This window comes from Actinomadura rugatobispora, from assembly GCF_042656285.1.
Taxonomy (GTDB): domain Bacteria; phylum Actinomycetota; class Actinomycetes; order Streptosporangiales; family Streptosporangiaceae; genus Spirillospora; species Spirillospora rugatobispora.
The window spans coordinates 57,672-112,684 of sequence record NZ_JBHSON010000027.1 but is presented as its reverse complement, the minus strand read 5'-3'; the positions used below and the strand labels follow the sequence as shown (position 1 = coordinate 112,684).

Below are 55,013 nucleotides of genomic sequence, written 5' to 3'. Positions count from 1 at the left end.
GGAGTGGTATTCGCGGCACGGGGATGAGGCCCCGGTGCTGGTGAACATGTACGGGATCACCGAGACGACCGTGCACGTGTCCTACCAGCGTCTCGACCGCGCGTTCGCCGCGACAGCGGCGGGAAGCGTGGTCGGGACGGGCATCCCCGACCTGCGTGTTTATGTCCTGGACGGTCGTCTGCAGCCTGTTCCGGCCGGTGTGGTGGGCGAGTTGTATGTGGCCGGCCCGGGTCTGGCGCGCGGTTATCTGAACCGTCCGTCGCTGTCGGCTGAACGCTTTGTCGCCGATCCGCATGGTGGCCCTGGTGCGCGGATGTATCGGACGGGGGATCTGGCGCGGTGGCGTGCGGATGGGCGTCTGGAATACCTGGGGCGTTCGGATCAGCAGGTGCAGTTGCGCGGGTTCCGGATCGAGTTGGGCGAGATCGAGGCGGTGCTGGCGCGCAACGATGCCGTGTCCGATGTCGCGGTGGTGGTGCGCGATGAGCGTCTGATCGCCTATGTCGTTGGAGCCGCCGGGGATCTGCGCCGGTTCGCCTCTGAGCGGTTGCCGGATTACATGGTCCCGGCCGCCGTCGTCGAACTCGACGCCCTGCCTCTGACCGCCAACGGGAAACTCGACCGCAAAGCCCTGCCCGCACCCGACTTCTCCGTCAAAGTGTCCTCTCGCACGCCTCGGACCGCGCACGAGGAAATTCTCGCGAAGCTGTTCGCGGAGGTTCTGGGGCTGGAACGGGTCGGGGTGGACGACGGGTTCTTCGACCTCGGCGGCGACTCCATCATCGCGATCCAGCTGGTCTCCCGCGCCCGCCAGTCGGGCCTGGTGATCTCTCCGCGCGAGGTGTTCCAGCACCAGACCGTCGAACAACTCGCCGCCATCGCCCGCACCGTCGCCGACGACGCCGACACCGTCGAGAAGGAACCGCCCGGGGCCGGGGTCGGGCCCGTTCCGGCCACTCCGATCATGCGGTGGTTCCGGGAGCTGGACGGGCCGGTCGACGACTACAGCCAGCGGATGCTCCTCCAGGTCCCGCCCGGCCTTCGCGTCCAGGACCTCGCGCGCGCGTTGCGGCGGCTCGTCGACCATCACGACATGCTGCGCCTGCGCGTGGATCGCACCACCCCGGACTGGGAGTTCGAGGTCGGCGAGCCCGGCACGGTCGACGCGGACCCGCTCGTCCGGCGCGTGGACGTCGCCGGGCTCGACGGCGAGGAACTCCGCGCCGTCCTCGCCCGCGAGGCTCTGGCGGCACGGAGCGGCCTCGATCCCGGACGCGGCGTCATGGCTCAGCTCGTCTGGTTCGACGCGGGCCCGGACCGGTCCGGGCGGCTGCTCCTCACCCTCCATCACCTGGTCGTGGACGGCGTCTCCTGGCGGATCCTGCTGCCCGACCTGGTCACGGCCTGGGCGGGCGGCGAGCTCCAGCCGGTCCCGACCTCGTTCCGCCGCTGGGCGCAGCGCCTCCAGGCCGAGGCGTCCGATCCGGAGCGGCTGGCGGAGCTGCCGCTGTGGAGGGAGATCCTCGCCACCCCCGACCCGCCGCTCGCGCACCGGCCGCTCGGCGCCGAGCACGGGGACACGTTCGGGACGGCCCGGCACCTGACCGTCGCGCTGCCCGCCGAGATCACCGGTCCGCTGCTCACCGACGTGCCCGCCGCCTTCCACGGCCGCGTCAACGACGTGCTGCTGACCGGCCTGGCGATCGCGGTCGCGGGCTGGCGCGGCGGCGGCGATGGGACGGCCGTGCTCGTCGACCTGGAGGGGCACGGCCGCGAGGAGGTCGTGCCGGGCGTGGACCTGTTCCGGACGGCGGGCTGGTTCACCTCCCTGTTCCCGGTGCGGCTGGACGCGGGTCCGATCGACCGCGCGGAGGTCCGGGACGGCGGGCAGGCCGTCGGCACGGCGCTGAAGAGGGTCAAGGAGCAGCTCCGCGAGATCCCCGACAACGGCATCGGCTTCGGCCTGCTCCGCCCGCGCCTCGCCGAGTCCGACGGAGGCACGCGCACTCCGCAGATCGCGTTCAACTACCTGGGCCGGTCCGCCGTGCCGGAGGGCACCGACTGGGGACCGGCGGACGCGGCCGAGAGCGCGGCGCTCGGCGGCGGCCAGGACGACGCGCTGGCGCTGGTCCACGCGATCGAGGTCAACGCCCACACCCGCGACCTGCCCGGGACCGGCCCCGAGCTGACCGCCACCTGGACCTGGGCGGGCGGCCTGTTCGACGAGGCGCGCGTCCAGGACCTGGCCGACCGGTGGTGCGAGGCGCTGCGCGGCCTGGTCGCGCACGTCGTGGACGGCCGGGAGGACGGCGGCCCGGTCGGCGGGTTCACCCCCTCCGACCTGGAGCTGGTGTCGATCGACCAGGACGAGATCGACGAGCTGGCCGCCGAACTCGACGACTTCGAGGAGCTGGATTGACCGCTCAGCAGCACAGGAAGTCGCAGCTCGAAGACATCCTCCCGCTCTCGCCCCTCCAGCAGGGCCTGTTCTTCCACGCGCTGCACGACGCGGAGGCGGGCGGGGACGTCTACACCGCCCAGATCGTCTTCGACCTGCGCGGGCCGCTGGATGTCGCGGCCCTGCGCTCGGCCGCCGCGGCGCTGCTGCGGCGGCACGCCAATCTGCGGGCCGGGTTCCGCCAGCGCAAGGAGGGGACGGCCGTGCAGGTCGTCCACCGGACCGTGCGGCTGCCGTGGGAGGAGGCCGACCTGACCGGCCTGCCCGGCGCGGCCGAGCGGGAGGCGGAGGCGCGGGCGCTGGCCGAGCGGGAGCGGGCGCGGCCGTTCGACATGGCCCGCCCGCCGCTGCTGCGCTTCCTGCTGCTCAAGCTCGCGGACGACCTGCACCGGATGGTGTTCACCAACCACCACATCCTGCTGGACGGCTGGTCCACGCCGGTCCTGCAGACCGAGCTGTTCGCGCTCTACCTGGCCGGGGGAGACGACGGCGGGCTGCCGCGCGTCGTTCCGTACAAGAACCACCTGGCGTGGCTGGCGGAGCAGGACCGGGGGGCGGCCGAGGACGCCTGGCGCCGCGCCCTGGACGGTGTCGACGGCCCGACGCTCCTCGCCCCCCGCGTGCGGAACGCACAGCCGCCGCCGTCCGGGGAGGCCGCTCCCGGGCGCGTCCGCGTCCGGCTCACCGAGGAGCTCACCGCCGCGCTGTCCGCGCGCGCCCGAGCGGAGGGCGTCACCCTCAACACCGTCCTGCAGTTGGCGTGGGGCGTGCTGCTCGGCCGCATGACCGGCCGCGGCGACGTGGTGTTCGGCGCGGCCGTGTCCGGGCGCCCGCCCGAACTGCCCGGCGTGGAGCGGATGATCGGGCTGTTCATCAACACGCTGCCGGTGCGGGTGCGGATCCGGCCCGCCGACACGGTCGCCGCCGCGCTGGCCCGGTTGCAGCGCGAGCAGGCCGACCTGCTGCCGCACCACCACCTCGGCCTCGCCGACGTCCAGCGGCTCGCCGGAGCGGGGGGCGGCGCGCTGTTCGACACGATGACGGTGCTGGAGAACTACCCGTTCGACCCGGACGCCGACGGCACCGACCTGGGCGGTCTCACGCTGCACGCCGTGGACGGCCACGACGCCAGCCACTACCCCTTCACCTTCGCGGCCGTGCCCGGCCCCCGCCTCTCGCTGCGCCTGGACCACCGCCCCGACGTGTGCCCGCCCGCCGACGCCGGACGGCTGATGCGCCGGTTCGAGCGGATCCTCGACTCGATCGCGCACCGCCCCGGCGTGCCGCTCGCGAGCATCGACGTCCTGGACGGCGGCGAACGCGCGCAGGTCCTGCGCGACTGGCAGGGCCGGACCACCGCCCGCCGCCCCGCCACCGTCACGGAACGCTTCGCCGCCACCGTCGAGGCGCACCCCGATGCCGTCGCCGTCCGCACCACCGCGGGGGAGTCGATCACCTACGCCGACCTGGACGCCCGCGCCAACCGGCTGGCGCACCGCCTCATCGGTCTCGGCGTCGGCCCCGAGACCCCGGTGGCCGTGCTGCTCGAACGGTCGGCCGACCTGGTCGCGGGCAGCCTGGCGGTCCTGAAGGCGGGCGGCGCGTACGCGCCCGTCCACCAGGGCTACCCGCCGGAGCGGACGGCCTGGGCGGTCGCGGAGATCGGGGCGCCGGTCGTCCTCACCGACACCGCCATGGCCGCGCGGGTGGAGGCCGCCGGGACGCGGGCCCGCGTCCTGGTCGTGGACGACGACGCCGAGCTCGCCGCCCAGGCCGCCCGGCCGGCCACCGACCCCGCCGTGCCGTGCCATCCCGAAGGGCTCGCCTGCGTCCTGTTCACCTCCGGCTCCACCGGCGTGCCCAAGGGCGTGATGCTGCGGCACCGCGACGTGGTCGACCTGGCGACCGACGCCCGGCTGTCCGGCGGCGCGCACGAACGGGTCCTGGTGCACTCGGCGCACGCGTTCGACGCGTCCCTCTACGAGCTGTGGACGCCGCTGCTGCGCGGCGGCACCGCCGTCGTCGCCCCGCCCGGCCGCCTGCACGGCGACGACCTCGCCCGGATCGTCGCCGCCGAGGGCGTGACCGGGCTCTTCCTCACCACCACCCTCTTCAACCTGGTCGCCGAGGAGCGCCCCGAGGCGTTCGCCGGGCTGCGGGAGGTCCTCACCGGCGGCGAGGCCGGGTCGCCCGCGGCGATTCGCAAGGTGCTCGCCGCCTGCCCCGGGATCGAGGTCGGCAACGTGTACGGGCCGACCGAGGCGACCACGTACACCACGATCGCCGGGCAGCGCGCCCCGCTCGCCGACCCCGCCGAGACCTCCGCCGTCCTCGGCCGCCCGATCGACGACATGCGCGTGTACGTGCTGGACGAGGGCCTGCGGCCGGTCCCGCCGGGCGTCCCGGGCGAGGCGTACATCGCCGGGGCCGGGCTCGGGCGCGGCTACCACGGCCGGCCCGTCCTGACCGCGGAGCGCTACGTCGCCGACCCGTTCGGCGCCCCGGGCGACCGCATGTACCGGACCGGCGACCTGGTGCGGTGGCGGCCCGGCGGCGTCCTGGAGTACCTCGACCGCGCCGACTTCCAGGTCAAGGTCCGCGGGTTCCGGATCGAGCCGGGCGAGGTCGAGGCGGCCGTCGCCGCCCATCCCGGCGTCGCGAACGTCGCGGTCGTCGCCCGCGCGGACGCGTCCGGGACGAAACGCCTGGTCGCCTACGCCGTCTCGGCGGCGCCGCCGGAGGAGCTGCGGGCGTTCGCGGCGGAGCGGCTCCCCGAGTACATGGTCCCGGCGGCGTTCGTGCCCCTGGAAACCCTCCCGGTCAACCCCAACGGCAAGCTCGATCGCGCCGCGCTGCCCGCCCCCGACTTCGGCGGCGCGGCGTCCGCCGGGCGCGACCCGCGAACACCCCGCGAGGAAATGCTGTGCGGCCTGTTCGCCGGCGTCCTCGGGCTCGACCGGGTCGGCGCCGACGTCAGCTTCTTCGACCTCGGCGGCGACAGCATCGCCGCGCTGCGCCTGGTCACCCGCGCCCACCGCGAGGGCCTGGAGTTCACGCCCCGGGACGTGTTCACCCACCAGACCGCGGAGGCCCTCACCCGCCTGGGCGAGCCCGAGGACCGGCTGGGCTTCGAGGTGCTGCTGCCGATCAGGGCGGCCGGGGAGCGTCCCCCGGTGTTCTTCGTCCACCCGGCGGGCGGGCTGTCGTGGGGCTACTTCGGCTTCCAGCGCCACCTCGGCGCCGACCGGCCCGTCTACGGCCTCCAGGCCCGCGCGTTCACCCAGGCCGACCTGCCCGGCTCGGTGGAGGAGATGGCCGAGGACTACCTGGAGCAGATCCGCCCGGTCCTGCCGCCCGGCGGGCCGTGCCACCTGGTCGGCTGGTCGCTGGGCGGACTGGTCGCCTACGAGATGGCCCGGCGCCTGCGCGAGCGCGGCGAACGGGTCGGGCTGCTCGCGCTCATCGACGCCTACCACGGCCAGGACCTGGAGACCGAGAAGCGGGAGGTGCTGCCCGAGCTGCTGGAGGCCATCGGCATCGACGCCCGCATGGTCGCCGCCGACGGCAACCCCGACATGGCGCAGATCATGGCCGTGCTCGCCGAACGCGGCGACGCCCTGGCCACCCTCGGCGAGGACGACCTGGTCAACGTCTACCGCAACTACGAGAACGGGCTCCGGCAGGCCGAGGAGTACCGGCCCGGCCGTTACCCCGGAGACCTCCTCTTCTTCACCGCCGCCCGGGGCCGCACCGCCGCCTCGCCCACCGCCCGCGCCACCTGGGGCCCGCTGGTCGGCGGCGACATCGAGGACCACCCGGTCGACGCCGACCACCACCTCCTCATGGAGCCCGGCCCGCTCGCCGAGATCGGCGCCGTCCTCGCCGCCCGCCTCGACAAGCTCGACTAGATCCCGTCCCACTCCCTCCGGAAGGAAACGATGACCAACCCCTTCGAAGACCCCGACGGCTCCTACCTCGTGCTCGTCAACGGCGAGGGACAGCACTCCCTGTGGCCCTCCTTCGCCGACGTCCCCGCCGGATGGACGGTCGCCAAGGACGAGGACACCCGCCAGGCCTGCCTCGAGTACGTCGAGGAGCACTGGACCGACATGCGCCCCGCGAGCCTGATCGAGGCGATGGGCGATCGGTGACGTGCCCGGCGAGGTCGAGGTACCGGCGGTCACCGAATGGACGATGGAGATGCGCGACGCGGCGGACCTGCGGCCCGCGCCGCTGCCGTCCGCCGAGATGACCTTCAGCCTCGTCCGCCGCCCGTCCGCCGACGTCAGCCGGGCCCTGTACGCGGCGGTCGGCGCCCCCGTCTGCTGGACCGACCGCTTCCCCTGGACGTACGAGGACTGGCGGGCCTGGGTGGAGCGCCCCGAACTGGGCACCTGGCTGGCCATGGCCGAGGGCACCGTCGCCGGGTTCTTCGAGGTGGAGGCGCAGCCCGGCGGCGACACCGAGGTGCACCTGGCCGGGCTCACCCCGGCGTTCACGGGCCTGGGATACGGCGGCTACCTGGTCGAGCAGTGCGCGCGGCGGGCCTGGCAGCGCGGGCGGCTGTGGGCGGAGCACGCGGGCCCGGCTACCCGGGTGTGGCTGCGGACCAGTACGCTCGATCATCCGAACGCCATGGCCAACTACCGGCGCCGCGGCTTCCGGGTGGCGGCCGAGTCCACCGGCCCCAAGCGGGTGCCCGACCCCCGCCTGGCGCCGTGGCCGCTGCCGTGCGATCCGAGGCCGCGCCGCACCGCGGCCGGGCGGCGGACCGGGCGGCAGGCCGCGAAGGAGGAGCTGATCCCGTGAGCTGGTTCCGCTGCGTCGAGACGCGTCCCTGGGCGTCGCTGCGGCTGTTCTGCCTGCCGCACGCGGGCGGGTCCGCGGTCTTCTACCGCACCTGGGCCAGGGAGACCGGCCCCGCCGTCGAGGTGCACACGGTGCAGTACCCGGGCCGCGCCGACCGGCTGGCCGACCCGATGGTGACCGACGCCCACCAGCTCGCCCGGCTGATCGCCGCCGCGATGTCGCCGCTGATGGACCGGCCCGCCGCGCTGTTCGGGCACAGCATGGGCGCGCTGCTGGCCTACGAGGTCGCGCGGCTGCTCGAGGAGCGCGGCACGCCGCCGGTGCACCTGTTCGCCTCCGCCGCCCGCCCGCCGCACGACCGCGACGACGACCGGATCTCCGAGCGCGACGACGACGGCGTGGTCGCGGCGCTGGAGGAGCTGGGCGGCACCGACGCCGAGGTGCTCCAGGACGAGGAGATGCGCGAGCTCGTGCTGCCCTACGTCCGCAACGACTTCGCGCTCCTGGAACGCTACGGGCACCGGCCGGAGCCGCGGCTGAAGGTTCCGGTGACCGTGCTGCTCGGCGAGTCCGACTCCCACGTCGACGCCGAGACCGCCGCCCGGTGGCGCGAGCTCACCGACGGGGAGCCGTTCACGGTGCGGACGTGGCCCGGAGGCCACTTCTACCTGGCCGAGCAGCAGTCACGGGTGATCGCCGAGGTGCTGCGGACGCTGGAGGTGCCCGCCGGCCCCTGACCCGCGCGTAGCCAGGGGCCGACGGAGATCATCCGGTGCGGCTCACCGGACGATCAGCGATCAGTAGATCTCGACACCGTAGGCGCTGAGCGCCTCGCCCACCGGCTGGAAGAACGTCGTCCCGCCGGAGGTGCAGTCGCCGCTGCCGCCCGAGGTCAGCCCGAGCGCGGTCGACCCGGCGAACAGCGAGCCGCCGCTGTCGCCGGGCTCGGCGCACACCGTGGTCTCGATGAGGCCGCTGACGGTTCCCTCGGCGTAGTTCACCGTCTGGTTCAGGGCCGTCACCTCCCCCTCGTGGACCTGGGTGGTGCTGCCGCTGCGGGTGACGCTCTGGCCGACCGTCGCCTCGCCCGCGGTCGTGATGTCCTGCGTGCCGCTGTAGAGGTGGACGGTCCCCTGCGTGTCGGCGGGGGATCCCGTGTACTTGACGATCCCGTAGTCGTCACCCGGGAAGCTGCTGCCGTCGGTGTCGCCCAGCTTCTGGGTGCTGGCCTGGTCGGAGAACCACGCGCCGCCGATCTCGGTGCAGTGGCCCGCGGTCAGGAAGAAGAACTCGCTGCCTTTCTTGACGTTGAATCCGAGCGAGCAGCGCCCGCCTCCGGCGTAGATGGCCTCGCCGCCGGCGGTGAAGGTGCGGAACCGGCCCGCGACCTGCCGGGTGCGGATCGCGGCGCCGTGCTTCTGCGCCGCGGCCCGCACCTTCTCCGCCTTCGCGCCGGTGACCGTGGAGTCCAGGGACAGCACCACCTGGTTGGCGGCGGGGTCCACGGCCCAGGCCGTGCCGGGCACGGTCGCGTCCCGCTTGAGGGCGGCCATGACCTTCTTGAGGTCCGCGTCGCTGCGCTGGACCGTCCGCGCCTCGGCGCCGGCGGCGCGCACGGTCTGCGCGGCCCCGGCGTCGGTCACGGTGACCACCAGCTTGCCGGTGGCCCTGTCGATGTACGCGCCCGGACTGCGTGCTCCGAGCGTCCCCGCGAGGGAGCCGGCGAGCTTGGCGGCGCTCGCCTGCGGGGAGGGGGTTGGCGGTACGTCCGACCCGGCCGGGGAGCCGGCGGCGGCCTGGGCGGCGGGGGCGGCGACCAGCGCGGTCGCCATGAGTCCCGTGATCGCCCCGATGGCCGTGGTGCCGCGGATGCGGGCATGACGGTGTTTCACTGAGCCTCCAGTGGGGGTTGGGCGCGCCCCTGTTGACGCGCCGGAGGTCACCGCACATAGTCCGAGATCCGCATTCGTCTGGCAAAGTCATAAATGTGCCTAAGATCTTGCGGCGGGTTTGTGGAACGAGGGGCGGATGCTCACCTGACTTCCTGGGAAAGGGGCGTGACCTGACCAAGTCAAAGGATGTCCGATGATCATGGTCGTGTCCGATACGGCGGCTGGGCCTCCCCGGGACGGGCGCCGCGTCGTACAGTCGAAGGCGGCGGGGGACCGGCAGCAGGACGCGGACCTCCCGCCCCCCGGCGCCCCGCCTGGGAGTGGTCATGGGCGTCGAGATCCGGGTGGAAGGGCTCCGCAAGTCGTTCGGACGGCAGGTCATCTGGGAGGACGTGACTCTCACCGTCCCGGCCGGTGAGATCTCCGCGCTGCTGGGGCCGTCCGGCACCGGAAAGTCGGTCTTCCTCAAGAACCTCGTGGGCCTGCTGCGGCCCGACCGCGGCCACGTCTACGTCGGCGGCGGCGACGTGCCCCGGCTGCGCGAGGACCAGCTGTACGAACTGCGCCGCAGGTTCGGCGTGCTGTTCCAGGACGGCGCGCTGTTCGGCTCCATGAACGTCTTCGACAACATCGCCTTCCCGCTGCGCGAGCACACCCGCAAGAAGGAGACGGAGATCCGGCGGATCGTGCTGGAGAAGATGGAGATGGTGGGCCTCACCGGCGCCGAGCGCAAACTGCCGGGCGAGATCTCCGGCGGGATGAAGAAGCGCGCCGGGCTGGCCCGCGCCCTCGTCCTGGACCCGGAGATCATCCTGGCCGACGAGCCCGACTCCGGGCTCGACCCCGTCCGCACCGCCTACCTGAACCAGCTGTTCGTCGACCTCAACGCCGAGCTGGGCGCCACGTTCCTCATCGTCACCCACGACATCGGCACCGCCCGGGTGCTGCCCGACAACCTCGGGCTGCTGTTCCGGCGCGGGCTGGTGATGTTCGGGCCGCGCGAGATGATCCTGTCCAGCACCCACCCGGCGGTGAACCAGTTCTTCAACGCCCGCAGGCAGGGCCCCATCGGCATGGCCGAGGAGAAGGACCTGGCGCGGATGGAGGGCGAGGGGCAGGCGCCGCCGGCGATGCCGGCGCCGATCCCGCCGCAGCTGATGCCCAGCGACGGGCGGCCGCGGCCCTCGATGCGGCGGCCCGGCGAATGGCTGGCCCGGCACCGCGTCACCCCGCCGCCGGGCTCGTTCGTGGACGACCAGGGCCGCGACTGGCTCACCGAATGGGACCGCCTCGTGCGGTCCGGGCAGCGCCCCGCCTGACCCCTGCTTGATCACCTATCATCGCCGGATGGCGACGATGACGGCCCTGCGCGCCGACGACCCCCGGGAACTGGGCCCGTACCGGCTGCTGCACCTGCTGGGCGAGGGCGGCCAGGGCGCGGTCTACCTGGGCGAGGACGCCGGCGGGGGGTTCGTCGCGATCAAGGTCCTGCACGCCCGGCTCACCGGCGACGCGCGGGCCCGCCGGCTGTTCCTGCGGGAGGGCTCCCTCGCCCGCGAGGTCGAGCCGTACTGCACGGCCCGCGTCCTGGACGCCGGCGTCGAGGGCGACCGGCCGTACATCGTCAGCGAGTACATCGAGGGCGAGTCGCTCGACGACCTGGTCCGCCGCACCGGGCCGCGGGATCCGGGGAGCCTGGAGCGGCTGGCCATCGGCACCGCCGCCGCGCTCAACGGCATCCACCGCGCCGGGATCGTGCACCGCGACTTCAAGCCGACCAACGTGCTGCTGGCCCCCGACGGGCCCCGCGTCATCGACTTCGGCATCGCCCGGGCCGTGGCCTCCACCACCACGGTGACCAGCGGGATCCTCGGCACGCCCGCGTACATGTCGCCCGAGCAGGTGGCGGGGGACGAGGTCGGCCCGGCCTCGGACGTGTTCTCCTGGACGGTCACCCTCACCTTCGCCGCCACCGGGGAGCCGGCGTTCGGCGCCGACGGCATCCCGGCCGTGCTGAACCGCATCCTCAACGCCGACCCGGACCTGACGGCGTTCCCGGCGCACCGGCGCGAGCTGCTGGCCGCCTGCCTCGACAAGAAGCCCGCCCGCCGCCCCACGATGGCGGAGGTCCTGACCGAGCTGCATGGCGGCGCCGCCGCACCGCGCCCGCCCGCACCGGCGGCCGTCACCGTCCCCGAGACGCCCCTCCCGCGGATCACCGCGCCCGTCCCGCCGCCTACCGGCTCCCCGCCTCCGAGAGCCCCGCTCGCCGCGTCTCCACCCGGGCCGGCGTCCACCGCCCGGCCGCGCCCGGCCTCCACCGCCCCGATGGCGCCCGGACGCAAGGCCGGCGGGCCGCCGCAGGCGCGCCGCGACCACGCGCCCGAACCCGTCTCGCCCGGCCTGTTCCTCACCGCCACCGTCACGCAGGTCGTGGCCGCGGTCGCCACGGCCCTGGCCATGGGCGTGTGGCTGCGCGACGCCCCGGCGCTGCAGGCGGTGGGCGAGATCCTGTTCCTCGCGCCGGCGATCACCGCGGCCGTCCTGCTGCACCGCCGGAACCGGCGCCGCCGGGCGGGTGACGGCCGATGAACCTCCGTCCCCGCGCGGGCCGCGCCCTGGCCCGCTACCCCATCCTCGCCGGGGCGCTGATGCCGTCGGTGCTGTCGCTGCCGCTGATCGTCGGACTCGCGGCCGCAGGGGAGACCCGGGGCGCGGCGATGGTCGCCATGGTGTACGCCAACGCCGTCGTCGCCTTCGCACTCGTCGTAGAACTCAGACCACCGGAAAAGTGAGAATCTCACCTCGACGCGCGGTCGGGGTGACCCCGAGAATGGTCCGGTGACCCTGCTCCTGAGCCGTACCGACCTCGAGGGCCTGCTCGACCCCGCCGAGTGCGTGGCCGCGCTGCGCCGCGGGTTCACCGCCGCGCCCGCCGAGGTCCCGCCGCACCGCGCGGTCACCCGGCTGCCCGGCCCGGGCGGCGCCACCGCGCTGCTGCCCGGACTGGTCGACGGCATCCCCGCCTACACCGTCAAGGTCAACGCCAAGTATCCCGGCAGCCGCCCGGCGCTGCGCGGCGTGGTGTGCCTGCACGACCTGGCGACCGGCGAGCTGCTGGCGCTGCTGGACTCGGCCACCGTCACCGCCTGGCGCACCGGCCTGGCCGCCGCCCTCGGCACGCACGCGCTGGCCCGCCGGGACGCCGAGGCCGTCACCGTGATCGGCGCCGGCGCCCAGTCCGAGCTCGTCATGCGCGGCCTGTCGGAGCTGCGCGGGCTGCGCTCGCTCACCGTGACCGACCTGGACGCCGGCCGCGCGGGCGACTTCGCTCGGCGGCACGGCGAACGGCTCGACGTCCCCGCGTCGGTGGCGCCCGACCTGCGCACCGCCGTGCACGGCGCGGAGATCGTGGTGGTGGCGACCTGGTCGCGGCGGCCGCTGCTGCACGCCGCCGACATCGCGCCCGGCACCCAGGTCACCTCGCTGGGCGCCGACGAGCACGGCAAGACCGAGCTGTCGCCGGACCTGCTGGAGAGCGCCCGGGTCGTCGTCGACGACATCCCGCTGGCCGTGGAGATGGGCGCGCTCGCCGACGCCGGGCTCGGCGTCCGGCACGCCGCCGGGACGCTGCGCGACCTGCTGTGCGGCGAGGTCCCGGGACGGGTGAAGGACAGCGAGATCACCGTGTACGCGCCGGTCGGCCTGCCCTGGCAGGACCTCTCGCTCGCCTGGACGGCCTACCGCGCCGCGGTCGAGGCGGGCGCCGGGCGGCCCTACGACTTCCTCGCCTAGCGGAATTATTGAAACACGTTCTAGATTCTGGTTAGGCTGGCCGCCGGAGGTGAACGCCGGTGATCATGGACCGCTTCCGGCTGGACGGCCGCGCCGCGATCGTGACCGGCGCGGGCCGCGGGATCGGCGCCGCCTGCGCCGTCGCGCTCGCCGAGGCGGGCGCCGACGTGCTCGTCTCCGCCCGCACCGAGGACCAGCTGCGCAAGGTCGCCCAGCAGATCGAGGCGGCCGGCGCGCGGGCCCTGGTCGTCCCCGCCGACCTCGCCGACCCCGACGCCGCCGCGGAACTGGCCGCGCGCGCCGCCGACGCCTTCGGGCGCCTCGACATCGTGGTGAACAACATGGGCGGCGCCCTGCCGCGCGCGTTCATGGACACCGAGCCGCGGCACCTCGATAACGCGTTCCAGTTCAATGTGAGCACCGCGCACGCGCTCACCCGCGCCGCCGTCCCGCACCTGCCCGGCCACGGCGGCTCCGTCGTCAACATCTCCTCGGTCATGGGACGCGTCGCCGGCCGCGGCTACCTCGCCTACGGCAGCGCCAAGGCCGCCCTCGCCCACTACACCCGGCTGGCCGCCCTCGACCTGGCCCCCAGGATCCGCGTCAACGCCATCGCCGTCGGCTCGGTCGCCACCTCCGCCCTCGACATCGTCATGAACGACGACGCGATGCGCGCCCAGATGGAGTCCGGCACGCCCCTCCGCCGCATCGGCGACCCCGACGACGTCGCCGCCGCCGTCCTCTACCTGGCCTCCCCGGCCGCCGCGTACGTCACCGGCAGCGTCCTGCGCGTGGACGGCGGCATCGACACGCCCAACCTCGACCTCGGCCTGCCCGACCTCTAGGAGACCCCGATGACCTACCGCGTCGTCCAATGGAGCACGGGCAACGTTGGCCGCAACGCGCTGGTCGGCATCGACGCCCACCCCGATCTCGAACTCGCGGGCGTGTGGGTCTCCAACCCCGCCAAGGCCGGCCGCGACGCCGGCGACCTCGCCGGGCTCGACCGCCCCCTCAACGTGGCCGCCACCACCGACGCCGAGGCCGTCCTGGCACTGCGCCCCGACTGCGTCGTCTACACGGCCATGGCCGACGTCCGCATCATGGAGGCGATCGACGACCTGTGCCGCATCCTGCGGTCCGGCGCCAACGTCGTCTCCAGCAGCCCCGTCTTCCTCCAGTTCCCGGACGGCGTCGTACCGCCGGAGATGTCCGAGCCCGTCCGCCGGGCCGCCGCCGAGGGGAACGCCTCCATCTTCGTCAACGGCATCGACCCCGGCTTCGCCAACGACGTCCTCCCCCTCGCCCTGACCGGCATCAGCGAACGCATCGACGAGATCCGCTGCATCGAGATCCTGAACTACGCCACCTACGACCAGAAGACCGTCCTCTTCGACATCATGGGCTTCGGCCGCCCCCTGGACGAGGTGCCCATGCTGCTCCAGCCGGGCGTGCTCACCATGGCGTGGGGCAGCGTCGTACGCCAGATCGCCGCCGCACTGGCCGTCGAACTCGACGAGGTCGGCGAATGGCACCACCGCTACCCCGCCCCGGAGACCTTCGAGGTCACCTCCGGCACCATCGAGAAGGGCACCACCGCCGCCCTCCGCTTCGAGGTCCGCGGCCTGCGCGCGGGCAAGCCCGTCATCGTCCTGGAGCACGTCACCCGCCTCCGCGACGACCTCGCCCCCGCCTGGCCCCAGCCCGCGGGCGCGGGCTGCTACCGCGTCGAGGTGCGAGGCGAACCCAACTACACCCTCGACCTCCAGCTATTGGGCTCCGACGGCGACCACAACACCGCAGGCTTGAAGGCCACCGCGATGCGCCTCGTCAACGCCATCCCCGCCGTCGTCGAGGCGCCGCCCGGCCTGCTCACCGCAAAGGATCTTCCGCTGATTCCGGGGCGCGGCCTCCTGTAGTTTCGGTCGATGGCCATCCCCGAACGCCTCCGCTGGGCTGTGGAGACCCTGGACGTCCGCCCGGACGACCGCGTCCTCGAACTGGGCTGCGGAACCGGTGTCGCCGCCGAACTCGTCTGCGACGCCCTCACCACCGGCACGATCACCGCCGTAGACCGCTCCGCCAAGGCGATCGCGCAAGCCGAACGCCGCAACGCCGCGAACATCACCGCAGGCAGAGCCACCTTCCAGGTGCAGTCCCTGGAAGACCTGCCCCCCGGCGGCGAGCCCTACGACAAGATCTTCGCCGTCAACGTCAACCTTTTCTGGACCAAGGACCCAGCCGCCGAACTAACCCTACTCAAAACCCTCCTGGCCCCCACCGGAACGCTCCACCTTTTCTACGAACCCCCCAGCCAAGAAAAGGCTGAATCCCTCTCCCGCACCGTGACCGAAAACCTGAAACACAACGCCTTCACGGTCGAGCTCACGACCGCCCGAACCCCCAAATCCACCCTCCTCTCCCTGAAAGCCACCGTTTAAGCGACTTCGTGTCCCTAACCTTGGGGCATGCGGCGTGACCCTGCCCTGACATACCAAGGTGCCCTGCAAATCCTCGGCCACCATGACCGGCCTCGGCTGGAGAAGCTCAACAAGCTGCTGGGCGGGATCATCCTCGGCAGCGGCGCGGTCGCCGGAGCGGCCGCGCTCACCGGCGCCACCGCCCTGGCACCAGTGGCGGGGATCGCGGCGCTCTGGGGCTGGGTAGACCAGAAGAACGAGGCCGTCTCCCTGGTCCGCAAGCTCCTGGACGGCGCCTCCGACCGACTGCTCAAGACCGGCGGCCACGAACGCCACCGCCTCGTCGCCGCCGCCCACACCACGATCGTCGTCGCAGCCTTCTTCGAGACGCTCAACGAGCAGCTCGGCGCCGACGCGGGACTTGGGGAAGCTCGGCGCAGGGCGTTGGCGTCGGGGGAAGAGGGGAGCGGCCGATTTGAGGACGCCATCACCGCGTTGTACCGGGCGCCGGTCCCCGTTCCGTCGGCCATCAGGGGGTTCGAGGAGAATACGCGGCATCTCCGCCAGTGGTTCGTCGAGCTGACCGGGCCCACCCGGGAGTATTTCGACCAGATCGGCGAGCCCCTTTCCGATCGGCGCTTGCCAGACATATCGACCGTTGACGCAGCGGAGGAGCGATACCGGTCGCACTACCTGCGGCTGGCGGCGACCGTTCCAGAGTTCATGGTCTGGGCGATGCTGGGCGAGCACGCCGCAACGAGGGCGCAGGTCGACGACGTGCGCGGCGACGTCATGACCGCGCTGGATGGGCAGTCCAGGGCGCTGGCACGGGTGGAGGCACTGCTGGGCTTGATCGCGGGGGAGGGGCTGCGCCCGGACCGTGACCTGCGCGCCGTCGTGTACCGCGCCAACCGCGGAGGCTTGGACCGGCCCGTCATCTCGGCGGATACCATGCGGGTCGGTGAGGAGTTGCTGCTGCCCACGGTGGGCGCGGCCTTCATCAACCCCAGGTACCGGGCCGACGTGGTGAACGCGGTGTCCCGTCCGGCGGACGAGACGTGGTGGGACGAGTGCGAGGTCGGCGACGACTTCGATCTCTTCTTGGCCGCGCATGTCACGGCGCCCGACGCGGTGTGCGCTCCGCTGCTGCTGCTCGGGCATCCCGGCGCGGGCAAGAGTCTGCTGACCAAGGTGCTGGCCGCGCGGTTGCCGCCGTCGGCGTACACGGTTGTGCGAGTGCCTCTTAGGAGCGTGGATGCGGACGCTCCCGTGTACGACCAGGTGCAGCAGGCCCTCAACGACGCCACGCACCGCCGGGTCGACTGGTGGGAACTCGCAGACCAGAGCACCTCCACGATCCGCGTCGTCCTGCTGGACGGCCTGGACGAACTGCTCCAGGCAGCCGGTGATCGCAGCGCCTACCTGCAGGAGGTAGTCGACTTCCAGCGCCGGGAAGCCGAGCAGGACCGTCCCGTGGTGGTCGTCGTGACCTCCCGCACGGTCGTCGCCGACCGCGTCCGGATCCCGCCGGGGACGGCCCTGGTCAAGCTGGAGGACTTCGACGAGAACCAGATCGCCGCCTGGCTCGACATCTGGAACAGCACGAACGCGACCGGGATCCAGGCGGGAAGCGTCAGGCCGCTGCCGCTGGAGTCCGCACTGGCCCAGCGCGAACTGGCGCAGCAGCCGCTCCTGCTGCTCATGCTCGCCCTCTACTCGGCCGATCCCACCCTGCCCGAGTTGGAGGCCGATGCTTCCAAGGCCAGTCTGTACCAGCGACTGCTGGAGAACTTCACTCGCCGCGAGGTCGACAAGACCGAACAGAAGAAGGATGTGGACGAGGCAGTCCGGGAGGAGTTGTGGCAACTCGGTGTGGCCGCCTTCGCTATGTTCAATCGCGGCCGCCAGGATGTCTCGGACGTTGAGCTGGGTGCAGACCTGGCAGCGCTGGCGGGCGACGGCCCGGGTACCGCGGTGCGTGTCGCCGATCTGGGGCAGCAGGTCATCGGACGCTTCTTCTTCGTGCACGCGTCCGAGGCGCAAACTCACGGCGTTGAGGGCGCCCGGCAGAACTACGAGTTCTTGCACGCGACCTTCGGCGAGTACCTTCTGGCGTCCCAGGTCGTGGAGCTGCTGGCCGAGACCGCGGAGGCCGCGTTCGGGGGGCGGCGCGGACCGCGCGAGCCCGACGATGACCTGCTGTTCGCGCTGCTCTCGCATCAGCCGCTCTCGACCCGTCGCCCCACGCTCGAGTTCGCCGCAGAGCTTTCCGCCGAATTTGGCACCGCAGAGCGGAACCGGATCCTGCGGCTACTGGAGACCCTCGTCGAGGGGCACCGTAGGAGACATGGCTCGAATCGCTACGCGGGCTACCGCCCCATGAGCGTTGACCGCGTCAGGGGGGCGGCGGCGTACTCTGCGAACCTCGTCCTGCTGCGCGTCCTCCTGGACTCTGCCACGCCTGTATCGCTCGACCGCCTATGGCCGGACGAGCCCGACCCGTCGACCGTGTGGCGATCCACTGTCGACCTCTGGAAGGCAGGTCTCGACACCGACTGTTGGCATTCGCTCCTCTCCACCCTGACGTGGAGGGAAGAGAAGGTCAGGTCTGAGAGGCAGCGGATGAGACGTGAGCTGGTGGACGTCTTCCACGCCCGGCTGGTCGGTGACTCCGACCGCGAGGCTCGCCTGCGGCTCGGCCTGGCCATTCATGATCGCCACGTTTATGAGATAATCGGCAGCCGTTGGCATGACGTAATGCTGAGCTGGCTCATTCCCCTACTCGCGGCCACCGAAGGTGACATCCCAGAAATATACTTGTGGTTTCCCAGGGACGTGCCGGAAGAGGAACTCAGAGATGTGGCCTCGAAATTGGCCATGCTGCTAAAGACCAAGGCCCACATGTTTGATCACGTCCTGCTCGCCGAGCTTGTGGGGTTCTCGCTCGATCTTCCGCCCCGCAACTGGGACAGCGATGCGTTGGCGGCGGCGATTGCGAGTCATCCTGGTTTGCTTGACCAGTTCACTGGCCGCCTCTGGGATCCCGCGCTCTACGACAACGCGCCCGGTGCCGCGCTCATCCTACGTGCGGCTTCACCGGAAGATCCCAAGGACAGGGAGGCCCTAGAACTGCTGTGTTCGCGGATCGAGGAACGCCAGGGGACGCGGTGGTCCGACACCTTCGACGAGAAGTCGGACGAGGCGATCCGCGCCTTGATCTGTGCGCACCGGTGGTGATCGGCGGGTCAGCCGGTGAGAAGGCCGTCGGCGTGACCTTTGGCGGCTGCCTGGGTTCGGCTGGTGACGTCTAGTTTGGCGAGGATGTTGGAGACGTGGACGCTGGCTGGTTTCGGGCTGATGAAGAGGGCCGCGGCTATCTGCTTGTTGTTGCGGCCTTCGGCTACGAGTTTGAAGGCTTCGCGTTCGCGGGCGGTCAGACGGTCAGGACCCGGACGAGAGGGGTCGCGCCCAGGGACTCGGCCTCCTCCACGGCTGGTCCTGGAACCTCTGACCATGCTGCCCGTGACCGCGGTTCCGGTGCTCGGCTCGGACGGGGATCTCGCCGCTCCGGCGTGTGCGGTGGCCCGCGAGATCCCCGCCGTCAATCGGTTCGCCGACTGCGTGCGGCGTCAGGCATAGGCCGATTTGCTGTCCGAACTCGCCAGTCGCTTGTCGCCTTCGTACAGGGCGGCGAAGAAGTAGATCCGATGCCTTTCGGGCCAGCTGAAGTTACATTCCCTCACCGTGCCCGCGCCTTTCGTGTTCTTGCACTCGTATGTGGCGGGAGTGCCTTCGACACTCTCGGACCAGGCGAATCCGCGGACATGGTGCCCGTCGGCCTCGTTGTCCTCGACGTACAGGATCTCACCGTCCGGCTGGAAGCACACCCGGCCCCAGGTGTGCGGGTCGGTGCAATACCGAATGGACGCCTGCGCCGGCGGCGCCAGGATGACGGGAAGGGCGGCGACCGGCACGGCCAGCATCGCCAGGACGTGTTGACGGATTTTGCTAGGCATAGGCTGACTTCCAGCGTGACTCGTCCAGGCGGAAATCACCTTCGTGCAGGCGGGCCTGGAAGTGGATGAGGTGACCTTCGGGGAAACTGAAGTTGCATTCTTGGACCGTGCCTGCCCCCTTGGTGTTCGCGCAGGTGTACAGGGGTGTGTTGTCGGGCACGCTCCCGTCGAATGCCACGCCGCGGACGTGGTGGCCATCGGCGTCGTCGTCATAGACGTACATGATCTCGCCGGCCGGCTGGAAGCACGCGCGGCCCCAGGTGTGCGGATCCGTGCAATACCGCACGTACGCATGTGCCGGCGGCGTCAGGGTGAGCGGAAGTGCGAAGGCCGACGCCGCGAGCACGGCCAGGATTCCCTTGCGACGGCTCGCTGGATTTTGTCGCATTGGCGCCTCTCGTGATCGGAGCCGTGCCGGCCGCCACGGCGAAGGCGACGCTCGCCGTGCCCGCCTCGACCACACGGCGACCGGGTCTGCTCATCGTTGACGCCACCTTCGCAAGGGCTGTGAGCCGGCCTCCCGCTCCGCGGCGCGGGCGGGACTACTCGGAGGCAATCGCAGCGGCCCGCGACCACGCCATAGGAGGACGCCTGATTTGAAGCTTTTCTAACATCTCGCTCTCGCCCGCGACCGGCTCATCACGGAGAGCGTCCACGGCCGCCCGCCTTGAAGCGATGTCAAGAAAAGCCGGTAACTGGATCTTCCTGAGAAACCACTCGATGGGGTTACCGCCAGACCGCCGAGCGGAAGCCAGAAATTGCGCGCCCAGGCCGGAGGGCGTGAGGCGCGGTTGAGTTCCGCCGCGAACGCCGTCATCACGGATACTGCGGCCACCTACCGGGGCGCGGTGGTCCCGGAGGGCGGCGGGAAATGGCGCCTGCGAGTGCACGTCGGCCGACGAGCTGCCCAAGAAGGTGGACGCCGCATGAAACGGGCTGGGCTCGGCTACGCGAGTGTGGACGCCTCTGCGCGACAAGCGGTGGTAGGCCGACGAGACGCCGTTGCCGGCCGAGATCGCGACTGCCACCGCCGACGCGTGCTGCCGCGTCCGCGTCGACCACGCGGGCGCCGATGACCTCCCCGTCCCGGCCTACGGCTCGGCGATGATGAGCGGGCGCGGCGCCAGAGCCGGATCACGGCCGCGACGGCCGGCCGGTTGCCGGTCAGCGCGTCGTCAGCGCAGGCGTATCCAGGTCGCCGCTCCGGTTCGAGGAGATCGTTCTGTGGCCGTCCACCCCGGCGGCGCATCACCGGCTCCGTCCGCGTCTCACCGGTTCTCCGCCGTGGCGTCGACGGCGCCCGGCCCGCTGCCCGGAGGGGACGGCGCGCCGGTCGCCCGCAACCGGTAGCCGACCGCGTGGACGGACTCCAGCACGGCGGCGGGACGTATCTTCGTGCGCAGCGTCGAGATGTGCACGTCGAGGGTGCGGGACTTGCCCTCCCAAGAGGTCTGCCAGACCTCGCGGTGCAGCCGCTCGCGGGGCACGACCGTTCCGTGCTCGCGGGCGAGCGCGGCGAGCAGGGTGAACTCCTTCGGAGTCAGCCGGATCGCGACGTCGTTCACGTAGGCGATGCGCCCGTCCAGATCCACCCGGAGCCCGCCGATCGTTCGCGCCCCGGCGGCCCGGGGCCGGATCCGGCGCAGCACCGCGTCCAGCCTGGCCTGCAACTCGGCGATGCCGAACGGTCTGACCAGGTAGTCGTCGGCGCCCTCGCGCAGCCCCGTCACGCGGTCGCGCTCGGTGCCGCGCTCGGACAGGATGATGATCGCGACCTCGCTGCGGGCGCGCAACCGCCGGCACGCCTCCAGCCCGTCGCCGGCGGGCAGCGGCAGCCCCAGCAGGACGGCCTCGCCCGGCGAGGCGTCCAGGGCGGCCGCGGCCGTGCGGACGTGCTCCACCTCGTACCCGCACCGGTGGAGCGCCCTCGTCAGCGCCGCGGCGAAACGAGGATCGTCCTCCACGAGCAGAACCCTCATCCGTTCTCGCCGTTCCCCTCTTTCCTCGTCCGCCGCGATGGAGAGCCTTTGCTGACGACCGTTCGGACACCGCTCCAGAGGCAACGTTTCGCCGGTCACGAATCGATCACTGATTCGCGCGCTGCCACCATCACGGCGACGGGGCAGGTGGGCGGTCTCAGCCGGTGAGGAGGCCGTCGGCGTGAGCCTTGGCGGCGGCTTGGGTTCGGCTGGTGACGTCTAGCTTCGCGAGGATGTTGGAGACGTGGACGCTGGCCGTCTTGGGGCTGATGAAGAGGGCTGCGGCTATCTCCTTGTTGTTGCGGCCTTCGGCTACGAGCTTGAGGACTTCGCGTTCGCGGGCGGTCAGACCACCGGCTGCGGGCTCGGGCTGCTGCGCGGTGAGGCGGGCGCGGGCGCCTAGGTCGGTCAGGGCCCGGACGAGAGGGGCGGCGCCCAGGGACTCGGCCTCCTGCGCGGCCGTGCGCCATTCGTTCAGGGCCTCCTCGCGGGAGCCCTGGGCGGCCAGGGATTCGGCCAGGCGCCAGCGGGTGCGGGCCAACTCGTAGGTGAAGCCGTAGGAGAAGGCTTCGAGGGTCTTGCGCCACAGGGCGGGGTCGTTGGCGCCGTGCGCGCGGGCGTGTTCGGCTTCGGCGCGGGCCAGCCAGGCGTGGCCTTCCAGGCCGAGCCAGGCGCGGGTGCGGCCGTCGGGGGTGGTGGCCACGGTGGCGCGGGCGCGTTCGAGAAGGTTGTCGGCGGCCTCGACGGCCGACGCGGCGGTGCCGTTGTCGCCGGAGGCGCGGGCCTGGACGGCGCGGTCGGCGTGCGCCCACAGGGCGGTGGCGATGACCCGGACGGCCGCGACGTCCTGCGCGGGCAGGACGGCCTGGGCGGCCGTGGCGTGGTCGAGGGCCGCCGCGGTGTCGCCCTGCCAGAGGGCGTGCTCGGCGGCCAGGCCGCGGGCGACGTAGGCGATGAAGTCGTCCTCAGGCCAGACCGGTTCGAGCCAGCGGAAGCGTTCGGTGATGTCCTCGCCGCGGGCGACCTCTAGGAAGAGGGCGTAGGAGGAGACCTGCGCCTCGGCGGGGCGGACGACCTGCATCGGGAAGTCGGCGGCGAGCCGTCCGGCTTCCTCCCAGTCGCCGGAGGTGTAGTGGATGAGGAACTGCAGGCAGCGCAGGGTGCTGCCGTAGGGGCTCCAGCCGAGGCCGTTGGCGAGGGAGAAGGCCACACCGTCGTCGGCGGCGCGGACGGCGGCGGGCAGGTCGCCGCGGTCGAAGATGGAGCGGGCGAGGTGGAACGCGGCGCGCTGCCCGACCTGGTAGTTGCCCGCGCCGACGGCGAGGTCGCGGGCGCGGGCGAACAGCGCGCCGACCTCGGGGTCGGGTTCCCGGGTCTCCCGGTAGATGCCGAGGCTGACCAGGGCGCTGGCCTCGGCGTCGGCCGCTCCGGCGGCGCGGGCGGCGGCGACGGCCTCCTCGGCGACGGCGCGCAGGCTCGGGTCCACCTCCTCGAACAGCATGGTGCGGACGTAGGTGGCGAGGGCGGAGGCGCGCTCGGCCGTGGGCGGGTCGGCGGGGAGCATGGCGATGGCCTCGCGGGACACCGCCATCGACTCGTCGTGCTGCTTGACGTCGTCGAGGTAGTAGGCCAGGTGCTCGCGCAGCAGCACCCCCATCCGGACGTCGGCGGGGTCGGCCTCCTCCAGCAGGCGGCGCAGGCGGGAGATGGCGCGGCGCGGCTCGCCGGAGCGGCCGGAGGAGCGGACCGCGGCCAGTTCCAGTTGGACGCGGCCGGTCCCGGCGGCCTCCTCCGGGCCGGGCACGGCGTCCCAGAGGGACAGGGCGCGGTCGTAGTGCTCGTGGGCCTCGTCGGGGGCGCCCATCCGCTCGGCCTCGCGGCCGGCCTGGACGGACGCGGCGAACGCGGCGGGCAGGTCGTGGGCGGCCAGGCTGTGGTGGGCGAGTTCGGCGGCGACCCGGCCGGGGACGGCGGGCGCCCGCTTCAGGAGGTCGGCGTACGCGGCGTGCAGCCGGGTCCGCTCGCCCGGGAGCAGGTCGGCGTACACCGCCTCGCGGAGCAGCGCGTGCCGGAAGGTGTACCCCTGGGCGCCGTCGGGGATCAGCAGCCGGTGCGAGACGATCTCGCGCAGCGCCTCGCCGGCGGCGGCCTCGTCCAGCCCGCAGACCTGGCGGACCGGTTCGTCGTCGACCCGGTGCCCGGCGACCGACGCGGCCCGCACCACGCGGGCGGCGTTCTCGGAGAGGCGTTCGACGCGGGCGAGGAGGAGGTCGGCGAGCCCGGCGGGCAGCTCCTCGTCGGTGCGGGCGGCGGTGTAGAGCTCGGCCGCGTAGAACGGGTTGCCCTCCGAGCGGCGGTGCACCCGGTTGATCTCCTCGGCGGTGGGCGGGGCGCCGTCGCCGCCGAGGGAGGCCAGGTACTCGGCGGTCTCGCCGTGCCCGAACGGGCCCAGCTCGACCGCGCCGACCTCGGGGAGCCGCAGCAGCTCGGCGACGACCGGGCGGAGCGGGTGCCGCCGGTGCAGGTCGTCGGAGCGGTAGGTGCCGACCAGGCAGACCCGTTCGCGCTGCAGGACGCGGCTGAGGAAGGTCAGCAGGTGGCGGGTGGAGCGGTCGGCCCAGTGCAGGTCCTCCAGCACCAGCAGCACGGGGCGGTCGCGGCCCAGCTCGCCGAGCAGTCCCAGGACGGCGCCGAACAGCCGCTGCTGGCCGAGGTCCCCGGCCGGGACGCCGTCGCCGCCGCCGTCGGGCAGCAGCCGCCGCAGCACCGGCCGGTCGTCGAGGGCGGCGCGCAGCGCGGGGTCGGCGGAGCCGGTCCACAGGGCGTCGGCCAGCGGCAGGTACGGCATGCTCTCGCCGAGTTCGGCGCACTGGCCGGCCAGGACGGTGCAGCCGCGGTCGCGGGCGATCCGGGTGAGCGCGCCGACCAGGTGCGACTTGCCGACCCCGGCGTCGCCGCTGACCAGCACGACCCCGGCGGCGCCCGCGGCGGCCCGGTCCAGGGCGCCGGTGAGGGCGGCCAGCTCGGCGGCCCGGCCGATCAGCGTCCCGGAACGATCGCCTCCTCCCATGACGCCGAGTATGGCACCCGCGGGGGGATGCGCCTGCCCGTCCCCGGACACGCACGGACCCCCGGACCGAGGGATGGGGTCGGGAGGTCCGGGGGCCCGTACGCCGCTCTGGTCAGCCGACCAGGACGGGCTCTTCGACGCCCGCGCCGGTCTCGGCCGCGGCGGCCGCCTCGGGCTCGGGCTCGGGGGGCAGCACCTTGGTGTAGGCGCGCAGCGTCTCGGCGGCGATGCGGTCCCAGGAGAAGCGGGAGTGGGCCCGGTCGGCGGCGGCGATGGCGTACCCGTTGAGGGTGGTGTCCTCGGTCAGCAGGCGGCGGACGGCGCGGCCGATCTGCACGGGACGGCCGGCCGGGACGTGGATCCCGGTGATGCCGTCCAGCACGGTGTCGGCGTTCCCGCCTGCCCGGGTGGCGACCACGGGGACGCCGCAGGCCATGGCCTCCAGCGGCACCAGCGGGGACGGCTGGACGGGGGCCAGGCACAGCGCCAGCTTGGCGGTGCGCAGCAGCCGGGGGAGCGACTTGCGCGGCACCCGGCCCAGGAAGATCACCCGGTCCTCGACGTGCAGCTCCTTGGCCAGCAGCCGCAGCCGGTGCACGGCGGCGTCGTTCTCCAGCTCCTCGCGGGGCGGGCCGCCGGCGACGGCCAGCTCGGCGCCGGGCACGTGGACCAGGGCGCGGATGGCGGTGGCGACCCCGCCGCCCTCCAGGTCGTGGGCGACGGTGACGAGGCGGTCCCGGGCGCCGTGCGGCATGGCCGGGCCGATCTGGCTGAACTGGTCGCCGTCCACCCCGTAGGGCACCATCGTGATCGTGCGGCGGGGGACGCCCATCCGGACCAGCGTGGCGGCCTCGTCGGCGCAGGCGGTGACGACCGCGGCGGCCTCCCGGCCGATCGCCTTCTCCAGCCGTGCCCGGGCCGGGTGGACGCGGCGCCCGGCCTGGCGCTCGGCGGCGCCGAGGCCGTGCGGGCTCACCACGAACGGGATGCCGAGCTCGCGGGCCACCGCGCAGGCGGCCAGTCCGCCGATCCAGCCGTGCGCGTGGACGAGGTCGGGGCGCCCGGTGCCGCGCCAGCGGTCGCGCAGCCCCTCCGCGAAGTCGCGGACGTGCTGGAGCAGCTGGTCGTCGTCCAGCGGCCGGGCCGGGCCCGCGTCGATCTGCTGCACGGACGCGCCGGGCCCCAGCCTGACGCGCGCACGCGCCGCGGCGTCGTGGCGGCGCGTGTACAGCGTGACCTGGTGACCCGTGGAGTCGTCGGACGCCGGTCGGGCGAGGGCGCGGGCGAGCTCCCGGGTGTGGATCGCCTGGACGTGTTCGCCGTCGAGGTCGGAGGCGGACACCAGGGCGATGTTCAAAGGACGCTGCATGACGAGAACCTCCGGGTTTAGCACAGGAGAAACCTGGAGGTATCTGCGTCGTAGACACCCGCTCGATCTTTGTGTTTCCGGTCGAGCGCCGCTGAAACGTACGTCTCTCGAAAAAAGGACCGGACAAGGGGGAACGTGACCGGCGCCATACCGTCGGCCGCTGATCGGCGCTGTTCGTACACTGGGGCGCGATGAGCGGGGAAGCGGCGGTCTGGTACGTGGCCTATGGGTCCAACCTCTATCAGGAGCGTTTTTCCTGCTACCTGGCCGGAGGGCGGCCCGCGGGCGGAGCCCGGACCTACACCGGCTGCCGCGACACCAGGCCCGCCCGGGCCTCCCGGGCGGTCGAGCTGCCCGGCGGCATCTACTTCGCGCTGACCTCGCTGACGTGGGGCGGCGGCATGGCCTTCTACGACCGGGGGCTGCCCGGCCGTGCCGCGGCGCGCGCCTACCTCCTCACCCGGCAGCAGTTCTGCGACGTGGTGGCGCAGGAGATGCGCCGGGAGGTGGGCGAGGACCCCGACCTGTCGGAGGTGCTGCGGACCGGGCGGCAGACGCTCGGCCCGGGCCGGTACGAGACCCTCATCCGGGTCGGCGAGCGCGACGGGCACCCGATGCTCACCTTCACCTCGCCCGACGGCGCGGCCCGCGCCGAGCTGAACGCGCCGACCGCCCCGTACCTCACCATGCTCGGCAACGGGCTGCGGGAGGCGCACGGCTGGACGGCCGGGCGCGCCGCCGCCTATCTCTGCGCCCGTCCGGGCGCCGCGCGGGCGTGGACGGTGGCGGACATCACGGCGCTGTTGGGCTGAGGGCCCCCTGCCGCCGGGCGTGTCGCTGTTGTACGTTCAGTCCATGAACGTGGGCGACGTGGTCGACGACTTCGAACTGCCGGACGAGACGGGCCGCACCCGTACGCTCGGCGGCCTGCTGGAGGACGGCCCGGTCGTCCTCTTCTTCTATCCCGCCGCGATGACGCCGGGGTGCACCTCCGAGGCGTGCCACTTCCGCGACCTCAAGGGCGAGCTGGCCGAGGTCGGCGCGCACCCGGTGGGGATCAGCGGCGACGACGTGGCCAAGCAGAAGGAGTTCGCCGACAAGCACGACTTCGGCTACCCGCTGCTGGCCGACGCCGACGGCACGGTGCGCGCGCTCTTCGGGGTGAAGCGGGGGGTGGCGCTGGCGCCGACCAAGCGGCAGACGTTCGTCATTGACACCGACCGCCGCGTCCTGGAGATCGTGAAGAGCGAGATCCGGATGAACGTGCACGCCGACAAGGCCCTGGCCGCCCTGCGCGCCCGCTCCGCCAAGGGCTAGCCGGCCGGCATCTCGGGGAGCACGATCGCCGACGGCCTGCCCGGCTCGTGGAAGATCTCCTGGTCGGCGGTGAGCATCGTGGACGCGGTGCCGATCGGCTCGCCGGTGCCCGGATTGCGCGCCACCCGCGGGTAGGCGCCGCTGCACACCTGCACGCGGACGCGGTGCCCGGCCGGGAACCGGTGGCCGACGGGCCACAGCTCCACCGCGACGCGGCGCACGCCCTCCTCGTCGGCCTCCGGGGTGCCGGGGACGAGCCGTCGCATGCCCTCGCACAGGTTCAGCGACTTGCCGTCGGGGTCCACGTCGCACAGCCGCACCACGAAGTCGGTGTGCTCCCGGTCGGACCGGACGAACAGCTCGGCCGTGACCGGGCCGATGATCTCCAGGTCCTCTTCGAGCTCCTCCGAGGTGTAGGTGAGCACGTCGCGGCGGCGCTCCAGGCGGCGCTGGTCGGTGACCGGGTGGTTGTCGCCCAGCAGGGTGGGGCCGCCCAGGAACGGCGTGGGGTGGTCGGGGTCGTACCGGTAGCGGTCGGGTTCGGACTCGGGCGCGCGGTCGTGGCCGAGGCCGCCGTCGGGGAGCAGGTGCCAGCGCCGCTCCCGCATGCCCGGGACGGGCCAGTCCGGGAACTCGCGCCACTCCTCGGCTCCCGTGACGAACAGCCGGACGGGTTTCTCGCGCAGGCCGGCGGGGTCGTCCAGGAGGTGGGCGCGGAACCAGCTCAGCGACTCGCCGATCGAGCCGCGCATCATCCGCTGGTCGGCGTGGAACCAGGGGCCGATGGTGAGGTAGGGCCGGTGCCCGCCCGCGCGCAGCGCCGCGTAGTCCTTGAGCTGCCAGGGCAGGAAGATGTCGTACCAGCCGCCGGTCATGTTCACCGGCGCCTTGACCTCGGACACGGTCGGGCTGAAGTCGCGCCGGTCCCAGAAGGGCGTGTCGGGGCCGCTGACCAGCAGGTCCTGGAAGAAGCGGCGCTGCTCGCCGGTCGCCAGCACGTCGAGTTCGGCCAGTGGGCGGCCCGAGAGCGCGGCGCGGCGGGCCCGGCGCGGTGACATGAGGCCGGTGGTGATGCCCGACAGCGGGTGCTTCATCCGGGAGGTGAGGTCGACCCAGATCAGCGTGGACTCCAGCGCGAAGGTGCCGCCGACGTTGATGGCGTCGCGGAACTGCGACGCCGTCACCTGCATCGACAGGGCCTTGAGCTCGGGACCGGCCTCGGCCGCCACCGCCCACTGCACATATCCGAGGTAGCTGGGGCCGTGCATGGCGAACGTGCCGCCGAACCACGGCTGCTCCTTCAGCCACGCGATCGTGGCCAGGCCGTCCTCGCTCTCGTCCAGCGGCTCGAAGACCCCGCCGGAGCCGAAGCCGCCGCGCACGCTCTGCACCACGGCCTGGAAGCCGTGCGAGGCGAACGCCTGGCCGCACATGAGGCCGAACGGGCCGCGCCTGCCGTAGGGCGAGCGGACCAGCACGGTCGGCGGCCGGTCGACGTCCACCGGCGCGTAGTGATCGGCCAGCAGCGTGATCCCGTCGGCGGCCGGGACCTCAAGGTCGCGGCGCACCGACACCCGGTGGGGACCGTTCGGAAGCCCGAGCGCCGTGGTCCCCAGACGGCGCATGAGACCCAGACCTACCACTCGATCAACCCTAATCGGCGACCTCCGCCGTTCCGCCGCGGGGGAAGGGAGGTCCGCGCCACATTTTTCACGGCGCGTGCCCGTGACGTTTCACTTACTGCTCGTGACCTGCGTTTGCGTCACTTACCGTGTGGCCTTACCGACAGTGGGCAGGGTCTTCCGAGATCGTCCCCGGCGCCGAACATTTTCACTACGATCGGGCCAAATCGGGATCAGTACAGCAGAGCGAATTTATGCCGCGTACTGCCAGAAAACGGTGCGTGCGGCCGGAGCAGGCCGCCGCCCGGAGGGAGAGATTCACGTCATGCCTGAGTCGCTGGACTGGGGCCGGATCATCGCCGCCGCCGTGGTGTTCGCGGTGGCGCTGGCCGTCGCGGTCGTCCTGCGCATCCTGTCGGGACGGCTGAACAAGCGGGCGGTCGACAGCCGCTGGGCCTGGGACGACCTGGCCGCCAAGCTGCTGCACGACCTCGCGGTCCCGCTGGCCCTGCTCGGCGGCGCCTGGATCGCGGCGAACGTGCTGGACCTCAAGCCCGGCTCGCTCTCGGTCACCGCCCGGGTGCTCACCGCGCTGACGATCGTCATCGTCTCGCTGGCCTGCGCCCGGCTGATCGCCGGCATCGTCACCTCGATCGCGCTGGCCCGGCAGGGCGTGGCCGCCAACGTGACGATCTTCGCCAACATCACCCGGGTGGTCGTGCTCGGCATCGGCATGCTGGTGATGCTGCAGAGCCTCGGGGTCTCCATCACCCCGCTGCTGGGCGCCCTGGGCGTCGGCGGCCTGGCGGTCGCGCTGGCCCTCCAGGACACCCTGGCCAACCTGTTCGCGGGCGTGCACGTGCTGGCGTCCAAGACCATCGAGCCCGGCGACTACATCAGGCTCAGCAGCGGCCAGGAGGGGTACGTCGTCGACATCAACTGGCGCAACACCTCCATCCGGACCCTGTCCGACAACGTCGAGGTGATCCCCAACCAGCGGTTCTCCGACACGATCCTCACCAACTACCACCGCCCGGCGCAGGACATGTCCCTGCTGATCCAGGCGAAGGTGGCCTACGGCAGCGACCTGGAGCACGTGGAGAAGGTCGTCGTCGAGATCGGCACCGAGGTGATGAACGAGATCGAGGGCGCGGTGAAGGAGCACGAGACCCTGGTCCGCTTCCACACCTTCGCCGACTCGGCGATCAACTTCACCGTCATCCTGCGGATCACCGAGTTCGGCGAGCAGTTCCGCCTCAAGCACGAGTTCGTCAAGCGGCTGCACCGCCGCTTCCAGATCGAGGGCATCGAGATCCCGCTCCCGGCCCGCCGCGTCCTGCTCGCCGAGGGGTCGAACGGCCACACCCTGGACCTGGCCCCGGCCGACCACTGAACGGTCAGCAGGTCCGGCGGTAGGGGACCTCGGGGACGTACCGCCGCCACTCCGCCTCCGTCAGGCCGCCGCGGCCGCCGCACAGCGCGGCCGCGGCCCGCGCCGGGTCGAGGACGTGCTCCTTCATCCAAGAACCTCCGAGGAAACCCCGGCCTTCAGGCCGGGGAGGAATCGGACCCCTGCGGAGCAGGGCAGGGGAAGGAGATTCGCCCCCAGGGCGAATGTCCGCCGACCAGGCACCATCCTGCACGTTCTCGTCCCTGTGTTCGAGCGTGCACGCTACGCTCACACTTGTGTCGCGTTACCGTCTGGACCCCACGCCCGAGCAGGAGTACGTCCTGCTCTCGCATTGCGCGCACGCCCGGTTCGTATGGAACCTGGCTCTGGAGCAGCACGCCTTCTGGTCCCGGCACCGGGGCGGCGCACCCGGCTACCACGAGCAGTTTCGGCAGCTCACCGAGGCCCGCGCCGAGTTCGGGTGGCTACGGGCCGGGCCGCAGACCGTCCAGCAGCAGGCCTTGCGCGACTTCGCGCAGGCGATGGCCAACTTCTTCGCCGGTACCCACCGCCGCCCCACCTGGCGCAAGCAGGGCGTGCACGAGGGGTTCCGGCAGATCGGCGTCAAACCCCACCAGGTCAGGCGCCTGTCGCGCAAGTGGGGTGCGGTGCTGGTGCCCAAGTGCGGATGGGTGTGGTTCCGGCTGTCGCGGCCGGTACCGGCGGGTGTGAAGTCCTACCGGGTCACCCGTGACCGGGCCGGGCGCTGGCATGTGGCCTTCGCGCACGTCCCGCCCCCGGTCCCCGGGCCCGGTGACGGGAGCGTGGTCGGGGTGGACCGGGGCGTCACCGTCAGCGCCGCCCTCTCGACCGGGGACCTGCTGCACGTGCCCGGCCTCACCCCCGGAGAACAGCGGCGCCTGGAGCGGCTGGCCCGCAGGCTGGGACGCGCCCGGCGCGGCTCCCGCCGCCGCGCCGCTCTCAAGGCCGCGCTCGCCCGCCTCAACACCCGCGAAAGCGACCGGCGCAAGAACTGGGTGGAGCAGACCTCCACCGCCCTGGCCCGCCGGTTCGAGGTGATCGGCGTCGAGGACCTCAACGTCTCGGGCATGACCCGCTCGGCCAGAGGCACCCTCCAGCGGCCGGGACGCAACGTCGCCGCCAAGGCGGGACTGAACCGGGGCATCCTCGCCAACGGCTGGGCCAAGCTGGTGGAGCGGCTGGAGGACAAGGCCCCCGGCCGCGTGTACAAGATCAACCCCGCGTTCACCTCGCAGCGCTGCTCGGCGTGCAGGACCATCGACCCGCAGGCGCGTGAGAGCCAAGCGCGTTTCCGGTGTCGGTCCTGTGGTTTCGCCTGCAACGCCGATGTGAACGCGGCACGCAACATCGCCTACGAGGCGAGCCTCGTGTGCACGCTCGTGGGCACGGCGGCCGGACCGGCCGTTGCTGCGCGGGGACGCTCCGGGGTGCCGGGGCGGATGAACCGCGAACCTCAACCTGTTCTCTCCTGAGGGCACGGGTTGGAATCCCCCTCGTTCACGAGGGGGAGGAGGTCAAGACGCCGCTTCCGTCCACGGCCAGCAGGCTCCGGCCTTCCGGCGCGAACGCCAGCGCCAGCACGCTGGAGGAGTGGCCGGTGAACGCCCCGCCGATCGGCGCCCCGCTCGCGGCGTCCCACAGCCGTACCGCCCCGGCGTCGTCTCCGGTGGCGACGGTCCGCCCGTCCGGGGAGAACGCCACGGAGACGATCGCGGTGCGCTCCTGGCCGGTCCCGCCGAGCAGCCGCAGCGCCGTGCGGCGCTGCGTGCGGGCGTCCCAGAAGGCGACGTCCCGGCCCGAGTCGACGGCGGCGAGGGTCCGGCCGTCGGGGGCGGCGGCCCGGACGGGGCCCATGCCGGGGCCGGGCGGTGCGCTCCGCGCGCCGGACGGGAACGCGAAGGTGCCCGCGCCCCGGCCCACGGTCACCGACCGCCCGTCCGGCGCGAAGACCAGGCCGAGCCCCTCGAACGTCGTCGCCGCCTGCTCGGGGCCCGACGGTGACGGCAAGGGCTGCGAACGGATCAGCCCGGCGGGGGAGACCCGCCAGTACTCCAGGACGTTCTGCGAGCCCTCCTCGCCGATGGTGTCGAGGCTCCCTCCGTCCGGGGCGAACTCCAGCTCACGCACCCGCAGGCCCGGCCGTCCCGGCGCGGTGAGCGAGCCGGTCTTCCTCCGGGCGGGCACCTCCCAGACGTCGATGCCGGCGCCGTCCGCGGCGACCACGGCGAGCCTGCGGCCGTCGGCGCTCCAGGCGAAGCGCTCGTCCGCGGACCCGGGGACGGCCTCCGCCGCGGTCGGCATCTCCGTCACCGGGCGGCGCCCGCGCACGTCCCAGACCCGTACCCGGTCGCCCTCCAGCGTGGCCAGCATGCGGCCGTCACGGCTGAACGCGGCCTCGGCGGGCGTGGGCGCGCCGGGGAGGACGGGCGCGCGCGTGTAGGCGCTCACGTCGGTGGAGACGACCGCCCGCCCTTCACGGACGCAGCGCAGGGTGCGGGCCCCGGCCCCGAACCGCGAGGGCCCGCACTGTGCCTCCATGTCCCGGTTGCGCATCAGCAGGCCGCTCACCGCGGCTCCGGCGGCGGGGCGCCACAGCCGCCCCCCATCGGCCAGGAACGCGCCGTCGGGGCTGAACACGGGGACCAGGGGCTGCTCGTTCGCCGTGAACAGCCAGGCGGCGCGGCGCCCGGTCGCCAGTTCGGTGACGGTGATCCCGGTGTCCTCGGTACGGGCGAACAGCCGCCCGTCGGGGCTGAAGGCCACGTTGCCGGGCCGGTCCGCGGGCGCCAGCGGCGTCCCGTCGACCGGCAGCCGCCGGTGCGCGGCGATGTCCCACCACTCGAACTCCTCGGTCACCGCGAGGATGATCGTCCGGTCGTCGGGGCTGAAGGCGTGGGTCTTGGGCGGACCGTCCCGGCGGAGCGCGAGCCGCGGCGCCGCGCCGCCCGACCACAGCTGGAGGCGCTCACTGGTCGAGATGAGCACGTGGCCGCCGCGCGGGGAGAACTCGACCTGGACGGGGGAGGTGTTGCGCGGGTCGGGCTCGCCGAACTCCGTCCCGAGCGCGCGGCCGGTGCGCACGTCCCACAGCCGCGCCCGGCCGTCGCCGTACCCGACCGCGACGGTGGAGCCGTCGGGACTCAGCGCGACGCCCTCGGCGGCCGGGACCGAGATCGGGACGGAACGGGTCTGCCGGTGGGTGTCCAGGTCCCACAGCCGCGCGGTGCCCGCGTCGGCCGTGACCAGGGTGCGGCCGTCGGGCGCCAGCGCCATCGCGCCGCCCTCGGGCGAGTGCCCCGGCGGGGTGAAGACGTCCTCCTCCACCTGGCCGAGCGCGGCCAGCACCGCCGACCGCGTCTCGGGGACGGCGGCGAGGCGGGCGGCGGCGACCGCCAGGCGCCGCGCCGTGCGCGGATCGCTCCGGCGCAGCTCCGCCGCCTGCCCGGCCAGCCGCCGGGCGACCGCCTCGTCGCGCTGCCGGGTCACGGTGCGCTGCTGCGCGACGACGGTCACGGTCGTGACCGCCAGCAGCGCCAGCAGCGCCGACAGCACCCCGACGAGCACCCGCCGCAGCCGCGCCCGGCGCCGCCCCAGCGCGGCGCAGGCGTCCAGGCCCACGTTCTCGACCAGGTTGAGCGCGGCGTGGCGGCGGCCGGTGGCGGCCCAGCGCATCGCCCGCTCCAGCGGCGTCCCCTGGTACAGGTCGCTGCTCTTGCGCCCGTTGCGGTCCCAGAGCAGCGCGGCGTCGGCGAGGTCGTGGTGGACGGGCAGCCCGTCGCGCTCGGCGGCGACCCAGCCGCGCAGCCGGGGCCAGGCGCGCAGCAGCGCCGCGGACGCGATCGCCACGGTGCCGTCCTCGCGGACGAGCAGGCCCGCGGCGCCGAACTTCCCGAGGATCCGCTCCACCGCCGGCGGCTCGGCGAGGCCGTCGTCGAACTCGCTCTCGTCGGCCCTCCGCAATGGGCGGACACGCCCTAAGGGACGAAGCGGACGTCCGGATGGCGGGGCCAGGGCCGGTCAGGTGATCATGCCCGAACGGGCCCTTCCACCCCCGACCTTCGTCAGGAGGACGGGGCGGCCCGCTCGTCGAACCAGACCACGAACTCGGCCTGGCCGAACATCTGCGCGGTGTCGTACGCGGAGGGCGTCCCGGCCCTGGGGTCGGCGCCGGCGTCCAGCAGGGCCCGCACCACCGCCGGCTCCTTCTTGAAGACGGCGCCGGACAGCGGGCGCTGGCCGCGGTCGTTCTCCCGGTCCGGGTCGGCGCCGCGGGCCGCGAGGGCGCGCACGGTGTCGGCGTGGCCGTGGTAGGCGGCCAGCATGAGCAGCGTGTCGCCCTTGTCGTTGCAGAGGTTGGCGGGGACGCCCGCCTCGACGTAGGCGACCAGCTGCTCGGTCTGACCCTGCCTGGCCAGGTCGAACAGCCTCGTCGCGAACTCCTGGAGCTCGGGATCGGCCTCGTTCATGAGACGCACCCTACTTCCGGGCGGGGGCGTGTGGCCGTTCGCCCAGGCCGAGTCGGCCAGCCGCCGGCCCAGCGTGTCGCCGCCGTAGTGCAGCTTCTTCTCCAGCGACACCAGCGCGCCGTGCTCGGGGTAGGAGTGCAGCCGCACCTCGTCGGCCAGCGTCTCCATGATCAGCATGCCGCGGCCGTGCTCGGCGGTGGGGTCGGGGGCGACCGGGTGACCCGGCGCCAGCCGCGCCGGGTCGAAGCCGCGGCCGTGGTCGATCACCTTGATGACGCAGCGCTCGTCCACGATGAGGACCCGGACCGTGTAGGCGTCGCCCGCCCGGGCGTGCTGCACGACGTTGGCGCACGCCTCGGTCAGCATCAGCCCGATGTCACCGCGAATCGGCTCCTCGACCCCGAGCACGTCCAGCGAGGCGTCCAGCAGCCGGCGGATCGCCGGGACGCTCGCCGCGTCCCTGGGGAACCGAAGATCGAAGTTGATCTCCACGTCTTCTCCGTAGAACGCTGCTCCTCTTACGTGCTGTCTGCCCTGACGATGCCCGGCAAACCCCGTGGCGCGGGTCGAAACGGACAAGGCCGGACCGGGCCACCTGAGTTGTGCACAACTAAGTTGTGCTATCTTCAATTGTGAGCAGGTGGGATCGGCCCACCGGGCACGAGGGAGACGACATGCCGGACGGCGCGACGACGAGCAGCACGGCGCACTACACCGCCGCGGCCACGGCCAGCGGAAGGGACGGCCGCGCGGTCAGCTCCGACGGAAGGCTCGACCTGCCCCTCGCCCTGCCCCGCGAGATGGGCGGCAGCGGCGAGGGCACCAACCCCGAGCAGCTCTTCGCCGCCGGGTACGCGGCCTGCTTCGCCAGCGCGCTGAGCGCCGTCGCCAGGGCGGAGCGGCACGACGTCAGGGACGTCTCGGTCACCGCCGAGGTCGGCATCGGCGGCGACGTCGAGAGCGGGTTCGGGCTCAGCGTCGTGCTGCGGGTCGAGCTGCCCGACGAACTGGCCGGGGACACCGGCCGCGCGCTGGTCGAGCAGGCCCACCAGGTCTGCCCCTACTCCAACGCGACCCGCGGCAACATCCCGGTCGAGCTCGTCGTCGAGTAGGCGGGTCCAGGGTCAGTCGATGGGGCGGCCGTCCAACAGTGCCTGGAGCCGCCCGCGCACGGACTCGTCGGGCTCCCGGGCCAGGGCGGCGGCCACCGCGTCACCGGCCCCCTCGGGCCAGGCGTCCCGGCCCCAGCCGTCCAGCGCCCGGACCGCCATGTTCCGGTTGCGCACGACCGGGCTCGCCAGGCCCGCGATCACCAGCGGCACGCCGCGGCCGGGCCGGCCGCCGAGATCCTGCAGCAGCGTGTCGAGGCAGCGGTGCGGGGCGAAGCGCTCGCCCACGCCCATCTCGTCGGCCGGGCCGGTGGCGATCTCGTCCAGGGGCAGCAGCTCGACCGCCAGCGCGAGGACCTCGTCGATCGAGTCCGGCCCGGCCTGCCCGACGGCGCCGAACCAGTCGGCGGAGTCGAAGGGATCGCGCGTGCGCAGCCGGTCCAGATGCGCCCGCAGCGTCGGGACGCCCAGCGTCCGGCAGACGTGCGCGGCCCGGCGGAACTCCGCCGGGTCCTCGGAGGCGAGCCCCCGCCGCGCCAGGTCGGCCCACAGCGGGCGGTCCATGATCTCCGTGCAGCGCGCCGCCAGCTCCGGCCACTCGCGCTCGGCGTAGCCGCGCACGTCCTGCACGGCCAGGAAATGCCGCAGGTCGGCCGCCCGCGCCGACATATGGTCGAGGAAAAGGGACGCCGCGCGCTTTCCGTCGGCGTAGCCGGGCATTCCCTGGACCGGCCCGCCGTCGTCGGACAGCGCGGTGAGAATGTCGCCCGCCGCGTAGAGGAGTTCGTCGTCGGGGTCCCCGGAAAGGGCGTCGGCCAGCCCGCCGGTCTCGGCCGCGATTCCGGCGAGGTAGGCGTCCATCACCTCGTTGCGGAATCCGTCCCGCAGAATCCATTCCCGGATCCGCGGATCGGCGGTGTCGGAAAGGCGTTCGACGAGGTGGACGCGCCCCCAGCCCCGCACCTGGCGGGCCAGCTCCCACAGCTCGGCCTCGGCGCCGTCGTCGTCGCGGTTGCCCAGGGCGACCGCGGCGAAGAGGGTGAACTCGTCGTGCCGCCCCAGGATCATGAGCTCGTCGCGGTGGTGCCCCGCGTCGAACAGGCCGAGCAGCGCGATGCCGAGCTTGACGGGCTCGCGGTGCCCTCCCTCGGTCGCCAGGCGGTGGGCCAGCCGGTAGCAGTCCTCGGGGTCGACGCCGGACGAGCGCACCCCGGTCAGGACGCCGTCGACGACCGGGACGATCGTGATCCCCCTGGCGGTCTCGTACAGCGCCTCGTAGGCGGCCCGCGCCTCGCGCTTGGACGCGGAGACGGCGTCGGTGAGGGCGGTCGAGAGCCGTCGCACTTCCTCGGGATCGCCTGAACCGCCCCAATGGTGGGTGAGCACGCCGTCATGAGCCCCCGGGGCCCACATGAACTTCTCGTCGCCGTCGCCCTCGTCGGGCAGCGTTTCACCGCCCGGGGAAAGCCCCGGGCCCTCCTCGGGAATGTGCGCCCGGATGTGTTCGAAAATCGAGGGGGGAGAAGCGTTCTGCCGCTGCCTTCCGATCATTCGGACAGCCTAGGGCGCGCCTTTCTCGGCCGCACACGATTTTCCCCGCGGGGCCTTCTCCTCGGGGCCGTTGCCGGCCTTGCCTCCGTCCCGGACGCGGACCAGCCGGTTGGACAGGGAGGCGAAGGTGCAGATCAGGGAGGCCACCAGCAGCAGCGTGAACGCCCGCTGGTATCCGGCGACCAGATCGCCGATGGAGTCGCGCGACAGCCCCGCCGCCGCGCCCTGGTACAGCAGGTGCCGGTCGTCGCGGGCGAGCGCGGAGGCGGCCAGGGCCAGGCACAGCGCGGCGCTCAGCACGTTCCCGACGTTCACCAGCGACATCCGCAGCCCGTTGACGATGCCGAGCCGCTCGGTCGGGACGGTCGCCAGGATCGCGGCGGTGTTGCCGGTGGTGAACACCCCGCTGCCGATCGACACCAGCGCCAGGCACAGCGCGACCAGCCAGTACGGGGTGTGCCCGGACAGCAGCGGCAGCATCATCGCCAGCCCCGCGGAGGTGATCAGCGAACCGGCGACGGCGAGGGTGCGCGGGGCGACGCGCCGTCCCAGGAAGCCGCCCACCGGCGCGGCCACCATGCCCGCCAGCGGCCCGGGCAGCACGGCCAGCCCGGCCTGCGCGGGCGTCATGCCGCTGATCGCCTGCAGGAACAGCGCCAGCAGCAGCAGCGTCCCGAACCGGGCCAGGGTGTTGAACAGCGCGGCCAGCGAGCCCACCGTGAACCCGCGGTCGCCGAACAGCGCCAGGTCGACCAGCGGATGCCGGATCCGGCGCTGCCGGATCACGAACAGCGGGAACAGCAGCGCGCAGACCACGGCGCCCGCGATGGTCGCCGGACCGTTCCAGCCCCGGGACCCCGCCTCCGACAGCGCGATCACCAGCGCCCCCAGCCACCCGGTCAGCAGCACCGCGCCCAGCACGTCGATCGGTTCCCGCGCCCCGCGCGGCATCCGGGGCAGCGACAGGAACGCCCAGCCCAGCGCCAGCGCGCCGAGCGGGACGTTGAACCAGAACACCCACTGCCAGCCCGCCGACCCGGCGAGGTAGCCGCCGATCGAGGGCCCCAGCAGCGGGGCCGCGCCCAGCACGCCGAGGTAGACGCCCAGGCCCTGGCTGAGCCGGGCCGGCCCGAACGCCCAGGCGATGACGGCGGTCCCGTTGGCCAGCAGCACCGCCCCGCCGACGCCCTGCAGCACCCGCAGCGCGATCAGGGTCTCCACGTTCGGCGCGAACCCGGCCAGCAGGCTGGCCACGGTGAACGCGGCCAGGCCGCAGAGGTAGGTGCCGCGGCGGCCGAACACGTCGGCCATGCGGCCGAACACCACCAGCAGCGAGGTCTGGGTGAGCATGAAGGCCAGCAGCAGCCAGCCGGCCGCGGACGCGCTCGCGTCGAAGTGGCGGACCACCACCGGGAGCGCGATGTTGAGCGTGCTGATGTTGACGACGAGGAGGACCGTGCCGAGGCTGACCGCCGACAGCACCCGCCAGGGATTGCGGACCGGTGCTCCAGGTGTCCCGGATGTCTCGGGTTTTCCGGGTGTCCCGGCGCCGTCGCCCGTGCCCGAGGGGGGCGCCTCCGTTCCGCCGCCGCGCCGCTTGGCTCGCCGCACCGTCGCCCCTTCGTACGGGATATCCGGCAATGTCTATATATCGCGAACTTGCCGTCAATCCGGCATTATCCCCCAAACCCTTCGGGCGTCCCCGGGGCTCCCCGGCCCGAAGGCCCGGGCGGCGCGGCGAGTGCGGGGCCCGGGCACGGGGTTCGAGGCGGGGGAGGGCGGTCAGCCGCCGGAGGCGGCCGCCGCGTGGTAGGCCTGGATCACCTTGCGCACCGCGGGGGCGGCCGGGCCGGAACGCGCGGTCAGCTCCGCGATCCGGCGCTTGTGCCGCCGCCGGTCGGCCCCCGGCAGCACGGTCTTGAGCTCGCCCGCCGCCGCCAGCGCCACCGCCGCGGCGTCGTAGCTGTTGACGTGCGCGACCGGACGGCCGCGCAGCGCCGAGGACGCCCCGCCCCACAGCGTCTTGACCACCCGCGGATCCTTCACCGTGACCTCGTCGCAGGGGAAGAGGCCGAGCACCCGGCGGTGCCGCACCCGGATCCAGCCGCCGCCCGCCAGCTCATCCCGCACGGTCCGGACCATCGCCCGGCTGTCCTTGCGCACCCAGTACTGCCAGGAGCGCGGCCGGGACGAGGCGATCTGCGCGACCAGCCCGTACGGGTCGTCGCCGGGGGTGTCGGGCTTGGGCTTGCGCCGCTCCTCGGTGAGCCTCCCGTCCAGGTACAGCTCGGTGAGGGCGGCGGCGCGCAGCACGTAGCCGAGGCGGCTGCCCGACACCGCCAGGCGCTTCTTCTCCAGGTCGTAGGCCAGCAGGAACATCCTGGCCGGCAGGGATTCGGGGATCTCGACCATGACCTAATCCTCGTCCTCGTCCTCGCTCGTGCGCTCCCCCTCGTCGGGGGAGGCGGAAGTCCGGTCCCCGGAGGGCCGGTCCGCGGAGATCTCGTCTCCGGTGGGGCTCTCCGCGGAGGCGCCCTCGTCGGGGCCGTTCTCCGTCGCGGGTTCGTCCCCGGCGCCGGACCGGGGCTTGGACGGCCGGCCCGGCCGCCGCATCCGTCCGGCGGACCGGGGCATCCGCCCGGCGTCGCTCAGTGCCTGGCGCAGCAGGAACTCGATCTGCGCGTTGGTGCTGCGCAGCTCGTCCCCCGCCCAACGGGCCAGCGCGTCGTGCACGGCGGGGTCGAGCCGCAGCAGGATCTTCTTACGTTCGGAAGCCACAGGTCACTGGTAGAGCGAACCGGCGTTGACCACCGGCTGGGCGTCGCGGTCGGCGCACAGCACCACCAGCAGGTTGCTGACCATGGCGGCCTTGCGCTCCTCGTCCAGCTCGACCACGTTCTCCTCGTCGAGCCGCTCCAGGGCCAGCTGGACCATGCCGACCGCGCCCTCGACGATCCGCTGCCGGGCCGCCACCACCGCGCCGGCCTGCTGGCGGCGGAGCATGGCCTGGGCGATCTCCGGGGCGTAGGCCAGCCGGGTGATCCGCGACTCGATGATGGACACGCCCGCGGAGGCGACCCGCAGCGCCAGCTCCTCCGACAGCTTGCCGGTGATCTCGTCGGCGTTGTCGCGCAGCGAGAGCCGCTCGTGGGAGTCGTAGGGGAAGCTGCCGGCGATGTGCCGGACCGCGGCCTCGGTCTGGAAGGCCACGAACTCCACGAAGTCGTCGACCGCGAACTCGGCCAGGGCGGTGTCCTCGACCTGCCAGACGACCACCGCGGAGATCTCGATCGGGTTGCCGTCCAGGTCGTTGACCTTGGCCAGCCCGGTCTCGTGGTTGCGGATCCTGGTGGAGATCCGCTTGCGCTCGGTGATCGGGTTGACCCAGCGCAGCCCGTCGGTGCGGACCGTGCCGGTGTAGCGGCCGAGCAGCTGCAGCACCCGGGCCTCGCCGGGTGCGACCGGGGTCAGCCCGACGGCGACCACCACCGCGGCCACCGCCAGCAGCGAGCCGACGATGAGCCCGGCGGCGATGGCGGCGACGCCGCCGGGGGCGATCCCGATCAGGATCGCCGCCGCGCCCAGGGCGAGCAGCAGCAGGGCCAGGCCGAGCATGGGCCAGCCGCCCCGGTCGCGGGCGGGGCGCTCCGCGATGTCGGGACGGGGCAGCTCGGGCGGTGCCTCGGGGGTGAGTGCCATGGCGGCGGGATCATTCATCGCATCCTCCTTGCGCATGGCATCAATCTAGCAAAGTGATATCACTTTTTACAAGGCCCGCCCGGTCGGGACCTCCTCCCCGTCCGCCGCGCCCGGCTCCACGTGCTCGGGGATCACCTTGGGGACGCCGCGCAGCGCGACCAGCGCGAACACCGCGACCGCGGCCGCCAGCGCGGCACTGGTCAGCAGCGCCGCCTGCATGCCGTCCACGAACGCCCGCCCGGCCGCCCCGACGACGGCCTCCGCCAGCCGTCCCGGCAACCCGGCCGCGGCCTGCGCCGCCCCCGCCAGGGAGTCGCGCGCCGCGTCCTCGGCCCCCGGCGGCAGCCCGCCCGGCAGCTCCACGTTGTGGCGGTAGACGGCGTTCAGCACGCTGCCCAGCACCGCCATGCCCAGCGAACCGCCCAGCTCCATCCCCGTCTCGGAGATCGCCGACGCCGCGCCCGACCGGTCCCGCGGCACCGTGGCCAGCACGGTGTCGGCGGTGACCGTCATGACCATCCCGATGCCCAGGCCCGTCAGGAGCATCGGCCCCACCACCGCAGGGAAGTAGTCGACCTCCGTCCCGACCTGGGACAGCAGCGCGAACGCCGTCGCGCTCAGCGCCAGCCCCAGCCCCACCACGCGCGCCCGGCCCAGCGCCCCGATCAGCGGCGGGGCCAGCGCCGCGCCGCCGACCATCGCGCCCAGCGCGCCGGGCAGCCCGGCCAGCCCCGACTGCAGCGGCGACCAGCCCAGCACCAGCTGGAAGTACAGCGAGAAGATCAGCGACTGGGCGACCAGCGCGAACATCGCGAACATGTTGGTGACCACCGAGCCGGAGAACGCGACCCGCCGGAACAGCCGCACGTCGATCAGCGGGTCGTCCAGCCGCGTCTGCCGCACCGCGAACGCCGCCAGCGCCGCCGCCCCGCCCAGCGCGGCGCCGCCGACCTCCGCGCCCAGGCCGTGCGCCGCGGCCTCCTTGACCGCGTACACCACGCCGATCACCCCGGCGATCGACAGCGGGACGCTCAGCAGGTCCAGCCGCCCCGGGACCGGGCTGCGCGTCTCGGGCAGCACCGCCGACCCGGCGACCAGCACCACCGCCATGATCGGCACGTTGATGAGGAACACCGAGCCCCACCAGAAGTGGTCCAGCAGCGCGCCGCCGACCACCGGGCCCAGCCCGACCGCCAGCCCGCCGATCCCGCTGAACATCCCGATCGCCATCGTGCGCTCCTTGGGATCGGTGAAGACCCGGCGGATCAGCGACAGCGCCGAGGGCATCAGCGTCGCCCCCGCCACGCCCAGCAGGAACCGGGCGGCGATCAGCTGCTCGGCGCTGCCCGCGTACGCGGTGAGGGCGGAGGTGGCGCCGAACAGCGCGGTGCCGATGAGCAGCAGCCGCCGGTGCCCGATCCGGTCGCCGATCCCGCCCATCGTGATCAGCAGCCCGGCCAGGGCGAAGCCGTAGGCGTCGGCGATCCACAGGATCTGGGTGGCCGAGGGGCGCAGGTCGGCGGTCAGGTGGGGGATGGCCTGGTTCAGCGCGGTCAGGTCGAGCGTCGGCACCAGGACCAGCAGCAGGCAGATCCCGAACGTGGCCCACTTGCGGGACGCGGAGTAGCCCGCCGCCGGTGGGGGCGCGGGGGAGGTCGTCGTGTTCATGCCGGTCAGCGTCGTCGGCGGCGCTGACCGTCCGCGCACCGTTCACGCACCGCCGCTGACGGTGCCCGACGGTCAGGAGCCGAGGGCGGTCCGCACCGCCTCCTCGGCGGTCAGCGCGGCGCCGCGGGACCGGGCGGCCTCGTACGCGGCGTCCCCCAGCGCCTCCCGCGCCCCGGCCTCGATCCGCGCCAGGTCCGGATCGCCGTGCAGGGACGCCCCGCGCACCGCCGCGGCCGCCCCGACCAGCAGCCCGGCCCGCGGCGCGTCGCCCTCCAGCAGCACGACGGCCGCCATGCCCACGATCGCCTGCGCCTGGTGCGTGAACACCGGATGGTCGAACGTCAGCTCCAGCGCCTGCCGCATCCACGCCCGCGCCCCGGCCGCGTGCCCGTCGGCCAGCGCGATCCAGCCCAGCCCCGTGAGGACCGCCGCCCGCGTCGCCACCGTGATGAACCGCTCGGCGTGCACCCCGGCCAGCGCCTCGTCGTACAGCCGCCGCGCCTCGTCCACGTCGCCGCGCAGACGGGCGAGCTCGGCCAGGCCGTGGTGTGCCGTCGCCACCTTGTCGGGCGCACCCGCGCGGCGGGCCAGCTCACCGGCGCGCTCGTAGTCGGTGCGCGCGGTGCCCGGGTCGCCGCCGTTGACCAGCAGCGCGGCGCGGCGGCACAGCAGGTCGGCCTGGTCCTCCAGGGCGCCGATCTCGCCGGCCAGCTCCAGTGCCTCGTCCAGCAGCTCCACCGCCCGCGCCCGGTCGCCGCGCTGGTCGGCGATCTGGGCCAGCGGATCGAGGGAGTTGGCCATGCCCCACCGGTCGCCCAGCGCCCGGAACCCCTCCAGCGCCCGCAGGCTGAACATCTCGGCGTCGTCGATGTCGCCGCGGTACTGCGCCAGGAAGCTCTCGCTCATGTCGAGCAGCGCCCTGGACCAGGCGCCCCAGCCCTTCCGCAGCACGCGGGTGTCGACATCGGTGCGCTGGGGACCGGCGGTGAGCGCCCACATCACCAGGGTCGGCGGATAGGCGACCTGCCAGCGCAGCGCCGCCATCTTCTCCGTCGCCAGATCCAGCGCCGCCGTCGCCGCCGGGCCCGACACCCCGGCCGATATGGCGTTGGTCACGCACAGGATGTACTCCTCGTCGAAGCCCTCGGGCGGCTCCACGCCCACCGCCTCCAGGAGCTCGATCGACAGCGGCCCGCCCTCGATCCGCCCGCGCAGCCACCAGTACCACGACAGCGCCGCCACCAGCCGCAGCGCCGTCCCCCGGTCGGAGCGCACCGCCCGGCGCAGCGCGGCGTGCAGGTTCCCGTGGTCGGCCGCCAGCAGCGCCAGCCACTCCAGCTGCCCGGCCCCCCGCAGCCTGGGGTCGGCGTGCCGCGCGAAGTCGAGGAAGTACGCGGTGTGCGCGCGGCCGAACCGCTCCTCCTCGCCCGCCTCGGCGAGCCACTCGGCGCAGAACGCGTGCACCGTGCTGAGCATGCGGTAACGGGTCCCGTCGGTCTGGAGCAGGGACTTCTCCACCAGCCCGGCCAGCAGGTCGTCCACGTCGGCGTCCATCGCGCAGACCCGCTCGGCCGCCTCCAGCGTCGCGCCGCCCGCGAACACCGTCAGCCGCCGCGCCAGAGTCCGCTCGGCGTCGTCCAGCAGGTCCCAGCTCCACTCCACCACCGCGCGCAGCGTCTGGTGCCGCGGCGCCGCCGAGCGGTCGCCGCGCGACAGCAGCCGGAACCGGTCGTCCAGGCGCCGCGCGACCTCCTCCACCGGCAGCGACCGCAGCCGCGCCGCCGCCAGTTCGATCGCCAGCGGCAGGCCGTCCAGCGCCGCGCAGATGTGCGCGACGGCGCCCGCGTTGCCGGGCGTCACCGCGAAACCGGGCCGCACGGCGGCCGCCCGGTCGGCGAACAGCCGGACCGCCGGATACGTGGCCGCCTCGGCCGCCGCGGCACCGCCGGGCGGCAGCTCCAGCGGCGGCAGCGGCCGCAGCGCCTCCCCGGTGACGCCCAGCGCCTCCCGGCTGGTCGCCAGCACCCGCAGCGCGGGCAGCGCCCCCAGCAGCCGGTGCGCCAGCCGCGCCGCCGCGTCGATCACATGCTCGCAGTTGTCCAGGACGATCAGCATCCGCCGCCCGCCCAGCGCCGCGACCAGCCGCTCCAGCTCCTCCGTGTGCCGCCCGCCCGGCCGGATCGCGCCCTCCCGCAGCCCGAGCGCCCCCAGCACCGCCTTCGGCACCTCCGCGCCGTCGCCCACCGGGGACAGGTCGACGAAGCAGACCTCGCCCTCCTCGCGTCCCGCCGCCTCCAGCGCCAGCCGCGTCTTGCCCGCCCCGCCCGGACCCAGCAGCGTCACCAGCCGCCACTCGGCCAGCATCTTCCCGACCCGCCTCAGCTCCGCCTCGCGCCCGACGAAGCTGGTCAGCTGCGCGGGCAGCGCCGTCGCCGCCCTGGCGCCACCGCCTTCTCCGCGCAGGATCGCCAGATGGATCTCCGCCAGCTCGCCTGACGGGTCGGCGCCCAGCTCGGCGGCCAGCAGCCTGCGCGTCTCCTCGTAGAACTCCAGCGCCTCGGCCTGCCGCCCGCTCGCGTGCAGCGCCCGCATCAGCAGCCCCCGCGCCCGCTCCCGCAGCGGATGCGCCGCGATGAGCTCCGGCAGATCCCGCAGCGGGCCCGCGAAATCACCCGCGGCGATCTCCGCCTCCGCGCACGCCTCGACCGCCCCCGCCCGCGACTCCTCCAGCCGCGCCGCCTGCGCCGCCGCGAACGGCGCCGCGAGCCCGGCCAGCGCGGGACCGCGCCACAACCCCAGCGCCTCCCGCAGCACCGCCGCGTCGCCCCGCGCCTCCGCGACCAGCCGCTCGAACCGGTGGACGTCCACGTCCTCCCGCCGCACCGCCAGCCGGTACCCCGCCGGATGCCCCTCCACCAGGTCCGCGTCGCCCAGCCCCCGGCGCAGCCGCGACACCTGCGACTGCAGCGCGTTGGCGGCACCCGCCGGGGGCTCCTCCCCGTACAGCCCGTCGATCAGCCGCTCCGTGCCGACGACGTTGCCCGCGTCCAGCAGCAGCATCGCCAGCAGCGCCCGCACCCGCGGACCCCCCACCGCGACGGCCCGCCCGTCGCGGCACACCTCCACCGGACCCAGAACGCCGAACCGCATACCCCCGATTCTCCCGTATGGCGCGTTAGCGTTGAGCACCCCACAACCACCGGAGGAGCTCATGTCCACCGAGATCGTGACCGACTTCCTCTCGGCCCTCGAGGATCTCGACATCGACCGCGCCCTCGCCCTCGCCGACCCCGGCATCGTCTACCAGAACGTCCCGCTACCCCCGGCCCGCGGCATCAAGGCGTTCGAACGGCAGCTGCGCCTGCTGGAGCGCTACTGCACGGGGTTCGAGGCCCGCGTCCACAACATCGCCGCCAACGGCCCGGTCGTCCTCACCGAGCGCACCGACGTCATCGTCGTCGGCGCCTGGCGGACCGAGTTCTGGGTGTGCGGGCGCTACGAGGTCCGCGACGGCAAGATCACCGTCTGGAAGGACTACTTCGACTGGACGACGTTCATCGCCTCAGGCGTCAAGGGCCTCGTCCTGGCCGGCCTGAAGAGCCTCCAGAGCCGGCCTCACCAGTCGTCCCACGTGAAGTCCTGAGCGAGCTCGTCCCAGGGCAGCTCGTACATGCGGGCCGCCGCGTCCGGGTGGACCACCCGCTCGCCCGCGTCCTGGAACCACACCACCGCGAGCGAACTGGTCCACCAGTCGTCCTCGGCACGCGGCGTCGGCGGCCCGTCGAAGAACCCCATGCACTCCATCGCCGGCAGCAACTCGACGGGCTCACCGCGGAACCCGGTGGTCGGCCCCTCCTGGACCTCCCGCTCCGGCGGCACCACGTACACCGGCCGCATGAACCGCTCGCTCGCCCGCTCCGCCGCCCTCTTGATCGCACGGTCGTTGAACGTGGCCGTGGGCACGCCCTCGATCAGCCCGCCGTAGGTCATCCGCATCTCGACCACTTTCAGGCGGATCGTCCCGCGCCGGATCTCGACCGAGCAGATCTCATGAGCCTTCTCCATTCGCGGCATTATGGCCCCCGCCAGATGACCATGGAAACGTCCTCCAGCATCCGCACCCCGTCCCCGCCGGAGGCCTGCTCATCGCGGACGGCGTCCCAGGCGTACCGGCTCGTGGCGATGGCCAGGACCGCCGATCAGCTCACCGCGGCCGCCGAGGGCCTGCGGGAGCCGCCGTGCTGAGCCAGCAAGCCGTGCAGGAAGTCCGGCACCGCCGACCAGTCCGTTGGTCGAGCGGGCTGAGATAGCGGCGGCGTTCGTCGCAGATCACTGTGAGGCGGGGGCCGCTGCGTCGAAGGATCTCAGAGCGGCCTCGACGATGCGGAGCGCCTCGCTGCTGTCGATGCCAACGCTGGCCACGACGGCGGCATAGTCGGCGGCGGCTTGGAGGGCTCGTTCGCGGGCCTGCTCTCCGGCCGCTGACACGAACGAGCCGGCTCGCCCCCGGGTCTCGATCAGCCCGGCTTCCTCAAGCTCCCGGTAGGCCCGGCCGACCGTGTTGACGGCCAGGCCGAGGTCGGCCGCGAGCCGGCGGATGGTCGGCAGCCGGGAGCCCGCGGCCAGCGTGCGGTCCTGGATCTGACGGGCCAGCTGGGCCCGTAGCTGCTCGAACGGCGGTACCGGCGAGTCCGCGTCGATGACGATCACCGGGTGCCCACCACATCTCGCGCCATGGCCGCGGCACCCGGCGTCCTGAACCGGACAGTGATCAAGGCGAGCATGCCCAGCACCACGAAGCCGACGGAGGCGGCGTTCCACCAGCCGGGTGCGGAGCCGAACAGCAACACCACCGGCAGCGACCACAGCACGGTGGGCGTGGTGCTCTCGCGCGCGTCCTCGATGCGCATGATGACGTCGGCCGTCAGCGAGACCTCGTCCTCGGCCACGACCGGCCGGGCCAGCAACTCGCGCAGCTGCAGGGCCTCGCCGATGCCGACGCCGACCACGGCGACCAGCACCACGACGGCTGCGTACCGCGCGGTGCCCTCGCCGACGGCCAGTGAGCTCGCCCCCAGCGCGAACGCGCCGGCGAAGCTGCCGGCCACCAAGACGGCGTGCGGCCGTCCGAGCAGGGCCCGCCAGTCGGGCTGCACCAGATGTGCGGCTCGCCGCGCCAGTGCCGCCCCGGCCTGCCGGTCAACACGCCGTATCCAGGCGTCGAGCAACGCCCGGGCCAGCACCAGGGCGACGACCAACGCGCTCAGGGCCAGCACCAGCGTCGGCCGGTGCGATCTGGAACCGCCGAACGCCAACGCCAGCGCCGCCCCGGGGATCAGCACCGCCTGCAGGACACTGCCGAAGAGCCGCACCCGCTGCCGCACCGCCAGTCGCGCGGTCAGCAACGGCGTCGGCGGGCCGTCCCCGAGGCGGTGCATCAGCAGCCAGGTCTCCGCGTATCGGACGTCCACCGGCCGCGGCCCAGCGCCCGGCATGGGGTTCTTCGCCATGCCTCCTCCTTTGTCCCAAGCTTTGTATCAACATGCTGCGTCATAACTTGCGACAAAGTCAACCGGTCGACGGCGCGATGTAGCCCGAGCACCACAAGGGAGTTGGGCGCCCAGCGGCCGTGCCGGTCGACCGAGCGCAGCAGCCGCCCGGTGGTGATGCCGCGTTCGGCCAGGCACGCCGCCCACGCGGCCACGGGGGCGGTCAGCGGGTGGCCGCCGCGCGGGATGGCCACCACCTCGCCCTGGGCGTCCTGGACGGTCTTGGACATGCGGATGGTCACCCCAGCCCTTCGGCGGCCTCGGCGACGTCAGCTCCCGCACCCGGCCGCGGTGGTCAGGCCGCAGACCTCGACCATGGCGCGCAGCGCGTCGATGGTGACCGGCGACGCCGGTGCCCCCACCGCGATGGCCTGGCTCACCGAGTCCGGGGACCAGCCCCGGCCGCACGGCGCGGCCACGTACTCGGCCAGCATGGCGTCCGTCGCCGACAGCGGCGGTGCGGCCCGCCTCGGCGCACCCGGCTGGCCGCCTTCGAGACCGTCCTGCGCGTGGGCAGCTTCTGGCGCTCGGCTTGGACGGCCTCGGCGACAACACCCTGCGCCCAGCGCGCTGACCTGCGCTGACAGGCCGCTGATAGGGCTTGGACAGCGCGTGCGGGCTATCCATGGACGCGACCGACCGTCCGCGATCAGCCCGCAGGAGAGCACTCCATGGCGTACGACCACCCGCCCGCAAGCCACCGGCCCGCCGGGCCCGCCCCGAAACGGCCGGTCAGCGTCGTCATCGGCGGGTCGTTCTGCGTGCTCACCTGCGCGGCGTGGACCGTGCTCGTCGTCACCTGCCTGGTGCGCGCCGCGACCGACGCCGGGTACGGGCTGCTCTTCGCCGTCGGAGTCCTCGCGCTGCCCGTCGCCGTCATGGCCCTTCCCGCCGACCGCACGCTGCCGCGCTTCCTCGGGGCGCTGGGCCGGGCGTCCGAAGGAGGACGGCGCCTGGCGATCCTGATCCTCATCGCGCCGATGGCCGTGCTCGCCTTCGTCTTCGGCATCGATCCGGGCCGGTTGTTCGCGGGCGTCCTCTGGCTGGTCGCCGCCCTCCCGTGCCTGGTGTTCGCCTTCCTTGCGGGCCGGGCCGCCACCGCCCGCGGACGCGCCGACCTCGGCAGCGGCCGCATGGTCGCAGGGCCGGGAATCTTCGCGGGCGTCATCTCGACGTTCTTCGTGCTCGGTGTCGTGTTCGGGGACGACCCCTGGACCAACTGGATGCCGGTCGGGTTCGTCCTGGCCGCGCTCGGAATCGTGGCCGACGCGTTCTGGTCCTTTCCAGCCGCCGGCGCATACCTCCAAGCGCGGACCCCGGCACGCAGCGAATGACGCTCACAGGGTCTCTGTACGACGGTGGGGGTAGGGGACGAGTCGCCCTTGGGGGGACGCGGGGGGTCTGACTGTGCGGCGATCGTGGCGGCGGTCGGCAGGTACAGGACGAAGGGAGTCCCCCCATGGAACAGCGGAACAAGATGCGGATCGTCGCCCCCGTCATCGGGGCGGTGGTGTTGCTGTCGGGCGGTGTCGGGTTGGCCGCGCAGGCGGTGGCGGCCGAGGGTGGCGTGGCCGCTGCTCAGGCGCGGGGCGTTCAGGACTCGCGGGCGGTCACGGCCTGGGTGGAGCGGAACGCCGACCGGCTCCGTACCGTCGACCCGGCCGCGCCCCTGGACGACATGGAGTTCCTGCGCGGTTCGGTCGGGGACGCGGCGATCGTCGGGCTCGGGGAGCCGGCGCATCGGATCAGCGAGGTGACCGCCCTCAAGCACCGGTCCGTGCGGTACCTGGTGGAGCGGATGGGGTTCCGGTCCGTCGCCTGGGAGGGCGACTGGACGGTGGGCCTTGAGGTGGACGCCTACGTCCGGACCGGCAAGGGGGACGTGACCGCGCTCCTGAACCGCATGAGCCCTGCCTGGCAAACGCGGGAGACCGCCGACCTCCTCAACTGGATGCGCGACTACAACGAGGGGCGCAGGCCCGCGGACCAGGTGGGGTTCTTCGGGACGGAGTACTACACGACCTGGCTGCCCGCCTACGAGATGGTCGATCGCTACGTTGCCCGGGTCGCGCCCGGACGGCTGCCCGAACTGCGCAAGTACATGAAGGACATCCGCCCGAAGAAGCCCGACGCCTTCGCCCACGCCACGTGGTACAGGACCGAGGTCAAGGACAAGAAGCCCTACATCGCCGACGCTCGGCGGGTGTACGAGCTGGTGGACGGCCTGCACCACGGGGGCCAATCGCTGGCGTTGCACAGCGCGCGGCAGATCCTCTGGTTCTACGAGCACTACGACCTGCCCTGGGACCAGGCATACATCTCCCGGGACGCCCGTGCGGCCGAGAACCTGCGCTGGTGGCGCTCCTACAGCCGGGACAAGGTCGTCTACTGGGCGGCGAGCGCGCACAGTGCCGTCGCCCCCGATCTGAAGGTCACCGTCCCGCCCGGCCCGGACGTGGCGTGGCCCTCGGTCGGTTCGTACCTGCACCGCTGGTACGGGTCCGGCTACCGGTCGATCGGCTTCACCTTCGACCACGGGACGGTCGGCACCGACGCCGACGGGACGGTCACGGCGCCCCCGCCCGCCGCCGACTGGTTCGAGCGGCCGATTGGCCAGGCCAAGGGCTTCCGGCAATTCGCGATCGACCTGCGGAACCCCGCCCCGGCGCCGGTGCGCGAGTGGCTGCGTGCGCCCGTCAAGACCCGCGGCGTCACCGACGCCGAGAGCCCGCACGACTCGTTCATGAGCGGCGGCACGCTGGGGCAGTGGTTCGACGTGATCGTCCACCGGCATGAGGTCACGGCGGCGCGGCCGCTGTGAGGGTCAGAGCCGCTGGTTGAGGGCGGCGCGGTCCTCGTCGGGGAGCCAGGTCCCGTCCGGCGGCGCGTCCGGGTGGGGGAGCGCCCGGAGGAGCCGCGCCAGGCGGGGATCGCGGTTCTCGCGGTGCCAGACGATCGACCACACGTGCAGCGGCGTCGGCTCGACGATCGGGATCTGCCGCAGCCGCGGGTCGTGCGGCAGGTCGATGTCCTTCTCGCCCACGGCCACCGCGTGCCGCTCCCGCTGCAGCTGCCGCGCCGAGTCCCGGACGCCCACCGCGACGTCTCCGTACCGCACGGGCACGCCGAGGTCCTCGCTCAGCCGGGCGAGGTAGGCGCGCCACTCGTCGGCGCCGCCGGGGTCGGGCATCGCGATACCGGCCTCCCGGAGGTCGGCGACGCGCAGCGCGGGCCGGTCGGCGAGGGCGTGGCCCTCGAACGCGAACGCGTACATCGCCACCACCGTCACCGGCCGGTGCGCCAGCTCGGCGGGCCACGGCCGCGCGGCGTCGTGGACGCGGCCGAACGCGGCGTCGAGCTCCCGGTTCCGGACGGCGGGCAGCGCGTTGGCCAGGCCCTGCCGCATGCTGGGCTCGACGCCGAGGTCGGGTTCGCGCTCGGCGATCGCGCGCAGCAGCGCCAGCGGCGTGAAGCGCTCAGCGAACACGTCGACCCGCAGCGGCGCCAATGTCGCGGGCGCCGGGGGACGCACGGCGGCGACGGCGGCGTCGAACGCGGCGACCGCCTCCCGGGCCGGCGGCAGCAGGCGGTGCCCCGCGGCGGTCAACTCGACCCTGCGGGTCGTCCGCGCGAACAGGGGCGTGGCCAGGGCGTTCTCCAGTCGGCGAACACGCTTGGACAGCGCCTGCTGCGTCAGGAGCAGCCGGGCCGCGGCGCGTCCGAAGTGCAGCTCCTCGGCCGCGGCGACGAACGCGCGCAGCCCCTGGAGATCGGGTTCCATCCTCCCAGACTCGATTGACAACCTCTGGTTGTCAATCGGCCGTGAGCGGTTGTTGGACGCGTTTCCGGGGGCGCGGGTTATCTGGCGGCATGACGCTCCAGATGCTCCACTCGCCCGGCGAACCGTCGTCCCGCACCACCGAAGCCCCCAATCCGCCGCTGCTCGGCGAAGAGGTGTTCCAGCGGCTGCTGCGGCACCGCGTGATCGTCCTGGGCCGGCAGGTCGACGACGACATCGCCAACCGGATCTGCGCCGAGATGCTCCTGCTCTCCGCTGAGGACCGGCAGCGCGACATCCACCTCTACATCAACTCGCCCGGCGGCTCGGTCACGGCGGGCCTGGCCATTTACGACATCATGCAGTTCATCCCCAACGATGTCGCGACCCTCTCCATGGGCTTCACCGCGTCGATGGGCCAGTTCCTGCTGTGCGCGGGGACGCCGGGCAAGCGGTACGCGCTGCCGCACGCCAGCATCCTCATGCACCAGCCGTCGGGCGGGATCGCCGGAACGGCCTCCGACATCCGCATCCAGGCCGAGCACATGCGGTCGGTCAAGCACCTCGTCCAGGAACGCATCGCCCACCACACCGGCCAGCCGATCGAACGCATCGAGGCCGACTCCGACCGCGACCGCTACTACACGGCCGACGAGGCCCGCGCGTACGGCTTCGTCGACCACGTCGTCCAATCCGCCGACCACATCCTCGCCGCCCGCTGACAACGCCCGCCCGGCCGCCCCCGAAGGCGGCCGGGCCCCGCTCTTCCGGGCATTGCCCTTTCGTGAGGGGAGCCTTACCGGAATGCCGTGACGCGGCATTCGGCCACGGCGGAAGCGGGGATCTCGTTAGCATTTGTCCGTGCCCGCCTCGGAGAAGACACGGCGCAGCCTGTTCGAAGCCGGCGGAGGTACGTGCTCGATCTGCCGCAGATCACTGGTGATCGAAGAGCTCGATCCGCGGGGCAGGCCGTCCCATATCGCGGAGGCCGCCCATATCGTCGCCGAGAAGGTCGACGGACCGCGCGGAGAAGGGAGCAGGCCGGACGCCGTCAACGGGCTGCCGAATCTCATCCTGCTCTGCCCGTCCGATCACCGGCTCATCGACAAGCGCCCGGATCTCTGGCCGCTCGACAAGCTGCGGGCACTGAAACGGGAACACGAGTCATGGACGCTCGTCGCGTCGCGGCGTCCCCCGACCAGCCCGTCCGTTGTTCCGTACGAGCCGCCGCGCGCCCCCGGGATCAGGCCGGACGAGGTCGTCCGCGTCGACCGGGAGCCGTATCGGGTCGCGGGCCCCGGCGCCGAGGAGCGGATGGACGACGGGGCGACGGTCTGGTCCGAGGCGCCCCTCTTCGGCGAAGGCAGGCACCAGGGCCATTTCTGGCTGCGGCGGCTGGAAAGCACGCGGGAGACCCCGGCGGCCGGGGCCCTGCGCACGGCCGTCGCGGACGAGGTGGCCCTGCTCGACGACCTGGCGGGCACGGGCATACCGGGCATTCCGGTACTGCGCGCGGTGGAGATGACCGTGCACGTGGCCGCGATCGTCACCGGCCTTCCCGTGCGGACGTCGATCCGGGACGTCTTCAAGGACGGCCGCCCGCTCACCCGCGAGGAGATCGTGCTGTGCTGTGACGGGCTGCCCGCGTTGTGCGGGGCGCTCGGCGAGCTGCACGAGCGCGGCCTCGCCCATCGCCGCCTGGCCCCCGAGTCCGTCCTGATGAGCCGCGACGGCGCGCTGTCGTTGCGCGACGTCGGCGCGGCGACCGTCCCACCGCGCCCGGGGGAGCGTTCCGACCCGTTCCACGCGCCCGAACAGGGGAGTGGCGGCGGGCCACCGGGCCCTGCGACGGACGTGCATCGCCTGGCCAGGGTGATGTACGAGGTGCTGACCGGCAGGCGTCCGGGCCGCCGCGACCGCCACCCGTCCCCGTCCGCGCTGAATCCCGCCCTGCCGCCGGAGGCCGACCTCGTGCTCCTGCGCGCACTGGCGGCGGACCCGGCGGCCCGCGGAGAGATTCGGACCTTCGGGACGCGGCTGAAGGCGGCGGCCCGGGGCTCCCGCCCCCGCGGATGACCATTGCCACGAGAAGGGATGCCGTGTGACCAACCGGCCCGTCGAGCTGGACGGCCCGATAGGGATCGTGCCCTCGCTCAAGTTCAACGCGACCCTCCTGCGGCAGCGCGAGCGCTACCCGTTCCTGCCCGACGTCTCCGGGATCATCGGCGACCTGCGCGCCCTGGCGGCGCACGGGCCGGTCCCCGCCCGGGTCGCGCGCGGACGTAACGGAAGGGGCGACTACCTGAAGCTGTACGTCGACGGTCGGTACGTGCTGGACCTCAACGAGACCAAGCACCGCAACGGCTACTCGGTCACCGGGATATGGCCGATGGGCTTCACCGACCACGACCAGCTCGTCCGGGGCTCGCTCCAGCTGCTGACCACCGGCTGGATCTACCACCACCAGATCCGCGACCTCCCCTACGCGGGCCGGTCGGGCTGGGAGGACATCCAGGAGGAGTGGCGGTCGCTCCACCGGGAGGCGGCCCCGGGCGGCGCGGACCTCCTGGCCTCCCACGAGCGGTACCTCGACCGGCTCGAGGAGATCGTCACGACCGGCCGCCGTCTCGAACAGGAGGCCGCCGGGTCCGCGGCGGCCGTCCCGTACCGGCGGGTGGACGCCGCAGCCGCGCGCCGCCGCACCGCGCGCGCCGTCTACGACTTCCAGCTCGTCGGCGACCGGCTCCTGGCCGTCGGCACCCGCGTCCACGTGAGAGAGCACTCCGACCTGCAAGGACGGGTCGTCGACGCGCGCGGCACCGTGATCACCGTGCGCTTCGAGCGGCCGGTCGACTGGGCCAGGATCCCCGCCATGGGCGGCTTCGTGGAGTCGCCGGCGGTGACCGGGTTCGACAAGCAGTTGGAGGCCCTCGAGATCCTGCGCGAGCGGCGCGCGGCCAACCCCCACCTCCTGGACGTCCTCGCCGACGGCACCTTCACGCCGTTCCAGCCAG

48 protein-coding genes and 1 pseudogene (1 of these 49 only partly in view) are annotated in these 55,013 nt (G+C 73.2%); 25 read left to right on the top strand and 24 right to left on the bottom strand.

The window, feature by feature from the left end:
* From ACFPZN_RS20615 to ACFPZN_RS20595, 5 genes are all read left to right on the top strand, one after another.
* A partial coding sequence (locus ACFPZN_RS20615) for a condensation domain-containing protein (protein WP_378283675.1) occupies positions 1-2,419 on the top strand: 2,419 nt, incomplete at its 5' end.
* The gene (locus ACFPZN_RS20610) at positions 2,416-6,366 is read left to right on the top strand and encodes a non-ribosomal peptide synthetase (protein ID WP_378283674.1); all 3,951 of its coding nucleotides are present in this window, start codon (positions 2,416-2,418) and stop codon (positions 6,364-6,366) included. The genes ACFPZN_RS20615 and ACFPZN_RS20610, both read left to right, overlap by 4 nt.
* A 30-nt stretch (positions 6,367-6,396) precedes the next feature.
* Complete coding sequence (locus ACFPZN_RS20605; RefSeq protein WP_378283673.1) at positions 6,397-6,609, top strand: MbtH family protein; 213 nt, start codon at positions 6,397-6,399, stop codon at positions 6,607-6,609.
* Between the two features lies 1 nt (position 6,610).
* The gene (locus ACFPZN_RS20600; protein ID WP_378283672.1) at positions 6,611-7,267 is read left to right on the top strand and encodes a GNAT family N-acetyltransferase; all 657 of its coding nucleotides are present in this window, start codon (positions 6,611-6,613) and stop codon (positions 7,265-7,267) included.
* Positions 7,264-8,004, top strand: coding sequence for a thioesterase II family protein (locus ACFPZN_RS20595; RefSeq protein WP_378283671.1), 741 nt, complete (start codon positions 7,264-7,266; stop codon positions 8,002-8,004). Before ACFPZN_RS20600 ends, ACFPZN_RS20595 begins: the two co-directional genes overlap by 4 nt.
* A gap of 60 nt (positions 8,005-8,064) precedes the next feature.
* Here ACFPZN_RS20595 and ACFPZN_RS20590 read toward each other — a convergent pair whose 3' ends face one another.
* Complete coding sequence (locus ACFPZN_RS20590) at positions 8,065-9,159, bottom strand: S1 family peptidase (RefSeq protein ID WP_378283669.1); 1,095 nt, start codon at positions 9,157-9,159, stop codon at positions 8,065-8,067.
* 326 nt (positions 9,160-9,485) lie between these two features.
* Between ACFPZN_RS20590 and ACFPZN_RS20585 the strand changes: the two genes are divergently transcribed.
* From ACFPZN_RS20585 to ACFPZN_RS20550, 8 genes are all read left to right on the top strand, one after another.
* Positions 9,486-10,478 carry an ABC transporter ATP-binding protein gene (locus tag ACFPZN_RS20585; RefSeq protein ID WP_378283668.1) on the top strand — a complete coding sequence of 331 codons (993 nt, stop codon included), beginning with the start codon at positions 9,486-9,488 and terminating at the stop codon, positions 10,476-10,478.
* A 28-nt stretch (positions 10,479-10,506) separates the two neighbouring features.
* A complete protein-coding gene (locus ACFPZN_RS20580) occupies positions 10,507-11,751 on the top strand; it encodes a serine/threonine-protein kinase (protein ID WP_378283667.1) in 1,245 nt (414 codons plus the stop codon).
* A complete protein-coding gene (locus ACFPZN_RS20575; RefSeq protein WP_378283666.1) occupies positions 11,748-11,954 on the top strand; it encodes a hypothetical protein in 207 nt (68 codons plus the stop codon). Before ACFPZN_RS20580 ends, ACFPZN_RS20575 begins: the two co-directional genes overlap by 4 nt.
* A gap of 46 nt (positions 11,955-12,000) precedes the next feature.
* Positions 12,001-12,954, top strand: coding sequence for an ornithine cyclodeaminase family protein (locus ACFPZN_RS20570; protein ID WP_378283665.1), 954 nt, complete (start codon positions 12,001-12,003; stop codon positions 12,952-12,954).
* Positions 12,955-13,019: 65 nt separating this feature from the next.
* Positions 13,020-13,799 carry an SDR family oxidoreductase gene (locus tag ACFPZN_RS20565; protein ID WP_378283677.1) on the top strand — a complete coding sequence of 260 codons (780 nt, stop codon included), beginning with the start codon at positions 13,020-13,022 and terminating at the stop codon, positions 13,797-13,799.
* Between the two features lie 9 nt (positions 13,800-13,808).
* The gene (locus ACFPZN_RS20560) at positions 13,809-14,873 is read left to right on the top strand and encodes an NAD(P)H-dependent amine dehydrogenase family protein (protein ID WP_378283664.1); all 1,065 of its coding nucleotides are present in this window, start codon (positions 13,809-13,811) and stop codon (positions 14,871-14,873) included.
* Positions 14,874-14,882: 9 nt separating this feature from the next.
* Positions 14,883-15,395, top strand: coding sequence for a class I SAM-dependent methyltransferase (locus tag ACFPZN_RS20555; protein ID WP_378283663.1), 513 nt, complete (start codon positions 14,883-14,885; stop codon positions 15,393-15,395).
* A 27-nt stretch (positions 15,396-15,422) separates the two neighbouring features.
* Positions 15,423-18,611 (top strand): NACHT domain-containing protein, encoded by a 3,189-nt coding sequence (locus tag ACFPZN_RS20550; protein ID WP_378283662.1) that lies wholly within the window; start codon positions 15,423-15,425, stop codon positions 18,609-18,611.
* An 8-nt stretch (positions 18,612-18,619) separates the two neighbouring features.
* Here ACFPZN_RS20550 and ACFPZN_RS20545 read toward each other — a convergent pair whose 3' ends face one another.
* The 6 genes from ACFPZN_RS20545 to ACFPZN_RS20520 form a co-directional block, all read right to left on the bottom strand.
* A complete protein-coding gene (locus tag ACFPZN_RS20545; protein ID WP_378283661.1) occupies positions 18,620-18,889 on the bottom strand; it encodes a helix-turn-helix domain-containing protein in 270 nt (89 codons plus the stop codon).
* A gap of 114 nt (positions 18,890-19,003) precedes the next feature.
* A complete protein-coding gene (locus ACFPZN_RS20540) occupies positions 19,004-19,390 on the bottom strand; it encodes a hypothetical protein (protein WP_378283660.1) in 387 nt (128 codons plus the stop codon).
* Positions 19,383-19,736, bottom strand: a complete 354-nt coding sequence (locus ACFPZN_RS20535; protein ID WP_378283658.1) for a hypothetical protein — start codon at positions 19,734-19,736, stop codon at positions 19,383-19,385. The genes ACFPZN_RS20540 and ACFPZN_RS20535 overlap by 8 nt, the downstream gene beginning before the upstream one ends.
* A 922-nt stretch (positions 19,737-20,658) precedes the next feature.
* Positions 20,659-21,369: a response regulator transcription factor gene (locus tag ACFPZN_RS20530; protein ID WP_378283657.1), complete on the bottom strand. Its 711-nt coding sequence runs from the start codon at positions 21,367-21,369 to the stop codon at positions 20,659-20,661.
* Positions 21,370-21,526: 157 nt separating this feature from the next.
* Positions 21,527-24,439 carry a helix-turn-helix transcriptional regulator gene (locus tag ACFPZN_RS20525; protein WP_378283656.1) on the bottom strand — a complete coding sequence of 971 codons (2,913 nt, stop codon included), beginning with the start codon at positions 24,437-24,439 and terminating at the stop codon, positions 21,527-21,529.
* A gap of 112 nt (positions 24,440-24,551) precedes the next feature.
* Entirely contained in the window at positions 24,552-25,808 is a 1,257-nt protein-coding gene (locus ACFPZN_RS20520; RefSeq protein ID WP_378283655.1) for a glycosyltransferase, read from the bottom strand.
* A gap of 191 nt (positions 25,809-25,999) precedes the next feature.
* Between ACFPZN_RS20520 and ACFPZN_RS20515 the strand changes: the two genes are divergently transcribed.
* Together ACFPZN_RS20515 and ACFPZN_RS20510 are read left to right on the top strand one after the other, a co-directional pair.
* Positions 26,000-26,620, top strand: a complete 621-nt coding sequence (locus tag ACFPZN_RS20515; protein ID WP_378283654.1) for a histone deacetylase — start codon at positions 26,000-26,002, stop codon at positions 26,618-26,620.
* Between the two features lie 43 nt (positions 26,621-26,663).
* Complete coding sequence (locus tag ACFPZN_RS20510; protein WP_378283653.1) at positions 26,664-27,125, top strand: peroxiredoxin; 462 nt, start codon at positions 26,664-26,666, stop codon at positions 27,123-27,125.
* On the opposite strand, the gene ACFPZN_RS20505 is transcribed toward ACFPZN_RS20510, so the two are convergent.
* Complete coding sequence (locus tag ACFPZN_RS20505; RefSeq protein ID WP_378283651.1) at positions 27,122-28,750, bottom strand: CocE/NonD family hydrolase; 1,629 nt, start codon at positions 28,748-28,750, stop codon at positions 27,122-27,124. The genes ACFPZN_RS20510 and ACFPZN_RS20505 overlap by 4 nt on opposite strands.
* A gap of 322 nt (positions 28,751-29,072) precedes the next feature.
* Between ACFPZN_RS20505 and ACFPZN_RS20500 the strand changes: the two genes are divergently transcribed.
* Positions 29,073-30,140, top strand: a complete 1,068-nt coding sequence (locus ACFPZN_RS20500; protein WP_378283650.1) for a mechanosensitive ion channel family protein — start codon at positions 29,073-29,075, stop codon at positions 30,138-30,140.
* Between the two features lie 4 nt (positions 30,141-30,144).
* Here ACFPZN_RS20500 and ACFPZN_RS20495 read toward each other — a convergent pair whose 3' ends face one another.
* Complete coding sequence (locus ACFPZN_RS20495; RefSeq protein ID WP_378283649.1) at positions 30,145-30,267, bottom strand: hypothetical protein; 123 nt, start codon at positions 30,265-30,267, stop codon at positions 30,145-30,147.
* A gap of 166 nt (positions 30,268-30,433) precedes the next feature.
* Between ACFPZN_RS20495 and ACFPZN_RS20490 the strand changes: the two genes are divergently transcribed.
* Positions 30,434-31,651: an RNA-guided endonuclease InsQ/TnpB family protein gene (locus ACFPZN_RS20490; protein WP_378283648.1), complete on the top strand. Its 1,218-nt coding sequence runs from the start codon at positions 30,434-30,436 to the stop codon at positions 31,649-31,651.
* A 25-nt stretch (positions 31,652-31,676) separates the two neighbouring features.
* Here the strand turns inward: ACFPZN_RS20490 and ACFPZN_RS20485 are convergent, their stop codons facing one another.
* Both ACFPZN_RS20485 and ACFPZN_RS20480 read right to left on the bottom strand, forming a co-directional pair.
* Positions 31,677-34,139 (bottom strand): WD40 repeat domain-containing protein, encoded by a 2,463-nt coding sequence (locus ACFPZN_RS20485; RefSeq protein WP_378283647.1) that lies wholly within the window; start codon positions 34,137-34,139, stop codon positions 31,677-31,679.
* A gap of 101 nt (positions 34,140-34,240) precedes the next feature.
* The gene (locus ACFPZN_RS20480; RefSeq protein WP_378283646.1) at positions 34,241-35,137 is read right to left on the bottom strand and encodes an ATP-binding protein; all 897 of its coding nucleotides are present in this window, start codon (positions 35,135-35,137) and stop codon (positions 34,241-34,243) included.
* A gap of 182 nt (positions 35,138-35,319) precedes the next feature.
* On the opposite strand from ACFPZN_RS20480, the gene ACFPZN_RS20475 reads away from it, so the two are divergent.
* Positions 35,320-35,757, top strand: coding sequence for an organic hydroperoxide resistance protein (locus ACFPZN_RS20475; protein WP_378283645.1), 438 nt, complete (start codon positions 35,320-35,322; stop codon positions 35,755-35,757).
* A gap of 12 nt (positions 35,758-35,769) precedes the next feature.
* On the opposite strand, the gene ACFPZN_RS20470 is transcribed toward ACFPZN_RS20475, so the two are convergent.
* The 7 genes and pseudogenes from ACFPZN_RS20470 to ACFPZN_RS20440 all read right to left on the bottom strand — a co-directional run bounded on the left by ACFPZN_RS20470 (position 35,770) and on the right by ACFPZN_RS20440 (position 45,822).
* A complete protein-coding gene (locus ACFPZN_RS20470) occupies positions 35,770-37,305 on the bottom strand; it encodes a hypothetical protein (RefSeq protein WP_378283644.1) in 1,536 nt (511 codons plus the stop codon).
* Between the two features lie 9 nt (positions 37,306-37,314).
* Positions 37,315-38,916 carry a DHA2 family efflux MFS transporter permease subunit gene (locus tag ACFPZN_RS20465; protein WP_378283643.1) on the bottom strand — a complete coding sequence of 534 codons (1,602 nt, stop codon included), beginning with the start codon at positions 38,914-38,916 and terminating at the stop codon, positions 37,315-37,317.
* Between the two features lie 171 nt (positions 38,917-39,087).
* Positions 39,088-39,717 (bottom strand): GOLPH3/VPS74 family protein, encoded by a 630-nt coding sequence (locus tag ACFPZN_RS20460; protein WP_378283642.1) that lies wholly within the window; start codon positions 39,715-39,717, stop codon positions 39,088-39,090.
* A 129-nt stretch (positions 39,718-39,846) separates the two neighbouring features.
* Positions 39,847-40,083 (bottom strand): annotated as a pseudogene (locus tag ACFPZN_RS20455) (type II toxin-antitoxin system antitoxin); the annotation flags it as partial.
* 3 nt (positions 40,084-40,086) lie between these two features.
* Positions 40,087-41,022 carry an SPFH domain-containing protein gene (locus ACFPZN_RS20450; RefSeq protein ID WP_378283641.1) on the bottom strand — a complete coding sequence of 312 codons (936 nt, stop codon included), beginning with the start codon at positions 41,020-41,022 and terminating at the stop codon, positions 40,087-40,089.
* Positions 41,023-41,070: 48 nt separating this feature from the next.
* A complete protein-coding gene (locus ACFPZN_RS20445; protein ID WP_378283640.1) occupies positions 41,071-42,672 on the bottom strand; it encodes an MFS transporter in 1,602 nt (533 codons plus the stop codon).
* Between the two features lie 72 nt (positions 42,673-42,744).
* Complete coding sequence (locus ACFPZN_RS20440; RefSeq protein ID WP_378283639.1) at positions 42,745-45,822, bottom strand: AfsR/SARP family transcriptional regulator; 3,078 nt, start codon at positions 45,820-45,822, stop codon at positions 42,745-42,747.
* Positions 45,823-45,883: 61 nt separating this feature from the next.
* Here ACFPZN_RS20440 and ACFPZN_RS20435 point away from each other — a divergent pair, with 61 nt between their 5' ends.
* Positions 45,884-46,315 carry a limonene-1,2-epoxide hydrolase family protein gene (locus tag ACFPZN_RS20435; RefSeq protein WP_378283638.1) on the top strand — a complete coding sequence of 144 codons (432 nt, stop codon included), beginning with the start codon at positions 45,884-45,886 and terminating at the stop codon, positions 46,313-46,315.
* On the opposite strand, the gene ACFPZN_RS20430 is transcribed toward ACFPZN_RS20435, so the two are convergent.
* Positions 46,288-46,737 carry a hypothetical protein gene (locus ACFPZN_RS20430; RefSeq protein ID WP_378283637.1) on the bottom strand — a complete coding sequence of 150 codons (450 nt, stop codon included), beginning with the start codon at positions 46,735-46,737 and terminating at the stop codon, positions 46,288-46,290. The two genes, ACFPZN_RS20435 and ACFPZN_RS20430, sit on opposite strands and share 28 nt — an antisense overlap.
* Positions 46,738-46,761: 24 nt before the next feature.
* Between ACFPZN_RS20430 and ACFPZN_RS20425 the strand changes: the two genes are divergently transcribed.
* Positions 46,762-46,917, top strand: a complete 156-nt coding sequence (locus tag ACFPZN_RS20425; protein WP_378283635.1) for a hypothetical protein — start codon at positions 46,762-46,764, stop codon at positions 46,915-46,917.
* A gap of 84 nt (positions 46,918-47,001) precedes the next feature.
* Here ACFPZN_RS20425 and ACFPZN_RS20420 read toward each other — a convergent pair whose 3' ends face one another.
* From ACFPZN_RS20420 to ACFPZN_RS20405, 4 genes are read right to left on the bottom strand one after another with little or no spacing between them, the layout of a single operon-like run.
* The gene (locus ACFPZN_RS20420) at positions 47,002-47,382 is read right to left on the bottom strand and encodes a GntR family transcriptional regulator (protein WP_378283634.1); all 381 of its coding nucleotides are present in this window, start codon (positions 47,380-47,382) and stop codon (positions 47,002-47,004) included.
* A complete protein-coding gene (locus ACFPZN_RS20415) occupies positions 47,379-48,182 on the bottom strand; it encodes a hypothetical protein (RefSeq protein WP_378283633.1) in 804 nt (267 codons plus the stop codon). Before ACFPZN_RS20415 ends, ACFPZN_RS20420 begins: the two co-directional genes overlap by 4 nt.
* A complete protein-coding gene (locus ACFPZN_RS20410) occupies positions 48,110-48,451 on the bottom strand; it encodes a site-specific integrase (protein WP_378283632.1) in 342 nt (113 codons plus the stop codon). Before ACFPZN_RS20410 ends, ACFPZN_RS20415 begins: the two co-directional genes overlap by 73 nt.
* Positions 48,452-48,490: 39 nt before the next feature.
* Positions 48,491-48,655, bottom strand: a complete 165-nt coding sequence (locus ACFPZN_RS20405; protein ID WP_378283631.1) for a hypothetical protein — start codon at positions 48,653-48,655, stop codon at positions 48,491-48,493.
* 237 nt (positions 48,656-48,892) lie between these two features.
* Between ACFPZN_RS20405 and ACFPZN_RS20400 the strand changes: the two genes are divergently transcribed.
* Positions 48,893-49,555 (top strand): hypothetical protein, encoded by a 663-nt coding sequence (locus ACFPZN_RS20400; RefSeq protein ID WP_378283630.1) that lies wholly within the window; start codon positions 48,893-48,895, stop codon positions 49,553-49,555.
* A gap of 125 nt (positions 49,556-49,680) precedes the next feature.
* The gene (locus tag ACFPZN_RS20395; protein ID WP_378283629.1) at positions 49,681-51,042 is read left to right on the top strand and encodes an erythromycin esterase family protein; all 1,362 of its coding nucleotides are present in this window, start codon (positions 49,681-49,683) and stop codon (positions 51,040-51,042) included.
* A gap of 3 nt (positions 51,043-51,045) precedes the next feature.
* On the opposite strand, the gene ACFPZN_RS20390 is transcribed toward ACFPZN_RS20395, so the two are convergent.
* A complete protein-coding gene (locus ACFPZN_RS20390; RefSeq protein ID WP_378283628.1) occupies positions 51,046-52,002 on the bottom strand; it encodes a LysR family transcriptional regulator in 957 nt (318 codons plus the stop codon).
* An 89-nt stretch (positions 52,003-52,091) separates the two neighbouring features.
* On the opposite strand from ACFPZN_RS20390, the gene ACFPZN_RS20385 reads away from it, so the two are divergent.
* From ACFPZN_RS20385 to ACFPZN_RS20375, 3 genes are all read left to right on the top strand, one after another.
* Positions 52,092-52,721: an ATP-dependent Clp protease proteolytic subunit gene (locus tag ACFPZN_RS20385; protein ID WP_378283627.1), complete on the top strand. Its 630-nt coding sequence runs from the start codon at positions 52,092-52,094 to the stop codon at positions 52,719-52,721.
* Positions 52,722-52,860: 139 nt separating this feature from the next.
* A complete protein-coding gene (locus ACFPZN_RS20380; RefSeq protein ID WP_378283626.1) occupies positions 52,861-54,075 on the top strand; it encodes a hypothetical protein in 1,215 nt (404 codons plus the stop codon).
* A gap of 25 nt (positions 54,076-54,100) precedes the next feature.
* Positions 54,101-55,013, top strand: the beginning of a protein-coding gene (locus tag ACFPZN_RS20375; RefSeq protein WP_378283624.1) for a DEAD/DEAH box helicase. It continues 2,018 nt past the right edge of the window; 913 of the gene's 2,931 nt are visible here — the first part of the coding sequence; the start codon lies at positions 54,101-54,103; its stop codon lies beyond the right edge, outside the window.

Bases quoted from the DNA above. Each gene is read 5' to 3' on its own strand.
- ACFPZN_RS20605 (WP_378283673.1), top strand. From the start codon at position 6,397: ATGACCAACCCCTTCGAAGACCCCGACGGCTCCTACCTCGTGCTCGTC.
- ACFPZN_RS20585 (WP_378283668.1), top strand. From the start codon at position 9,486: ATGGGCGTCGAGATCCGGGTGGAAGGGCTCCGCAAGTCGTTCGGACGG.
- ACFPZN_RS20580 (WP_378283667.1), top strand. From the start codon at position 10,507: ATGGCGACGATGACGGCCCTGCGCGCCGACGACCCCCGGGAACTGGGC.
- ACFPZN_RS20575 (WP_378283666.1), top strand. From the start codon at position 11,748: ATGAACCTCCGTCCCCGCGCGGGCCGCGCCCTGGCCCGCTACCCCATC.
- ACFPZN_RS20565 (WP_378283677.1), top strand. From the start codon at position 13,020: ATGGACCGCTTCCGGCTGGACGGCCGCGCCGCGATCGTGACCGGCGCG.
- ACFPZN_RS20560 (WP_378283664.1), top strand. From the start codon at position 13,809: ATGACCTACCGCGTCGTCCAATGGAGCACGGGCAACGTTGGCCGCAAC.
- ACFPZN_RS20555 (WP_378283663.1), top strand. From the start codon at position 14,883: ATGGCCATCCCCGAACGCCTCCGCTGGGCTGTGGAGACCCTGGACGTC.
- ACFPZN_RS20550 (WP_378283662.1), top strand. From the start codon at position 15,423: ATGCGGCGTGACCCTGCCCTGACATACCAAGGTGCCCTGCAAATCCTC.
- ACFPZN_RS20545 (WP_378283661.1), bottom strand. From the start codon at position 18,889: ATGGTCAGAGGTTCCAGGACCAGCCGTGGAGGAGGCCGAGTCCCTGGG.
- ACFPZN_RS20540 (WP_378283660.1), bottom strand. From the start codon at position 19,390: ATGCCTAGCAAAATCCGTCAACACGTCCTGGCGATGCTGGCCGTGCCG.
- ACFPZN_RS20530 (WP_378283657.1), bottom strand. From the start codon at position 21,369: ATGAGGGTTCTGCTCGTGGAGGACGATCCTCGTTTCGCCGCGGCGCTG.
- ACFPZN_RS20525 (WP_378283656.1), bottom strand. From the start codon at position 24,439: ATGGGAGGAGGCGATCGTTCCGGGACGCTGATCGGCCGGGCCGCCGAG.
- ACFPZN_RS20520 (WP_378283655.1), bottom strand. From the start codon at position 25,808: ATGCAGCGTCCTTTGAACATCGCCCTGGTGTCCGCCTCCGACCTCGAC.
- ACFPZN_RS20515 (WP_378283654.1), top strand. From the start codon at position 26,000: ATGAGCGGGGAAGCGGCGGTCTGGTACGTGGCCTATGGGTCCAACCTC.
- ACFPZN_RS20510 (WP_378283653.1), top strand. From the start codon at position 26,664: ATGAACGTGGGCGACGTGGTCGACGACTTCGAACTGCCGGACGAGACG.
- ACFPZN_RS20505 (WP_378283651.1), bottom strand. From the start codon at position 28,750: ATGCGCCGTCTGGGGACCACGGCGCTCGGGCTTCCGAACGGTCCCCAC.
- ACFPZN_RS20500 (WP_378283650.1), top strand. From the start codon at position 29,073: ATGCCTGAGTCGCTGGACTGGGGCCGGATCATCGCCGCCGCCGTGGTG.
- ACFPZN_RS20495 (WP_378283649.1), bottom strand. From the start codon at position 30,267: ATGAAGGAGCACGTCCTCGACCCGGCGCGGGCCGCGGCCGCGCTGTGC.
- ACFPZN_RS20475 (WP_378283645.1), top strand. From the start codon at position 35,320: ATGCCGGACGGCGCGACGACGAGCAGCACGGCGCACTACACCGCCGCG.
- ACFPZN_RS20470 (WP_378283644.1), bottom strand. From the start codon at position 37,305: ATGATCGGAAGGCAGCGGCAGAACGCTTCTCCCCCCTCGATTTTCGAA.
- ACFPZN_RS20460 (WP_378283642.1), bottom strand. From the start codon at position 39,717: ATGGTCGAGATCCCCGAATCCCTGCCGGCCAGGATGTTCCTGCTGGCC.
- ACFPZN_RS20450 (WP_378283641.1), bottom strand. From the start codon at position 41,022: ATGAATGATCCCGCCGCCATGGCACTCACCCCCGAGGCACCGCCCGAG.
- ACFPZN_RS20445 (WP_378283640.1), bottom strand. From the start codon at position 42,672: ATGAACACGACGACCTCCCCCGCGCCCCCACCGGCGGCGGGCTACTCC.
- ACFPZN_RS20440 (WP_378283639.1), bottom strand. From the start codon at position 45,822: ATGCGGTTCGGCGTTCTGGGTCCGGTGGAGGTGTGCCGCGACGGGCGG.
- ACFPZN_RS20435 (WP_378283638.1), top strand. From the start codon at position 45,884: ATGTCCACCGAGATCGTGACCGACTTCCTCTCGGCCCTCGAGGATCTC.
- ACFPZN_RS20430 (WP_378283637.1), bottom strand. From the start codon at position 46,737: ATGGAGAAGGCTCATGAGATCTGCTCGGTCGAGATCCGGCGCGGGACG.
- ACFPZN_RS20425 (WP_378283635.1), top strand. From the start codon at position 46,762: ATGACCATGGAAACGTCCTCCAGCATCCGCACCCCGTCCCCGCCGGAG.
- ACFPZN_RS20415 (WP_378283633.1), bottom strand. From the start codon at position 48,182: ATGGCGAAGAACCCCATGCCGGGCGCTGGGCCGCGGCCGGTGGACGTC.
- ACFPZN_RS20410 (WP_378283632.1), bottom strand. From the start codon at position 48,451: ATGTCCAAGACCGTCCAGGACGCCCAGGGCGAGGTGGTGGCCATCCCG.
- ACFPZN_RS20405 (WP_378283631.1), bottom strand. From the start codon at position 48,655: ATGCTGGCCGAGTACGTGGCCGCGCCGTGCGGCCGGGGCTGGTCCCCG.
- ACFPZN_RS20400 (WP_378283630.1), top strand. From the start codon at position 48,893: ATGGCGTACGACCACCCGCCCGCAAGCCACCGGCCCGCCGGGCCCGCC.
- ACFPZN_RS20395 (WP_378283629.1), top strand. From the start codon at position 49,681: ATGGAACAGCGGAACAAGATGCGGATCGTCGCCCCCGTCATCGGGGCG.
- ACFPZN_RS20390 (WP_378283628.1), bottom strand. From the start codon at position 52,002: ATGGAACCCGATCTCCAGGGGCTGCGCGCGTTCGTCGCCGCGGCCGAG.
- ACFPZN_RS20385 (WP_378283627.1), top strand. From the start codon at position 52,092: ATGACGCTCCAGATGCTCCACTCGCCCGGCGAACCGTCGTCCCGCACC.